Source organism: Leptospira mayottensis 200901116 (assembly GCF_000306675.2).
In the GTDB taxonomy this organism is placed as follows: Bacteria; Spirochaetota; Leptospiria; order Leptospirales; family Leptospiraceae; genus Leptospira; species Leptospira mayottensis.
In genome coordinates this window covers 2,990,001-3,047,671 of record NZ_CP024871.1, presented here as the reverse complement: position 1 = coordinate 3,047,671, position 57,671 = coordinate 2,990,001, and the positions used below count along the sequence as shown (strand labels likewise).

52 protein-coding genes and 4 pseudogenes (1 of these 56 only partly in view) are annotated in these 57,671 nt (G+C 39.2%); 29 read left to right on the top strand and 27 right to left on the bottom strand.

Going from position 1 to position 57,671, the window contains the following annotated elements; genetic code table 11:
* A protein-coding gene (locus LEP1GSC190_RS13875) for a WGR domain-containing protein (RefSeq protein ID WP_002746982.1) crosses the window boundary here: on the top strand, positions 1-1,350 show its 3' portion. It extends 126 nt beyond the left edge of the window; only the last 1,350 of its 1,476 coding nucleotides appear in the window; its start codon lies beyond the left edge, outside the window; its stop codon occupies positions 1,348-1,350.
* A gap of 479 nt (positions 1,351-1,829) precedes the next feature.
* Here LEP1GSC190_RS13875 and LEP1GSC190_RS13870 read toward each other — a convergent pair whose 3' ends face one another.
* Positions 1,830-3,257 carry an SBBP repeat beta-propeller lipoprotein, LipL53 family gene (locus LEP1GSC190_RS13870; protein WP_002746992.1) on the bottom strand — a complete coding sequence of 476 codons (1,428 nt, stop codon included), beginning with the start codon at positions 3,255-3,257 and terminating at the stop codon, positions 1,830-1,832.
* 253 nt (positions 3,258-3,510) lie between these two features.
* On the opposite strand from LEP1GSC190_RS13870, the gene LEP1GSC190_RS13865 reads away from it, so the two are divergent.
* The 3 genes from LEP1GSC190_RS13865 (at position 3,511) to LEP1GSC190_RS13855 (ending at position 6,440) form a co-directional block, all read left to right on the top strand.
* A complete protein-coding gene (locus LEP1GSC190_RS13865) occupies positions 3,511-4,740 on the top strand; it encodes an IS256 family transposase (RefSeq protein WP_117344647.1) in 1,230 nt (409 codons plus the stop codon).
* On the top strand, positions 4,730-5,638 hold the full coding sequence (locus LEP1GSC190_RS13860; protein WP_117344648.1) for an ATP-dependent nuclease: 909 nt from the start codon (positions 4,730-4,732) through the stop codon (positions 5,636-5,638). The genes LEP1GSC190_RS13865 and LEP1GSC190_RS13860 overlap by 11 nt, the downstream gene beginning before the upstream one ends.
* Positions 5,635-6,440, top strand: a protein-coding gene (locus LEP1GSC190_RS13855; RefSeq protein ID WP_100224663.1) for an IS5 family transposase whose coding sequence is annotated in 2 segments (ribosomal slippage) — positions 5,635-5,974 and positions 5,974-6,440 — 807 coding nt in all. Because the reading frame shifts where the segments join, the coding sequence is not laid out codon by codon here. Before LEP1GSC190_RS13860 ends, LEP1GSC190_RS13855 begins: the two co-directional genes overlap by 4 nt.
* Before the next feature lie 15 nt (positions 6,441-6,455).
* Here LEP1GSC190_RS13855 and tnpA read toward each other — a convergent pair.
* Positions 6,456-6,611 (bottom strand): annotated as a pseudogene (tnpA, locus tag LEP1GSC190_RS21185) (IS66 family insertion sequence element accessory protein TnpA); the annotation flags it as partial.
* 57 nt (positions 6,612-6,668) lie between these two features.
* Between tnpA and LEP1GSC190_RS20830 the strand changes: the two are divergent.
* Positions 6,669-6,827, top strand: a pseudogene (locus LEP1GSC190_RS20830) (endoflagellar protein); the annotation flags it as partial.
* Positions 6,828-7,267: 440 nt separating this feature from the next.
* On the opposite strand, the gene LEP1GSC190_RS13845 reads toward LEP1GSC190_RS20830, so the two are convergent.
* The 8 genes from LEP1GSC190_RS13845 to LEP1GSC190_RS13810 all read right to left on the bottom strand — a co-directional run bounded on the left by LEP1GSC190_RS13845 (position 7,268) and on the right by LEP1GSC190_RS13810 (position 15,029).
* Complete coding sequence (locus tag LEP1GSC190_RS13845) at positions 7,268-8,467, bottom strand: AZOBR_p60025 family cell surface glycopolymer formation protein (protein ID WP_002746758.1); 1,200 nt, start codon at positions 8,465-8,467, stop codon at positions 7,268-7,270.
* A gap of 6 nt (positions 8,468-8,473) precedes the next feature.
* Positions 8,474-9,178: a glycosyltransferase family 2 protein gene (locus LEP1GSC190_RS13840; RefSeq protein ID WP_002746916.1), complete on the bottom strand. Its 705-nt coding sequence runs from the start codon at positions 9,176-9,178 to the stop codon at positions 8,474-8,476.
* Complete coding sequence (locus LEP1GSC190_RS13835; protein WP_002746794.1) at positions 9,175-10,212, bottom strand: NAD-dependent epimerase/dehydratase family protein; 1,038 nt, start codon at positions 10,210-10,212, stop codon at positions 9,175-9,177. The genes LEP1GSC190_RS13840 and LEP1GSC190_RS13835 overlap by 4 nt, the downstream gene beginning before the upstream one ends.
* A 41-nt stretch (positions 10,213-10,253) precedes the next feature.
* Positions 10,254-11,678 carry a sugar phosphate nucleotidyltransferase gene (locus LEP1GSC190_RS13830; protein WP_002746706.1) on the bottom strand — a complete coding sequence of 475 codons (1,425 nt, stop codon included), beginning with the start codon at positions 11,676-11,678 and terminating at the stop codon, positions 10,254-10,256.
* Between the two features lie 374 nt (positions 11,679-12,052).
* The gene (locus LEP1GSC190_RS13825) at positions 12,053-12,301 is read right to left on the bottom strand and encodes a hypothetical protein (protein ID WP_002746880.1); all 249 of its coding nucleotides are present in this window, start codon (positions 12,299-12,301) and stop codon (positions 12,053-12,055) included.
* A gap of 477 nt (positions 12,302-12,778) precedes the next feature.
* The gene (gene mltG / locus LEP1GSC190_RS13820; protein WP_002746903.1) at positions 12,779-13,795 is read right to left on the bottom strand and encodes an endolytic transglycosylase MltG; all 1,017 of its coding nucleotides are present in this window, start codon (positions 13,793-13,795) and stop codon (positions 12,779-12,781) included.
* 58 nt (positions 13,796-13,853) lie between these two features.
* Complete coding sequence (locus LEP1GSC190_RS13815; protein ID WP_002746726.1) at positions 13,854-14,417, bottom strand: phosphoribosyl-AMP cyclohydrolase; 564 nt, start codon at positions 14,415-14,417, stop codon at positions 13,854-13,856.
* A gap of 258 nt (positions 14,418-14,675) precedes the next feature.
* Entirely contained in the window at positions 14,676-15,029 is a 354-nt protein-coding gene (locus LEP1GSC190_RS13810) for a single-stranded DNA-binding protein (protein WP_002746899.1), read from the bottom strand.
* 416 nt (positions 15,030-15,445) lie between these two features.
* Between LEP1GSC190_RS13810 and LEP1GSC190_RS13805 the strand changes: the two genes are divergently transcribed.
* Entirely contained in the window at positions 15,446-18,469 is a 3,024-nt protein-coding gene (locus LEP1GSC190_RS13805; RefSeq protein WP_002746776.1) for a DUF2339 domain-containing protein, read from the top strand.
* A 356-nt stretch (positions 18,470-18,825) separates the two neighbouring features.
* On the opposite strand, the gene LEP1GSC190_RS13800 is transcribed toward LEP1GSC190_RS13805, so the two are convergent.
* The 4 genes from LEP1GSC190_RS13800 to LEP1GSC190_RS13785 form a co-directional block, all read right to left on the bottom strand.
* Entirely contained in the window at positions 18,826-19,089 is a 264-nt protein-coding gene (locus LEP1GSC190_RS13800) for a hypothetical protein (protein WP_002746925.1), read from the bottom strand.
* On the bottom strand, positions 19,079-19,633 hold the full coding sequence (locus LEP1GSC190_RS13795; RefSeq protein ID WP_002746721.1) for an RNA polymerase sigma factor: 555 nt from the start codon (positions 19,631-19,633) through the stop codon (positions 19,079-19,081). Before LEP1GSC190_RS13795 ends, LEP1GSC190_RS13800 begins: the two co-directional genes overlap by 11 nt.
* Positions 19,623-20,060 carry a Spy/CpxP family protein refolding chaperone gene (locus LEP1GSC190_RS13790; protein ID WP_002746716.1) on the bottom strand — a complete coding sequence of 146 codons (438 nt, stop codon included), beginning with the start codon at positions 20,058-20,060 and terminating at the stop codon, positions 19,623-19,625. Before LEP1GSC190_RS13790 ends, LEP1GSC190_RS13795 begins: the two co-directional genes overlap by 11 nt.
* Positions 20,061-20,503: 443 nt before the next feature.
* Positions 20,504-21,226 carry an MIP/aquaporin family protein gene (locus LEP1GSC190_RS13785; RefSeq protein ID WP_002746737.1) on the bottom strand — a complete coding sequence of 241 codons (723 nt, stop codon included), beginning with the start codon at positions 21,224-21,226 and terminating at the stop codon, positions 20,504-20,506.
* A gap of 123 nt (positions 21,227-21,349) precedes the next feature.
* On the opposite strand from LEP1GSC190_RS13785, the gene fliD reads away from it, so the two are divergent.
* Both fliD and LEP1GSC190_RS13775 read left to right on the top strand, forming a co-directional pair.
* Positions 21,350-23,269, top strand: coding sequence for a flagellar filament capping protein FliD (gene fliD / locus LEP1GSC190_RS13780; RefSeq protein ID WP_002746855.1), 1,920 nt, complete (start codon positions 21,350-21,352; stop codon positions 23,267-23,269).
* An 18-nt stretch (positions 23,270-23,287) separates the two neighbouring features.
* The gene (locus LEP1GSC190_RS13775; protein ID WP_002746734.1) at positions 23,288-24,244 is read left to right on the top strand and encodes a hypothetical protein; all 957 of its coding nucleotides are present in this window, start codon (positions 23,288-23,290) and stop codon (positions 24,242-24,244) included.
* Here the strand turns inward: LEP1GSC190_RS13775 and LEP1GSC190_RS13770 are convergent.
* From LEP1GSC190_RS13770 to LEP1GSC190_RS13760, 3 genes are all read right to left on the bottom strand, one after another.
* Positions 24,241-26,037: a SpoIIE family protein phosphatase gene (locus tag LEP1GSC190_RS13770; protein ID WP_002746751.1), complete on the bottom strand. Its 1,797-nt coding sequence runs from the start codon at positions 26,035-26,037 to the stop codon at positions 24,241-24,243. The two genes, LEP1GSC190_RS13775 and LEP1GSC190_RS13770, sit on opposite strands and share 4 nt — an antisense overlap.
* Positions 26,038-26,040: 3 nt before the next feature.
* On the bottom strand, positions 26,041-27,780 hold the full coding sequence (locus LEP1GSC190_RS13765; protein WP_002746890.1) for a SpoIIE family protein phosphatase: 1,740 nt from the start codon (positions 27,778-27,780) through the stop codon (positions 26,041-26,043).
* Positions 27,781-27,897: 117 nt separating this feature from the next.
* Complete coding sequence (locus LEP1GSC190_RS13760) at positions 27,898-28,854, bottom strand: bifunctional riboflavin kinase/FAD synthetase (protein WP_002746826.1); 957 nt, start codon at positions 28,852-28,854, stop codon at positions 27,898-27,900.
* Here LEP1GSC190_RS13760 and LEP1GSC190_RS20825 point away from each other — a divergent pair.
* The 3 genes and pseudogenes from LEP1GSC190_RS20825 to LEP1GSC190_RS13745 form a co-directional block, all read left to right on the top strand.
* Positions 28,768-28,974: a hypothetical protein gene (locus LEP1GSC190_RS20825; RefSeq protein WP_081586357.1), complete on the top strand. Its 207-nt coding sequence runs from the start codon at positions 28,768-28,770 to the stop codon at positions 28,972-28,974. The genes LEP1GSC190_RS13760 and LEP1GSC190_RS20825 overlap by 87 nt on opposite strands.
* Positions 28,886-29,494, top strand: a complete 609-nt coding sequence (locus tag LEP1GSC190_RS13750) for an LIC10729 family protein (RefSeq protein ID WP_002746920.1) — start codon at positions 28,886-28,888, stop codon at positions 29,492-29,494. The genes LEP1GSC190_RS20825 and LEP1GSC190_RS13750 overlap by 89 nt, the downstream gene beginning before the upstream one ends.
* Before the next feature lie 428 nt (positions 29,495-29,922).
* A pseudogene (locus tag LEP1GSC190_RS13745) lies at positions 29,923-30,861 on the top strand (IS110 family RNA-guided transposase); the annotation flags it as partial.
* 429 nt (positions 30,862-31,290) lie between these two features.
* On the opposite strand, the gene LEP1GSC190_RS13740 reads toward LEP1GSC190_RS13745, so the two are convergent.
* Complete coding sequence (locus LEP1GSC190_RS13740; RefSeq protein WP_002746799.1) at positions 31,291-31,623, bottom strand: STAS domain-containing protein; 333 nt, start codon at positions 31,621-31,623, stop codon at positions 31,291-31,293.
* 116 nt (positions 31,624-31,739) lie between these two features.
* On the opposite strand from LEP1GSC190_RS13740, the gene LEP1GSC190_RS13735 reads away from it, so the two are divergent.
* The 10 genes from LEP1GSC190_RS13735 (at position 31,740) to rlmD (ending at position 39,228) form a co-directional block, all read left to right on the top strand.
* Positions 31,740-32,441, top strand: a complete 702-nt coding sequence (locus tag LEP1GSC190_RS13735; protein WP_002746910.1) for an LIC_12936 family protein — start codon at positions 31,740-31,742, stop codon at positions 32,439-32,441.
* A gap of 9 nt (positions 32,442-32,450) precedes the next feature.
* On the top strand, positions 32,451-33,167 hold the full coding sequence (locus LEP1GSC190_RS13730) for a J domain-containing protein (RefSeq protein WP_002746898.1): 717 nt from the start codon (positions 32,451-32,453) through the stop codon (positions 33,165-33,167).
* Positions 33,168-33,172: 5 nt separating this feature from the next.
* Positions 33,173-34,165 (top strand): type I phosphomannose isomerase catalytic subunit, encoded by a 993-nt coding sequence (locus LEP1GSC190_RS13725; RefSeq protein WP_002746798.1) that lies wholly within the window; start codon positions 33,173-33,175, stop codon positions 34,163-34,165.
* Positions 34,166-34,174: 9 nt separating this feature from the next.
* Entirely contained in the window at positions 34,175-34,468 is a 294-nt protein-coding gene (locus LEP1GSC190_RS13720) for an HNH endonuclease (protein ID WP_002746719.1), read from the top strand.
* A 2-nt stretch (positions 34,469-34,470) separates the two neighbouring features.
* Entirely contained in the window at positions 34,471-34,797 is a 327-nt protein-coding gene (locus LEP1GSC190_RS13715) for a DUF1292 domain-containing protein (RefSeq protein WP_002746694.1), read from the top strand.
* Positions 34,798-34,947: 150 nt separating this feature from the next.
* Complete coding sequence (coaE, locus tag LEP1GSC190_RS13710) at positions 34,948-35,571, top strand: dephospho-CoA kinase (protein ID WP_036037182.1); 624 nt, start codon at positions 34,948-34,950, stop codon at positions 35,569-35,571.
* Complete coding sequence (locus LEP1GSC190_RS13705) at positions 35,568-36,296, top strand: SPOR domain-containing protein (RefSeq protein ID WP_002746842.1); 729 nt, start codon at positions 35,568-35,570, stop codon at positions 36,294-36,296. Before coaE ends, LEP1GSC190_RS13705 begins: the two co-directional genes overlap by 4 nt.
* Before the next feature lie 54 nt (positions 36,297-36,350).
* A complete protein-coding gene (locus LEP1GSC190_RS13700) occupies positions 36,351-36,998 on the top strand; it encodes an FFLEELY motif protein (RefSeq protein WP_002746698.1) in 648 nt (215 codons plus the stop codon).
* Between the two features lie 393 nt (positions 36,999-37,391).
* Positions 37,392-37,976 (top strand): ankyrin repeat domain-containing protein, encoded by a 585-nt coding sequence (locus LEP1GSC190_RS13695; protein WP_002746853.1) that lies wholly within the window; start codon positions 37,392-37,394, stop codon positions 37,974-37,976.
* Positions 37,977-38,046: 70 nt separating this feature from the next.
* Positions 38,047-39,228 (top strand): 23S rRNA (uracil(1939)-C(5))-methyltransferase RlmD, encoded by a 1,182-nt coding sequence (gene rlmD, locus LEP1GSC190_RS13690; RefSeq protein WP_036047861.1) that lies wholly within the window; start codon positions 38,047-38,049, stop codon positions 39,226-39,228.
* 315 nt (positions 39,229-39,543) lie between these two features.
* On the opposite strand, the gene LEP1GSC190_RS13685 is transcribed toward rlmD, so the two are convergent.
* From LEP1GSC190_RS13685 to LEP1GSC190_RS13650, 8 genes are all read right to left on the bottom strand, one after another.
* On the bottom strand, positions 39,544-41,850 hold the full coding sequence (locus LEP1GSC190_RS13685; RefSeq protein ID WP_002746731.1) for an ATP-binding protein: 2,307 nt from the start codon (positions 41,848-41,850) through the stop codon (positions 39,544-39,546).
* A 1-nt stretch (position 41,851) separates the two neighbouring features.
* A complete protein-coding gene (locus tag LEP1GSC190_RS13680) occupies positions 41,852-42,937 on the bottom strand; it encodes a metallophosphoesterase family protein (protein ID WP_002746803.1) in 1,086 nt (361 codons plus the stop codon).
* Positions 42,938-43,064: 127 nt separating this feature from the next.
* Positions 43,065-43,763 carry a hypothetical protein gene (locus tag LEP1GSC190_RS13675; protein WP_002746911.1) on the bottom strand — a complete coding sequence of 233 codons (699 nt, stop codon included), beginning with the start codon at positions 43,761-43,763 and terminating at the stop codon, positions 43,065-43,067.
* 71 nt (positions 43,764-43,834) lie between these two features.
* Positions 43,835-45,274 (bottom strand): SBBP repeat beta-propeller lipoprotein, LipL53 family, encoded by a 1,440-nt coding sequence (locus tag LEP1GSC190_RS13670; protein ID WP_002746887.1) that lies wholly within the window; start codon positions 45,272-45,274, stop codon positions 43,835-43,837.
* A 425-nt stretch (positions 45,275-45,699) separates the two neighbouring features.
* Positions 45,700-46,386, bottom strand: a complete 687-nt coding sequence (locus tag LEP1GSC190_RS13665; RefSeq protein WP_002746744.1) for a DNA-3-methyladenine glycosylase family protein — start codon at positions 46,384-46,386, stop codon at positions 45,700-45,702.
* A gap of 19 nt (positions 46,387-46,405) precedes the next feature.
* Positions 46,406-47,623 carry a cyclic nucleotide-binding domain-containing protein gene (locus LEP1GSC190_RS13660; RefSeq protein ID WP_002620196.1) on the bottom strand — a complete coding sequence of 406 codons (1,218 nt, stop codon included), beginning with the start codon at positions 47,621-47,623 and terminating at the stop codon, positions 46,406-46,408.
* A gap of 48 nt (positions 47,624-47,671) precedes the next feature.
* Positions 47,672-48,331, bottom strand: coding sequence for a tetratricopeptide repeat protein (locus LEP1GSC190_RS13655; protein ID WP_420844311.1), 660 nt, complete (start codon positions 48,329-48,331; stop codon positions 47,672-47,674).
* A 159-nt stretch (positions 48,332-48,490) separates the two neighbouring features.
* Positions 48,491-48,775, bottom strand: a complete 285-nt coding sequence (locus LEP1GSC190_RS13650; protein ID WP_002620102.1) for an LIC10235 family protein — start codon at positions 48,773-48,775, stop codon at positions 48,491-48,493.
* Positions 48,776-49,331: 556 nt separating this feature from the next.
* Here LEP1GSC190_RS13650 and LEP1GSC190_RS13640 point away from each other — a divergent pair.
* From LEP1GSC190_RS13640 to LEP1GSC190_RS21180, 7 genes and pseudogenes are all read left to right on the top strand, one after another.
* Positions 49,332-50,024, top strand: a complete 693-nt coding sequence (locus tag LEP1GSC190_RS13640) for a hypothetical protein (protein WP_036037188.1) — start codon at positions 49,332-49,334, stop codon at positions 50,022-50,024.
* A 584-nt stretch (positions 50,025-50,608) separates the two neighbouring features.
* Positions 50,609-51,187: a tyrosine-type recombinase/integrase gene (locus LEP1GSC190_RS13635; RefSeq protein WP_002764571.1), complete on the top strand. Its 579-nt coding sequence runs from the start codon at positions 50,609-50,611 to the stop codon at positions 51,185-51,187.
* A 65-nt stretch (positions 51,188-51,252) separates the two neighbouring features.
* Entirely contained in the window at positions 51,253-51,588 is a 336-nt protein-coding gene (locus tag LEP1GSC190_RS13630) for an STAS domain-containing protein (RefSeq protein WP_002746854.1), read from the top strand.
* Positions 51,589-51,614: 26 nt separating this feature from the next.
* Entirely contained in the window at positions 51,615-53,105 is a 1,491-nt protein-coding gene (locus LEP1GSC190_RS13625) for an ArnT family glycosyltransferase (RefSeq protein ID WP_036047857.1), read from the top strand.
* Positions 53,102-53,752: an SGNH/GDSL hydrolase family protein gene (locus tag LEP1GSC190_RS13620; RefSeq protein WP_002746871.1), complete on the top strand. Its 651-nt coding sequence runs from the start codon at positions 53,102-53,104 to the stop codon at positions 53,750-53,752. The genes LEP1GSC190_RS13625 and LEP1GSC190_RS13620 overlap by 4 nt, the downstream gene beginning before the upstream one ends.
* A 139-nt stretch (positions 53,753-53,891) precedes the next feature.
* Positions 53,892-54,986 carry an IS110 family RNA-guided transposase gene (locus LEP1GSC190_RS13615; protein WP_002744987.1) on the top strand — a complete coding sequence of 365 codons (1,095 nt, stop codon included), beginning with the start codon at positions 53,892-53,894 and terminating at the stop codon, positions 54,984-54,986.
* A gap of 197 nt (positions 54,987-55,183) precedes the next feature.
* Positions 55,184-55,279, top strand: a pseudogene (locus tag LEP1GSC190_RS21180) (histidine kinase); the annotation flags it as partial.
* Positions 55,280-55,763: 484 nt separating this feature from the next.
* Here the strand turns inward: LEP1GSC190_RS21180 and LEP1GSC190_RS13610 are convergent.
* The gene (locus LEP1GSC190_RS13610; RefSeq protein ID WP_002746801.1) at positions 55,764-56,843 is read right to left on the bottom strand and encodes an SMP-30/gluconolactonase/LRE family protein; all 1,080 of its coding nucleotides are present in this window, start codon (positions 56,841-56,843) and stop codon (positions 55,764-55,766) included.
* A 132-nt stretch (positions 56,844-56,975) separates the two neighbouring features.
* Here LEP1GSC190_RS13610 and LEP1GSC190_RS13605 point away from each other — a divergent pair, with 132 nt between their 5' ends.
* Complete coding sequence (locus tag LEP1GSC190_RS13605) at positions 56,976-57,233, top strand: LIMLP_16025 family protein (RefSeq protein ID WP_002746932.1); 258 nt, start codon at positions 56,976-56,978, stop codon at positions 57,231-57,233.
* Positions 57,234-57,671: the final 438 nt, after the last annotated feature.

Here is a 57,671-nt window from a genome sequence, read left to right as displayed (position 1 = left end):
TTTGAAACCGAGGAGACCTGCCTAAGAGAAGCGCGTAAGATTCTCTCTGGAAAATTAAAAAAGGGTTATATAGAAAAAAATGATATAATCAAAAATTCGGTTCCTACTGATAATAAGAGGCCCAAATTGGACAAAGAGAACCAAAAGGAAGTGGATAAAGCCGTAACTCCAAAAATTGAAAAGCAATCGAAATCTGATTCGCAAAAAATTGAAGAACAACCGAAGGATAAAGTCAAACAGTCATCTCAAAAAACTACAAAACAAGATTCAGAAACTCTTCCATCAGAAAGTTTGAAAGAGTTAAATAGAATCAGTCTTTATTATCAAGGCGACGGTAGTGACAAAGTTTATCATGTAAATATAGATCCAAAAGAGGATGGATACGTTGTTCTTTTCGCTTTTGGTAGACGCGGGAGCACTCTTCAAACCGGAACCAAAACCTCAAAACCGGTTTCTTACGAATCCGCTCAAAAAATTATGAACCAACTCGTAAATTCCAAAATGTCAAAAGGATATACGGAAGGAGAATCCGGAACTCCTTATCTTCATTCAAGCAAAGAAGAACGAATAAGCGGTGTTCATTGTCAACTTCTCAATCCTATTGAGGAAGAAGAACTTTCCGTGTATATTGAAAACGATCAATATGGAGCTCAGGAAAAATTGGACGGCAATCGTATGATGATCCGAAAGACTGGAGACAACGTGGAAGGAATCAATCGCAAGGGTTTAATTATTGCGACTTCGCAAATCATATGCGAATATGCTCTCGGTTTTCAGGAGGATTTTATTCTGGATGGAGAGTCGATCGGAGATGTATTCTATCCTTTCGATATTTTTTCGAAAGACGGAAGAGATATTCAACATCTGTCCTACCGAGAGCGTTATGCGATACTTAAGTCCATCCTAAAGGATAGGGACAAAACTTTTCGTCTCGTCGAATTGGTAGTTTCTACAAAAGACAAAAAAGGACTTCTCGAAAAATTACGAGAAAATCAAAAAGAAGGAATCGTATTCAAAGATTTGAATGCTCCTTACAAAGCGGGTAGACCCGCGAGCAAAGGGGCTCAGATTAAATTTAAATTTTACGAGACTGCAACGGTAAGCGTAGAAACAGTAAATCTAAAACGTAGTGTAAGTATGCGTCTTTACGACGGAAAATCTTGGATTAATGTTGGAAACGTAACTATACCGGTTAATTTCGAATTGCCGCAAGAAAAAGACATTATAGAAGTACGTTATTTGTACGCATACAGAGGAGGTTCTTTGTATCAACCTACTTATCTGGGAGTTCGAAGCGATGCGGACGAAAACGACTGCGATTTAAATCAGCTTAAGTACAAGAACGTTTAATGGAAATGTGATGAAATCCGTTAGTGACTTTTGTTAGATTATATCTTTTATAAATCTATTTGATCTATATATATGAACGATCAGACGTGAAAGGATGGAGAACATACCGTCAAGTTACGTAAAAATATTTTTAGATAATTGCGTACGGAGAAGATCAACAAAAGTTAAAATATGAAAAATTTATAACAGAAAGAATTTCAAATTTCCAAAAAGTTCTACGAATTTCTGAAAAACCACATCGAAGATTTTGAAAAGAAAAAATACCCCTCATTGGAGCATCATCTTTTCAGAAAATTATCTGAACGATTTCTACTGTTAGAAAAAGTCATTTCGGGAATAGAAATAATTTATTCCTATTCCCGAAATTTCGTTTTTTTACTCTTATCGACACAACCCAGGTGTTTCAAATAACGTTCTTGAGTGGTTTAAAATCTTGTTTTATTACCGACGAATATTTGGAACATCGACCCGATAAGAAATCATCTGAACTTAATCAGAAATATATCTATAGCTCCCATCATTTCATTTCCAAAAATTTCATTGAATATGTTGCGGGTCGCCCATCCGGTAGTATAAAGATTTCCGTCAAAGTCGACTCCGATTCCTGAGCCTACCATAGTCTCTCGGATCGTTCCCCACTGCCATAATTGTCGGACTTCTCCAGAAGAACTGTGTTTGGTTACAAAGACGTCTTGGTTTCCTTCTGAAGGCATGTTGGCGAATTTGATCAATTCATTGGTTTGACCAGTTGTGAAAACGTTTCCTGCCCTGTCGGTTGTTATTTCGTTTATTATAGTCGTCTTTTGGCCGAATTGTCTGATCCATTGTTGAACGCCGGATGAATCGTATTTTACGATGGTTCCAATATAACTTGTTTCGTCAGGTTTTAAACCGAAATCTGCATTACTGTATCCTCCTACAAGAACGTTTCCGAACCGATCCACAGTAATGGCGTTGCCAAAAACTGATTTCAGAGGGGCACCGAGTTGGGCGAAAAATTGTCGGTTTCCTTTACTATCGTATTTAAGAATGAAAAGGTCGTTTTGTCCGATACCTGGAGTTGTATTGGTCGCAAAGTTTGCGTTGTGTCCATAACCACTCATGTAAATATTACCCGTAACTTTGTCAAAGGCAACTCCGACAGGAATAATATCTGCTCCTGGAATGGAAAGATGGTCGATCCAAATTTGGTTTCCGTTGGTATCAAGTTTGACGATAAATCCGTTTTCTCCTAATGGTCCGTTTGAGGTTCCGACAATATAAGAATTTCCGAATGTATCTACGGTGATCTTTTTGGGAGAGACTTCATATTTTCCGTCGCCGGCCCCTGTTTGTTTGATCCACTTTATGATTCCATTGGAGTCGAACTTAATTACCAACATATCTTGGTTTTCTAAGACAGGTATGTTTTCAAGAGAACCGATTATAGAACCAGTTACATATGCGTTTTCTTTGGAATCGACCGCAATCCCAGTAACATTTAGTTTTGTGCCCAGGATCCCGGGTATTGATCTCATCCAGATTACGTTTTTCTGGGAATCATATTTCGCAAGAATTAGATCTTTACCTCCACGTATCGACTTGTTAGTCAATTCGTTATAAAAAGGATCGCTATCTATATCGGCTGCAACATAAACAAAACCCTTTTCATCTACTACGAGTTTAGAGTCTCTGGTTATTTTGTTAGGACCTTTACCATATAACAAAGCCCATTCAAGACTGACAGAATTTTCCCGCAACGGTACTTCTTCCACATCTAAGGAATCTAAATTTCCATGGACAGCGACAGAACCGATGTTATTCTCTTGAGCTAAAGGAATCAGAAATAAGTTGTTCGTTTTTGCATCCGACGTAGGCGAACAAGCTTGAAATAAGAATATAAAAAAAAGAATCAAAAGATGTATCATAATTTTCCCGAACACTCAATATACTTTCTATTCTTCGACTAAAAAGAGTCCAAAGTTTTTTAAAGAGAAACTCTGAAAGGAGTAGGGTATTTTACCCTATTTGAAAAAGAATAGGAGATGAGTGTTTTCTATAAGAGTCGTTGCTACATGCATCATATTTAGTATCTGATCAAAAACGTGAAAAAACGAGAGTGTCGGCTTGATTGTGTAAATGACTTGTGAATAACCAAAAAGTAACAAGGATAAACCCAATATGAGCAACCCCAAAAATCGAGCTGAAGAGCTACTCGATGAATTAATCAAAGATAAGAGTCCTGAAGATCTACTGGGAAATGAAGGCCTCTTAAAGCAACTAACGAAATCACTGATAGAGCGAGCGATGCAAGGTGAGATGACGCATCACCTTGGATACGAGAAGAATTCCTCGTTGGGAAATAACACAGGAAATTCTCGGAATGGAAAAAGTAACAAAAAGCTCAAAGGAGATTTTGAAACAATCGATTTGGAAATACCTCGAGACAGAAACGGCAGTTTCGAACCTCAGATCATACAAAAAGGTCAGACACGCTTTACCGGCTTCGACGATAAGATCATTTCGATGTATTCACGCGGAATGACCACACGAGAAATTACCCAACATCTCCAAGAAATCTATCAAGTGGAAGTCTCAGCGGATCTGATCTCAGAAGTCACCGATTCGGTACTGGAAACGGTGATCGAGTGGCAGAATCGCCCCTTGGATAAAGTATATCCAATTCTCATCATGGACGCGTTAGTCGTAAAGGTGAGAGACGGCCACCACGTTCAAAACAAATCCTTCTATTTGGCTTTAGGAATCAATCTACAGGGCACAAAAGAGATACTTGGGATTTGGGTGGAGCGCACCGAAGGAGCGAAGTTCTGGCTTCAGATCTTAACCGATTTAAAGAATCGCGGAGTTGAAGATATCTTAATCGCCTGCGTTGACGGGTTAAAAGGATTTCCGGATACGATCATATCAGTTTTTCCTAATGCACAAGTTCAACTTTGTATCGTTCATATGGTAAGGAATTCTTTGAAATGGGTTTCTTACAAACAGAAGAAAGAGTTGATGATTGATTTAAAGGCTATCTACAAATCTCCGTCGGCAGAGATTGCTAAGAAAAGCCTTGATGATTTTTCAACCAAATGGGACAGTCAATATCCGATGATCAGCAAGTCCTGGAGAAACAATTGGGAATCGGTGATTCCTTTTTTGGCTTATCCACCTAATATTCGTAAGGCGATTTACACCACAAACGCTATCGAATCTATGAATATGGGTTTAAGAAAAATTATCAAGAATCGGGGTTCGTTTCCTACCGATGAAGCGGCTATCAAGCTTCTTTATTTAGCTTTGAATAATATGTCTAAAAAATGGACCATGCCTATTCAAGATTGGGGAAAAGCAATGAATCAATTTTCGATTATTTTCGGCGATCGGTTGAAGTTCGATTCGTTTTAAGATATGTCATTTACACAGGAGCGCTGACACCCTCAGTTCAAACGCATTTCTTCGAATTAACGATGGAACTGAAACTAAAATATCCTACCAAGGTCATGGAATTCAACGTGCACTAGTCTTTTCGTTGATTGAAGTATTATCAAAGCAACAATCTGTAGCTGTTCGAGGGGAAAATGTTCATCAGCGTTCGGCAGTATTGCTTTTTGAGGAGCCAGAATTATATTTACATCCTCATCTTATCCGTCGGCTCAAAAAATCTTTGCAGGAGATTACAAAAAATGGGAAATGGCAAGTAATTGTTTCCACTCATTCCCCTTTTCTTGTTGAGGTAGCTGATAATCCACGTTCTCTAATTTTGTTTCGAAGGAATGATCAAAATACTCCGCCAATTATTGCTCAACCGAAGGCAGATCCGTTCGAAATAAATGATTCGTCTCGAGATGATAGAGTTGCCTTGCGAGCGGCTCTTGATTTCCATCCTACGGTTACTGAATCTTTTTTTGCTAAGAGGGTGGTTCTTGTTGAGGGAGATACTGAGGTTGCAATTTTCAGACACTCCAATGATATTTATAAAGTTTTTAATATCCCTGAGGAAAATATACAAGGAACCTCTATTGTATCTTGTGGAGGAAAATGGACAATTCCAGCGATTGCCAGAATATTAGTTGCTCTGAATGTTCCTTTTCGTATCATTCATGATAAAGATGCAAGAAATTTAACAGAACCTGAATTAAACTCACTACCTCCTATTCATCCGTATAATGCAAACTCACGTATTAAGGATTCTTCCAATGGGAACCCTATATTTGTTGTTGAAGATACCTTTGAAGATGTAATTAAGAGGTTGTCCCAAAACCTCCTTGTACTTGTAGTCTCAGGAAATAGATATGACATATGAAATCAGATTTAGGTCATTTAGATATCCCTGAAGAGATTTGGAAACGCCTTCATCCCTTGCTACCAAAGCGTAAAACAAACTCCAAGAAAGGAGGTCGTCCTCGGCTTGATGATAGAGTGGCGATGGCCGCAATATTTTACAGGGTAAGAACAGGAATTCAATGGAGATATATACCTCCGATGTTCGGTTCAAAATCAACGTTACATAGAAGATTTCAGGAATGGGTAGCCAGCGGAGTTTTTGATAAAATTGAAAAAGAAGCATTAAAACTTTATGAGCGCACTGTTAAAATTAGAACTAAAAGAATGGCATCTGATGGTAGCTTCGCAAGAGCTCCCAAAGGGGGAGTTTAACCGGGAAAAATCCTACAGACCGTGCCAAATTAGGGGTTAAACGGCATATCCTTACGGATGGAAATGGAATTCCTTTGGCAATTACGTTGACTGGAGCTAACGTTCATGACAAACACGGTGTAAAAGATACGTTGAATTCAATCCTAATATTTTCCGGAAAAAGAAGAAAAAAGCCAAAACATCTTTGTTTAGATAAAGGTTATGACTTCCAAGATATAGAAGTTTTAATCAAAAGAAGAAACATTCAATCTCATATTCGGAAAAAAGGTGAAAAGCCTCTCATCGGTAAATACAATGGAAAATCTAGACGATGGGTCGTTGAAAGAACTAACAGTTGGCACAATCGATTCAGAGCTATCCTAATTCGTTGGGAAAGAAAATCTGAAAATTATCTTGCATCTCTTTATCTCGCAAGTTCTATCATTGCTTTTAACTTTTTTGATAGGTAGTTTTGAGACCGGCTCTAACTCGTTCTTCTCCGAATTCTTAGAACGCTTTTCCCAATGATTCCGATACGTCGTGTATTTGAGGCGTTTTTCTTTGCAATACTGAGGCTGCGAAAGTCCGCTCTTCGAAAAATCATCAAATTCTTTGGCCCAATCTATTTTCGTTTTTTTCATAAAAAGCAGTTTAACAGTTTTGAGAGTTTCTAAAAGGTGCGGTTCGTTAGATGCTTACATTATTCTCTCTCGATCTTAAGCTTTGAAGGAACCAGAATTGCCGTTTTGTGGGAGCGGTTGGGGTATAGCGAACGTTTGCAAGAATCCTTAAATGAATCTTTTTCAAATATAGATTCCTCGTATCTTCTACAAGAAACTCAAAAAAGCTTGGATTGAATTACGACGTATAAAAAATCTTTTTATAAATGCGTATGATGGTAAAAGTGTTCGACTTGGTTTTCAACACTTGTGGAATACTGAAAGTTACTCAAAAAAGTCGACATGGATTTGATTCTTTTCTTAGAGCGTGACATTGAATTCTTAAATATTGCAGTGCGCTATAATATAAATTCAAAAATTAAAATATACAAAAAATATAAAATTGTGCCGTGCGGATTGGGATGAGGTACAGAACGGCGATAAAAGTTTCGCTTGGTGCGCAAACAAAACTACGTATGTATATCTTGAAAATATGCACCTTTCAAGTCGCCTAAAAACGAAAAATCCGACAACCAATACGATTGTAATGGAAAACAATAGGATCATACACCGTTTATTTTGAAACCGGAATTTAGATCCTATTCCTGAGAACTTATGTCAAAGACGGAATTCTCTGCCTATCTCACAACATAATTCTGAACTTTGTACAAAATCGTAAGTCTCGCCAAAATCAAAATCAAATTCAAACCAAACAGATACAAAAACGGCCGGTCGATTATTTCTTCGTCCTCTGCTTTGATAAAAAGATAGATGGGAATTGCAAATGTAAAAAGACGGATCGTATTTATGTATTCGGACCAGAAGTGATAGTGATCGGCAATAGCAATCATTAGGATCACCAAGAAAAAACCGACTTTATAAAAAGTTCCCTTCCTCCAAGATCCCGTAAAAGGAATCAAGAACATCGTCAGAAACTGGAGCACGAGAGGAAACTTGGAAAAGGATCGAACGATCTGTTTGATTCCCCCGTCGCTAATAAAACTTGCGCCCAATTCCATTAGATATTTATAAATTCCTTCAAACGGAATCATAAAAACTGCAAGTCTTGTCGGAGTCCAACCGGGTAGAGTATATTTGAGATATGTTTGCCAAAGTAAAGGGACGATCAACGTAGAACCGACAATCAACATTTTCTTCACGTCCTTGCGGGATAAAGCCGCAAGCCCCAAAGATAAAAGATAGAATAACGCGGGTTCTTTTGTAACCAAAGCGAGACCGGAAAGAACATAGAATAGAACGTAGCTTTCCTTCTCGTAAAAATAAATCGCAAGCACGATCAACGAAACCATGATCGTATCGCTCACAAGAACGGAATAACTCGCCAAAGTAAACGGAGAAATGAGATATAGAATTGCCCAATGGGATTTTTCTTTTAAAATTACGCGAAGGGCCAAATAAGAAAGATAAAGCAGCGAAATACTCAAGACATACATCCCTGCGATGTTTCCCCATTTACCGAAAATTCCCCAGAGAGAAATTAATAACGGATAACCGATCCTAGGAGCTCTGTATGTGGCGTCGAATCCCTCCGGCCATTTCAGACTCAGATTGGAAATCGATCTGGAATAATAGTAAAAGATTTGGCCGTCGTAACCGGCGCCAAGGTCCCCTTCTTTTCCCTGAAATGAGATCACTCCGTTCGGAGTTTCCACTTCGTTCTTTTTGATGAATTCCTCTCCGAAATTCACCATCGCGGAAGGATTCCACTCGTAACGGGACCAAAGTGCAAGTGTTACGAAGCCGTATAACGAAACAAGAACAATCAGCCCTTTTAGGGGAGAATCGACTTTTTGAAATAAAGATTCAATTTTTTGCATATTCTTTTAACCGCCGAGACCGAGTTTTCTTTTTAATAATTTTAGCGCAAACTGAATCGCTTGTTTTAAAACCCTTCGATTGAAGGAAGAGTTGGAGAACACGTAGTGAATTCCGATTTCCCGGATCGTTCCTTGGTTTTTAGCCACGATCGAAAGAGCCTCCATGTGAAAATCAAACGCGATTGATTCCAATTTGGTTTGAACAATCCAAGTAAACGCTTTTTTAGAATACTTTCTATATCCGGAAGTGCAATCCCGCAATCGATAGCCGAATATGTCGAACAAACCCGGGGAAATACAATAGTTCATCACCTTTGCAGCTATAAAAGATATTAGTTTTCTGTAAAGTGGAACTCCGTCGGTCGTTATACGATTTCCGATCACGAGGTCCGCCTCCGTTTTGATGAATTCGGGAAGTTTATCCGGGTTGTGAGAAAGGCCCGCATCCATAGTCACAACCGAATCGTATTTTTTTTCGACTGCGAACTTCATCCCATCCTGAATCCCTTCGGGAATATGAGTGTTCTTTTCGTGACGGATCGTAAACAATCTTTTCGGATATTTACGAATCAGCACTTTTAGAATTTCGGGAGTTTTATCTTTGGACGCGTCGTCGACAACGAGAACGTCCGAATACGCCAAAGCTCGTTCGACAACTTCGCGGATTGTTTCCTCCTCATTGTAGGCAGGAATGACGACGAGATTTTTCATTTTTTGACTTCAAATACGGATTTATCCGCTTGGATCCAGTGAATCAGTCTTTCCACGCCTTCTCTCGGTTTGAATTTAGGATTGAATCCGAATCCTTTCGCCTTGGTGATGTCGCAGATAAAATAGCGCATATCTCCTGGTCTTTCTACATCGAATACGATCTCTTGCTTTTTACCGAGTATATCTCCGATCATATGAATACATTCTAATAAGGAAATTTTGTGATCGGGCCCGCCTCCGATGTTAAAAACTCCCGGAGTTGGATTTTCGAACCATCGGAGATAACTTTCCGCTCCGTCCGCGGCATAAAGGATATCACGGGCTTGTTTACCGGTTCCAAAAATCCGCAAAGGCCAACCGAACACGGAACGAATCGCAAAGTTTGCCACCCAGCCGTGATCTTCTCCGCCAAACTGGCGTTCGCCATAAATTCCGGTAAAACGAAACGTCGCGGCCTTCAACTTATACATATCCACGTACGTTTTTACGTAGTGTTCCGCACTCATCTTAGAAGCGTGAAGCGGGGAAATTTCTCCCACCATCACGGGTTGATCTTCTCCGATCGCTGCCGGGTTTCTTTCGTAGGATGTGGTTCCTTCTTTAAGTGTGTCGTTGATTGAATTTCCGTATACGTGGATGGAACTCGTATTAACGATTGGAATATTCCGTTTACGGGCGACTTCTAAAACATTAAAAGTTCCTAATACGTTTGTGGTAAAATCAAGTTCGGGATCTTCCCAGGAAATTGTCATTGCGGGTTGTGCCGCAGTATGAACGATAAAATCGCAACCTTCCGTACGATCCGCAAGATGTTCGAGATTTCTGATATCCCCTTTCACCATCGTAACACCGAGTGCCTTTAAAAAATTCCAGTTATATTCGCGAGTAGCTTCGGTGCCGTATCCGGTTCTTTTCAACTCGTATTTGGTCATACTGTCGTAGCTGACAACGTCCCAACCTTGTTTACGAAACGTTTCACAAACGTGGGAACCCAGAAATCCGCACCCGCCTGTCACTAAAACTTTTTTTGCCATAAGTATTCCTTTTTCATGTTCTATAATTACGAAATTCTAAATTAGTTTCCAAGCCATTTTTTCTTCAGCATCAAACGGACGATTGAAAGGAATTCGCGGGTCATGTTTTTGGGAACGGATTCTATCGGACGATAATAGGAAATCGGAATTTCAATACAACGCATGTAAGAACGAACCGTTTCCATCATCAGTTCGGGAATGATTCTCCGGTCATTCATCTCTAGATCCGGTTCGATTTTAGAGTAAGAATCCTTCCAGATCGCAAAGTAAGAACACATTGCGTCCGTAAAGCGCGGTTCCATTCCCCACCAAAAAATTTCGATAAGTTTTCCGAGTATCAAATTGACCACACGAACTCCGGGAAGAAGGTTGGAGCCTTGTTCGATCATCTGTCTTGTGGTTCGAGTTCCGATCACCATATCGGAGTCCTTCAGATATTCCAAAAGTTTCGGATAATCCTTGGATCGATATGAGCCGTCGGGGGTGATAATGATCGCAATATCTCCTGACGCGGCTTTAATTCCTTGTTGGATCTGTTTTCCGAAATGATCCTCGTTTCCTTCGATTTTAAAGGAAAGAACTTTCGCTTTTTCTTTTTTAGCAATTTCTAATGTTTTATCCGTAGAACCGGCATCTACGATTAAAATTTCGTCCACCTTCCCGCGGAAATCTACGATCACGTCTGCGATGGATCTTTCGTTATTTTTTGTGGGGACGATCAACGTAGTTTTAAAACGTGCAAATTCCTCGTTTCGGATCTCGTAAACCGCATGGTGGTAGTCTTGCATGGAATTGATATTGAAGTATTCCACGTCGAGTTCCGTCGCGAAAACTTTGCGGCTTTTTTTTGCCATCAGATCGATTACGTCTGTGATCTCGATGATTCCGTTTTTGGCCGAGGGAGGAGTTTGTTTAAAATATTCGAAATAAGCGGGAGTGAAAAGATAGCTTCCTAAACCAAGGAGATTGTTCGGAGGGTCGGAAGGTTTTTCCACGAGTTCCAAGATCCGATCCCCTTGTAGTTCCACGGAATAATTTTTTCGGATTCTGGAAAGAAGAGAAGTTTTCTGGACTCCGATCGAAGCGATGAGTTTTGGATGTTTCCGGAACGTCTGTATGAACTTTTTATGATCCGGATAAAAGTAGAATTCGTCCCCGAGAATCGTGATAAATGGAGAGTGAATCTGCGATTCCAAACTTGCGATATCGCTTGCAAGACCTTTTGTGGTCCAAGGGGAAGGTATGATCTCTACGTTCTGATGATTCTTCCGAATTTTTTCGATTTCGGAAAGTACCATTTCTTTGAGATGGCCGACTAAAATATAAATTTTTTTAACGCGGAATGTGTTCTGCATCAGCTCGACGTTTCGTTCGAGGATCGTTTTTCCCTGAAATTCGAATAAGGGTTTGGGAATGTATGTCGTTCTGGGATAGGCCCGTGTTCCTTTACCCGCTGCAGCGATCACACCTACTTCAATATTTGCCACTTAGGGGATATGCTATTTTTAGAGGCCTAAGGATGTCAAAAACGATTTAGAAAAAGGTTTTTTAAGAAGTTGGATTGTTGACTAATAATTTGTCCCGAAATCCTTAAAAGAAATCAGTTCATCATTTCAGTAAGTTCGTAATAAAACGTAGTAGTTCCTACATTTCTATAAAATTAGAGCGTCCATTTTTATTGGTGCTTGATGAAATTCAGGCGTCTTACTCTCCCTGCCGAATATCCATAGATTGGTATGATTCTTGAACATAAGGCAGTTCCGAGTATGATATTCTTGAATCGACGGAGTCAGGAGAAGGCCGGTGGCAGATTGATCGCTTTGCAGGTCGTTCGGTGGACTTAGGACAGACCTAAAGAAGCGCGGATTTTAAGAAGATTATTTCTAATTCTTCTTTTTTGGTCGTCGGTCAAAAAAATTTCATTCTTTTCTGCTCTTTGGATGACTAAGTCCGCTTTAGTGACGAATTCCACGGCCGCTTCGTCAACGGATTCCTGGTTCTTCTGTTTTTCCCGAAAAACGTTCAAAGCCTTTTGAACTTCTATCAATTCCAGTGTTACATTTTTGATTTCTAAATTCGGAGTAGCCATGTAATTTTTCCTGATCGAAGAATTAGAAAAACGACCGGGTATCAAAAACCGATTGTTCTTATTTTGAAATTCGATTGTACAATCCGTTTTCTGTACAGAAAAATTTTTAGGGTTTTTATTAAACTGTTCAAAGTTGTCAAGTTGGAATTTATGAACTCAAAAGAGCGAAACCAGATTCCCACTGAGAAAAAATGCATCGAAAAACGTAAGAGTTCCTAGAATTTACGAAAGTCCGGAAATCAAATTTGGAAAAATAAAATTTCCTATTACAGAAATCTTTTTAACCTAACAACGTTGGAGTTGCTTCGATTTGGAACATGAATTGAAAGTTTGTCCCACATGGTTAACGGTAAAAAGGCGACTTAAAAACTCATAAACACTTTCAAAGAAACATAATCTGTGGGAACCTACTACATTTTATTATTAACGACAGTAAAAATCGTGATTTTTCTTAATGTTTTGGAATAAGGCCTTATATCAATCGTAGAGTACGTCTATATACTTTTTTTTCGCTTCCAAATGTTCTTTGAGGGATTTCGCGAAGTAATGATAACCGTCTCCCTTTAAGAGAAAAAAGAGATATTCGGTTTCCTTAGGATAAAATGCCGCTTCCAAAGCGGGAAAGCCTGGATTGGAAATCGGTCCGGGAGGAAATCCTTTGTTTAAATAAGTGTTATATGGAGATACGATTTTGAGATCCTTTTCGAAAATCCTGCTGTGCGGTTTATCAAAAAGATATTGAATTGTGGCACAAGATTCCAAAGGCATATCCCGTTTTAAACGGTTGTTGAAAACTCCGGCCATCAAAGGTCTTTCCTCGTTCCTTTTCGCCTCTCGCTCCACAACGGAACCAAGAATTACGAATTTATGAAGTTCGGAGGGAGAAAGATTTTTCGCCTTTTCGATCTTTGCGATTCGAACATAAAATCTTTTGATCATCATTCGAACGATTTTATCGACCGGATAATTGATCGGAATACTGTATGTTTCCGGGAAGAGATATCCTTCGGCGGAAGTCGAGGGAATGTTGAATTCTTTCAAAAGTTCGGGTTTGCTCGCCGCAAGTAAGAAATCTTGGCGCCTTGGGATGATCTTTTTGGAAACCAGAAGATCGCCGATCTGGCGATTGTTATATCCTTCCGGAATCGTAAAGTTTACGAGTTTTACTTTTCCTTCAGTGATTACTTGAAGAATTTTTCTGGAGTCCATTCCATCGTTGATCTCGTAAAGACCTTGTTTGATTTTTCCTGCACTTCTCGTAAAACGAACCAGATAAAGAAAATACTTGGAGGATTTGATCATTCCGTGAGTGGAAAGAGTTTCCACAATCTTTCCGGGGGTATCTCCAGATTCGATGAGTAGATCCATCTTGGTCTGTCCGGATCCGACAGCGCCTCCTTTGAGTTCGTCCACGACAAAAAAGGTTGTGACGGCGATCAAAAGAAAAACTCCGATTAGTAGTCCGGAGAAAAACAAAAATTTCTTAATATTCATAAATCCAATTTATTTCCTTCAACAACTTTCAAAAAAAATCTAGGGACAGAATGCAATTTCAGTTCTTTTCCGGAAGAAAATTTCTCGAAACCGGTAGCAAATTCCATTCTCCCCCTGGCATTCTTTCCCTAAAAAAACAACTGTAATATCCTTCGTGGCAGGCCGCAATTTTTTGTTCCACTTGATAGACCAAAAAAGATCGGTTGGGTGGAGACAGGATTTGAAGAATTTTTTGGGTATGTCCCGAAGTGTCTCCCTTTTTCCAGAGCCGGTTTCGGGATCGACTGAAATAATGTGCGTAACCGGTTTGTAAAGTCAATCTTTGGCTTTCTTCGTTTCCAAATGCTTGCATGAGAATCTGGTTTTGAGCATCGATCGCTACGATGGGGATCATTTCGTTTGTGGGAAGTACTAAGAGTTCTTGTATTTTTTCAAAATTCAAAGGTGAAAAATTTGGATGCAGAAATAAAACCGTATCCTCGTCACAATCTACTTCTTCTCTAAATCCTTTGGGAAGGCCATTTCGATACCGAGGTAATTCTTCCTCTGATATTCGGGAGAGGGAAGCAATCGACCGGGTCGGTTCTTGAATTTCTAGGATTGTTATCTTGCGGGAACTCATGACGTTTTTAGAATGTAGAAACTCCTAAAACCAAGGTTTTTTAAATCTGTCTTCGGTCCAATCAAATCAAATCCTACAGCTTTGTCTATGGGAGGGGAAGTCTGTTTTTACTTTCTTATTTTGAAAAAGATGAAAAAATATCCCCGATTGATTAAACTTGTTTTGAAATTCGATCTATTTTCTGCAACGCTTCCTGGCTTATAGTTTTTATCCCAACGGATAAAGGTCGCGTTGCAGGTTTACATTCTACTTTAAATCTTAAGCCGCTTCCCGTTCCTTTCTTCCAGGTAAGCCATCGAATCGAATCGTATATCCGACTACTTTTAGTTTGCTTCTATTACTTCCATCTTGTGACTTCCATCGATCCTGACGAAGTTCGCCGATCACGGTTGCTTTTTTCCCTTTTTTAAGATATTCGTACGCATTGATGGCTTGGCGGTCCCATAATTCGATGTCTACAAAGGAAACTTCACCTGGTTCTTCCGGTGTGGATTTATAGTCGTGATTGACCGCCAGAGTGAAAGTGGTTACATTCTTTCCGCTGTTTAAGGTTTTGATTTCCGGATCGGAGGTGAGATTTCCGTCCAAAATGATATGCGCTAAGTTTTTCATTCTTCATACTCCTATTGTGAGGAAAATTTTCTTCCTCGCCGAAAACGGTTCTCGGTAGGAATCAAACGGAACGTAATTTTGGATTTTTTAAGGATACGCCTAATACTATTTTTAAGAAATGTTTTTCTAGAGCCTGTCTCAAAAATATCTTAGAATGATTCGAATCGGCGTTTTAAGCAAAGATAAAGTATTTTTGAGATAGCTTCTAATATTTCATATCGATACTAAAGATTCGTTTCAAAACGTTAAGAGAAATCACGATCACTAAATCTCCTATAACGAAACATAGCGGTTAGGGTTTGAAAGCAAGTTCCGATTAAAATACAAACGTGTGTAAGCGACTTAAACCAGATTGGATTTTTCCTTTTCAACCTTAAGAACGTAAGAAAAGTTGGTCATCCGAATGGTGGTGTTCCTTGGACTTAAACAAAATACAAAAACGTTTGGACGAACTAGAAGCGGAGATCGTATCTCTCAAAAAAGAGATTTCAACCGAACAAACGATTCTGGAATCGAAAGAATCCTCACCAACATATCCAACCGTTTCAGAAACGATTCTTAAAAAAAGAAGTCCGGAATGGGAGCTTTTTTTAGGCGGAAATCTTTTAGGAAAACTCGGGTTATTTTCTATACTGCTTGCGTCTTCATGGTTTGTAAAATACGCCTTTGACAATCGTTGGGTAAACGAATCCGTTCGGATTCTGATCGGTTTATCGATGGGTTTTGGAGTTTGTTTTGCAGGTATTCAATTGGCCCGGAAAAAATTTCGGATTTTACCGGAATCGGTTTTGGGAGCCGGATTTTCAATCGTCTATCTCAGTTTATTCGGCGGATATTATTACTACGATTTCTTTTCTCTTTCGGAAATTTTTCTATATCTTTCTTTGTTAAGCGTATTCTCTTCCGGGTTAGCTTATTGGATCCGTAAGGAAATTTTGTATATTTTTGCGTTGATCGGTTCTATTTTATCTCCGGTGTTAATTTCAACAGGGGAAAACTCTTACCGATTTTTATTTGGATATTTAGTTTTTTTGAATATACTGCTTTTTTTAATTTCTAGAAAAACGTCCTGGATTGTGTCTTCTTTTTTTCTGTTGGTTGCGAACTTCGTATTGTATCTTTTCTGGGCGATGAATAATATGCAACAAAGCGGGTTTCTCGTTCCATTTTTGTTTATCAATATTACGTATTTTTTGTTCGTTTATGGAAAGGGTTTCCTGTTTCCGAAACTTGTACAAAAAAACGAAAATTCGGGCGGAGTGTTTCCACGGTGGAATTGGATATTTTATCCTATATTTCTCGTTTTAAATTCTTTGTGTTTCGGACTTATGGGGTATGTGCAAATAGAGGAAACTTATCCGAAATTCGGTTCCCATTTTATATTGTTCGGCGCCGTTCTTTTTTCGTTATGGATTTTGTTAAGTCGAAAAAAATCGGGCTTCTTTTATCCGTCGCAACTTGAAATATTCGAAACGATTCATTTGTATCTTCTTTTGGGATTCACCTTTGTGGCTCTTTTGGATTTTTCGGAAGAAAGTTGGCTTACTTTTTCCTGGATTATTTTTGCGGGTGTAGTCTCTTTTTTGAGTTCAAAATACGGAAACACACATCTCCGATACGTTTCGGCCGGTTTTTGGATTTGGATCTCGGCTTTGGTTAAATTATATTTTTTTAATCCTATGGACGACGTAAATCGTTTGTTTTTGTTAAACGAACGATTTGCTTTATACTTACTTTCTTCCTTATTTCTTTTCGGAACATATTATATTCAAAAAAATAGGGACCCTTTCTGGTTCCATCGAGGATTTATCTATATGGGAATATTCACTTTGATTTTAGGAACTCTGATGGACGTTTATCACACTGTTTATGACGAACATTACAGAAATTTAGCATATTCTTATGTTTTTGCCTTTTACTCTTCTGTATTTTTATTTATAGGATTTAGATATTCCTTTAAATCCTTCAGGATCGCCGGAATTGTGATTACGATTGTACTGGTGGGAAAATTATATTTTTACGATATATGGGCGATGAGTATGATCGTTAGAATCGTCGCCGGATTTACTCTGGGAGTGAGTTTTATACTAGTGAGCCTATTTTATCAAAAGTTTAGAGAAAAACTCATGGACTACAGAAAAACTTCGGGTTTACTACTCCTGCTTTTGTCGGCGATATTCGCTTTCCCTTTGAACGCGGAGGAAATCAACACAAAAGGATATAGATATTATAAGGAAATCCGAATTCCGAAACTTCCCAGTAAAGTTAGCAATGTTGGACAAGAAGAAAACGTATTTTACGGAAAAATAAAATTGGACGAGGACGTCGTTAGACATTCCGGAATCAACGATAGAAGGATTGTTCATAACGGTCGCACGATTCCTTTTATCTCCAGAAACGTAATGGGAGCATCCGATAAGGACGGGGAAAAAAAACCAAATCTTCTTTTTCAGGAAAAAGGGGAGTCCGACATGCATACTTACGTCTTAAAACTTCCGAAAATCCCTACTAAAACGAAATACAAGTCCATTGTCGTAAAAGAAGCGCCGGGAGAATACGAGATTCAGGGAAAAATTTATTTGGGAGTAAATCCTGAAAATTGGAGATTGGATTCCGAGTTTACGATTTATAATTATCAAGGAGGAGACTCGGCGGGCAAAATCGAGTTTACCGCCGCAGAAGACGAAACATACGTTCGAATCGAAATTGAAGAAAACGCTTCCAACATAAATTTAGAATTTACTAAAGTTCTTTACGAATCCGTTTCCGAAAGAATGGAGTTCAAAAAAACCGTGGAAAAAACCGATTTAGAATCCGGTTTTAATTCGGATACGAGATCGAGCGTGTTCTATTTTAGAAATCCTATGAAAGTCCCGATTCATAGAGCGATGTTATCCATCAAGGAAAAGAAGTTTGAAAGAAAATTGAACGTATTCTTTAAAAATTCCTCCAAAGAATTTGAACTAGAACGACTGGGAGGCGGAACAATATTCCGTAAATCGAATGGATCATCGGACACGAATTTAGTTTTTTCAAAACCGATTTCTTCCGAATTAAAAATAGAAATTTTTAACGGAGACGACGATCCGCTGACTCTGGAAAAGATGGAAGTTTTTATTCTTCAAGAAGAAATTATATTCCCTCTCAACTTGGAAGATGATTCGAACTCGATTCAAAATTTAAGAATTTATTATGGCAATCCTTACGCCTTTTATCCGAAGTTCGATTTTGAAAAAACTTTTTCGGAATCCGTATTTCAAATCGGATCCGTAATTCAAGAAGAGCGTGAGAATGAAAATTTCGGTTATTCGATCGGAGAACCTCCCGTTTCCACTTGGATCATTCGAGGTTTTTTCTTTTTCGGATTAATGATTCTATTTTTTTTAACCTATAGGGTTTTTCGTTATAGAACTTCCGATTCAGACGGACCGGTTATCTGATGCGCGCTTTATGGACAAAACGAAGAAGGTTTGAATCATTCATTCGGCGACAAGTCGAAAAAACTTCTCGGAAATGAAATTCGGGTTGTAAAGTCGACCCCGAAATTTGAAACGAATCTTGGCGCAGTTGGTCTACAATTTTACCTGCCCAGCGGCCGAATAAGAAAATTCGAGTTTTGAAATAAATTATAAAATCTTATCGCGATAAAAACAAGATTTTGAGGCGGATTTTCAATGATAGAAATCATATATTCAATTTTTATAAAAAAGATGCCTCAAAAAAAGAGATTCGATTGGAGCATTTTCCGATTTTGATCCGATGAGTAAGAGCGATCAAATATAGAAGAAATGGATTTTCATTTATCCAGAGCGTTTTCCAATTCCTCGAATATTCCTATACTTAAAAGATCCTGGTTTCTAAGATCCAAATCCTGGACCCAAAAATCGACGTATGCGCTTAGTCCTATGAATAAAACGAGAGAGGCGGTTAACATACGCTTGTTTCTCGTTTCTCTTTTATCCCTGCGGATTACGTTTGAAGAAATATTACTTACCCAATTCCTATCTTTTTTTCTTTTTAGGATTTCTTCTTTCAGGGAAAAAATACGATTATTTTTCATAAAATTTCTCCTTGATTCCGACTCGTTTTATCATTTCTTTTCCTCGGAATGCTCTCGACTTAACGGTTCCCGGTTTTACTCCCATCGTTTCCGCGATTTGGCTTTCGGAATATCCCGCAAGATAAAACTCAAGAACCTTTCTATATTTATCTGGAATTTTAACTAAGAGAGAGCGTAACGTCTCGATCATTTCCTGGGAATTCCATTCGGAATGTCTTGAATTTCCATTTAAGTCCGTATTGCTTATGAGGAAGTCTTCCTCTTTTTTGGACTTGGTCAATTTCTCTGCGCGCTCTTCTTCTTTTCTAAGTTTGTTGTTCATTCTTAAAGATTCGTTTCTCGCGATCGTATATAACCAAGTGCTCAGTTTTGATTCTTTGCGAAACTGATCTTTCTTGAGGGCTTTGTACGCTCGAAAATAAGTTTCTTGGGCCACGTCGTCAATGGCATAGGAAAATCTCTCTGCGAGGTTTTTTTCTATTGCAGAGAGGACAATTTCCCGAGTGGAACTTACAATTTCCGTAAATTCAGATTCAGTCATCATGATGACGGTGTTTTTGTTGAAACTCTGTAATCAAATCCACTAATTTATTTCTTTGTTCGGGAGTGAGAATCGTATGAAACTCGATCGCTTTTTTCGTCATAAAAGTTCTCATCTCACTCATTTTATTCATTTCCACTTCGAATGACTTGTTGATTTTTTTCTCGTCTAAAGTTGGCTGACGAAACTCGGCAAGCACTTCTGACGGAATTCTCGGCCCTTGTAGTTTAAGCTCTTTTCTCTTAGACAAGATCTCGTCTTTAATACGATCAAGTTCTTTCTTCTGAGAATCGTTCAGATCCAATTCCGAAGTAATCTTTTTAACGACAAATTCCGCTCTTTTTTCGGGAGACCTATAATGCCTGCATCCTCCTGCGAGTAGTCCCAGGACTAAAAGAATCAAACCGGAAACTTTAAAAATTTTTTTCATTGGATTCCTCCATTGTATAGGACTTGGACCAAAGGGAAAAAATCAGGTTCCACTTTTTTCGGAATTAAGGAAATAAAAGAGCCTTTTAGAGCGAATCGTCTTCAAGGAGTATTTTTGAACCTCGTAGATCAGATCTCCGGTAAAATAGTTGTAATTTTAGTACAATAGACGATCCGATACTACTTCGTATTTTATGAGTTTCTTATATTCCCCAGTTTTTTTCGATTGGTGTCACTTTTTTAAATATCACCTCGAATCACGAATCAGATGTGCGTTAGGGATTAGGGCAAACGCCAGAACCCGAAACAGTCCGAGCACCGATAAAACATTCAAATATTATAATTCTTGAAAATTATGATGCGAAAACGTCTGAATTGAGTTTTGGAAAAATCTTTCTAACATCATTGATGAAATTTATATTCAAGAAAAGGAATCATCCTTTCTTAAACTTTCAAATACCCAAGTAAAAAACCAGCGCAGGTGGCGCCGCTGAGAGGAGCTATTACTGGCAACCACGCGTATTTCCAATTCGAGGGACCTTTACTGGAGATCGGCAAAATGGAATGAGCGAGTCTCGGCCCGAGATCTCTTGCGGGATTGATTGCGTAACCTGTGGTTCCTCCCATGGAAAGTCCGATGCTCCAAACAAGAATTCCCACGAGAAACGTTCCGAAATGTATATTTAAACCCTGCATCGTAGGAGAGAAAATAGAAACGATTCCGAGAATGAGCAAGAAGGTGCCTAAGAACTCGCTGAAAAAATTGGACACGACATGCGAAATTGCCGGTTCCGTAGAAAAAACCGCGAGGATTTTTCCCTGATCCTTTGTTTCCTTCCAATGAGGAAGGTAATGTAAGTAATTGAAAACTGCGCCGAAAAAAGCTCCTGCAACTTGTGCGGGAATATATAACGCTAATTTAGAATAATCGCCGGTTTTGATAGCAAACGCGAGCGTTACCGCGGGATTGAGATGAGCGTCCGAACTTCCGAATGCGTTTGAAGTGAAAATTCCAATCATTACCGCAAAGGCCCAACCAGCGGTGATTACGATCCAACCTCCGTCTTTAGATTTGCTTCTTTCAAGCAGAACTCCGGCCACAACTCCGTTGCCCAAAAGAATTAGGACGAAAGTTCCCAAAAATTCTCCCAAAACAGGCGATAACATTTTTCCTCCTACGAAAATCGGAACTAAAATCTAACATCGGCAATCTGTTTTTCTACCTTCGGATTTTTTCATTTTCTCTTATTTTTTTTTTGATTCGACCGATTAAGAATGTAGGAGGATAAGATGCCCGCATTTACGATTCCAGGACTTAGCTCCGGTCAAGATACAAATTTGATCGTAAAAAAATTGGTGGAACTGGAAGCAAAGCCGATCCGTCGGCTTGAGCAACAGAATTCGTTTAACAAAGCTCAAGTAAAAGCGTGGAACGACCTCAAAGTAGTTACGACCGACTTGCAGAATAAAACAAGAGCGCTCATATCTTTTACCGCTCCTTTTGCGATGAAGAATATCGTCTCCGAACCGGAAGGTGTCGTTAGTGGGGATGCTTCTCGTTCTGCGAGCGCCGGTAAACGTAAAATCGAAATTAAGGAACTTGCAACTTATCATCAGATCTCCGGAGAAAAGACGGACGCGAACAAACAGATTCCTGCAGGTAAGTTCAAAATCTTTTCGGGAGATTCCGAGAAGGAAATCGAATTTTCCGGAGGAACGATTCGAGATTTGGCTTCTTCCATTAAAATTTCCGCCGCGGGTCTTGTGAATACCGGGCTTGTCAAAGTGGACGGCGATAATTACGTTCTTACGTTAACTGCGGGGCTATCGGGCAAAGAGCAGAAACTGAAATTCGAAGATACGAGCGGAATTTTACAAACAGCCAATCTCGTGGGTGCGACCGAACCGGCGGATCCTCCTAAGGTGTTGAACTTTTTTCCAGAAGCGGATCAAACCTCCGTTTTTCAACCGGAGAAATACGGAATCGCAACGGATGCAAAGCCGATTTACAAGGAAGAAAACGACAAGAAGTGGATAGAGATCACGAGCGTGGGTTCGTTTCAGTTCGGAATTCCCACCACGGAGTTGAAAAAGAACGCGAGGGTAGAACTTGTAACCTCCACCGAGTTCGCGCCGGAAGACAAACTAGAATTAGGAATTCTTTATAAAGAAAACAATAAGGAGAAAATGATTTTCGAGACGGCTTCTAAACAGGAAGGAAAAATCGTCCTCAATCTAAAGTCCTTCCCTTCCGGTCAAAAGGCGCATAAGATTCTTTTTGTAAATTCGAGCGATAAAACCGTAATATTAGATTCTTTTCATGTAGTGATTCCGGGAGAATTCAAAGGAGCCAAACCGGCAAAGGAAATCGCCGAAGCGAAAGACGCGGTGTTTCTGATCGACGGGATCGAGGTCAATCGTCCCAAAAACGAAGGACTTACGGATGTTTTGGACGGAGTTTCTTTGAACCTTCTCAAAAAAACCGAAGCACCAGCGAGCATTGACATCAAAACGGATTCGGACAAAGGTGTTGAGATGCTCAAGGAATTTGTCGCCGCATACAACACCGTTTTGAAATTCGGAAAGGAAGCGACCGCGGTGGATAAAAACGCGCAGATCAAGGACGGAAAAGAGGACTCCGGTGAAATCGGTCAGAGCTTTTGGGAAGGAAAATCTAAATCCGGTCTTTTATCAGGAGAACATACCGTGCTTCGTTTGATCGCCGGAATGAAAACCGTCGCGAGTTCTTCTTATCCCATAAGCGGGGAAAACGCTGTAAGAATGTTAAGCGACATCGGAATCAGCACCGGAAACGTCGGGAGCAAATGGGCCAATATTCAGGACGGGTTCCTGATTTTGGACGAAGAAAAACTCCGGTCTAAAATTGCGGAAAATCCGGATTCCGTGCGGAATCTTTTTGCGATTGATACTAACTCCGATGCGAGAATGGATACGGGAGTTGCCGTTGATCTTCTCGAACACATAAAACCTTATACTCAGGATACGGGCGGACTTGTAACCGGGAAGATGAAGATGCTCGAAGAACAAGTCACCGATAACAACAAGAAGATTAAGGAATACGAAAATCATCTCGTGAGTTACGAGAAAAAACTGAAGTCCAAATTTCTTTATATGGAACAAGGAGTCGGTAAAAACAAAGCGGTCGGGGCCTATTTGAATAATAATCTCAAAGGCGCCAAAAACGAGTGATCCAAACAGGAGAGTGAAATGGAAATTTACATCAACGAACATCTGTTAGATAGTTCTCTGGAAAACGAAAAAAAGTTGGGCGAAGTTTTTGGCGAGATCAACAAATGGGTCGAGTCAAAAGGGAAGTATGTTCTTGGTTGTACGGTCGACGGAGTGGAATTTCAAGCATCCAGCATGAACGATCAAGGAATCGAATCAGCGACTAAAATGGAATTTTTCGTGGGTGAGGAGATGGACTTTCTCGTTTCCACTCTGACCGAATTGGATCTTTACGTGGACAAAGTAGGTTCTACGTTATTCGGAAGAGACTCCCTTACCGAAAAAGAATCGAGCGAACTTTCGGACGGGATCAAATGGATTGGAAACGTCCTGAATTCCGCTTCAGCCTTATTGCGCCTTAAACTCGATCAGATTAAACCGATGGGGACAGGCAATACCGTTTCTCAAATTATGTCCGAAATTTCTTCCAACTGCGGAAATCTTGATAACATGGAAGCCATTGAAGTTTTCTTGGAACATCTGAGAGATCTGAAACTTTTTATTATGGATCTGGTTTCCCGAACTCAAGTGCTTGAATTAGATCTTCCCACTCTAAAAGAAATTTTGAATACGTTTATCGATAACATAGGCGGACTCAAAGAAGCTTTTGTAAAGGTAAACGAAGCTTATCAATCCGGAAAAGACGAGGTAGCGACGGAGTTGTTGACCCAATCCGTCACTCAGATCAACGTTCTTCTGACTTCGTTTATCACTTTGAAGTTGAAAAAACCGGATCTGGATTTCTCCGAGATTGAAATCGACGGAATAGGTTTTGAGGAAAAAACGGGAGAGTTGAACGAGATTCTCGCGGCGATCGCTGTCGCTTTGGAAGAAAAAGATATCATTCGTGCCGGAGATTCGATCGAATACGAATTGCCGGGAACGTTAGACGAATTTCTCCCTTTTTTGAAGCTGATTCGGGAAAAAATTTCTTAAAGAATTTCCAAACAAAAAATCGTTATGTCGTCAGATACTTCTCCCTCTCCGTAGGAACCGGAGTAGGAGAGGATCGAGCGGATCATGGAATTTGTGTCTTCTACAATCAGGGAACTGACTGCTTCTAAGAAATGATCTTTTCCTAAAACGTTCCCTTCGCTATTTTTTACTTCGAACAAACCATCCGAATAGAAAAGAATCCTGTCGCCTTTTATCAAGTCAAGTTCGTATCTTTGGATTTTCGGGGACAACGTTGCAAAAAGAATTTCTCCCGAACCTTCGATAGGGTTACAGATTCCATTTCTAATCAACAAACCCGCGTGGTGCCCTCCATAACTATATTCTAATTTTCTTTTGTAAGAGATATATCTCATATATACGGAGGAAAGGGAGTGGAGAGTGATCGTGTCTTTTAAAAGCTCATGTATAAAAAGAAGATTCTTGTCCGTAGATCTACTTCTTCCCGTAGCCGCGTTGAACGCTATCGAAATCATCGCCGCTACCATCGCCGCGGAAATACCATGTCCGGAAACGTCTCCGAAAAGAATGTGCAAGCTTTCATCCTTTTCTTTGATCACCTTCAAAATATCTCCGCCCACTTTAACGTAAGGTTGAAAGTGAGAATAGATTTTATAATCTAGTGAATCCGGGAAGTCCCGAGTGGTAATCATTTGCTGGATGTCTCTTGCAAAATCCAGATCCAAGTCTAATCTATATAATAATCTTCTAATCTTATCAAGCGCATTTTTCTTTTCGGTAATGTCTCTGAGTATATAGACCTTGTCTCGATTTTTTCCGGAAAGAGAAATCGGAGAGGAGGAAACTTCCAGATATTTGTTTTCTATAATTTGCAAAAATTCTCCTGGAGAATCCTGGGAAAGATCTTCTGTTTTTACGCTTAAATTGACGAATTCTTTTCTTTCAAAAAAGGAGTCGGAAGGGAAATCTTCCAGATAATCTTTTAGATCGAAATTCGATCCGAGATTTACATTGTCGGGAAGATGCAACATTTTTCTCGCGGATAAATTGCTGAAAAGAAGGGTTCCTTTGGAAGAAAGAAGAATCAGTCCTTCCCTGATTTCAGAATAAAGTCGTAGCGCGATACGTTCCAACTTTAAATCCATAAATCCGTATTTATGGATCGCTATAAAAATGCAGATCGATTGTATGAGCGTGGCGCTGCCACTTAATGGAGGAAATGTAAGGGAAGGGTTCCAATATCTCGGGAGAAGAGTTGTTGTGAAACTGAACAGAAATGTAAGAATCGTTCCATAGGCGACAAGTCTGGATTGTTGTTTTAAAAGCGGATTGGAAGAGCGAAATCCGTTTCGAATTAGAATGAAACAGCCGACTAACGTAGGGATTACACTTACAAAGTTGCTAATGGGAAGATACAAAGGACCAGTGAGGATCATATCTCCCCAATAAGCGCGAATCGTTCCTGCTACCACCAAATCTGTGCTGATCGTTAACAAAAATGAAACGAGGCAAAAGCCTCTGAAGAAGTAGATCGTAAATCGATAAGAAGAATTTGTAAATCGAACCGCGAATTCAAAAAATAAAAGACCGATAAAGATCCAAGAAAAAGAAGACGCTTTGAAGACGATTGTCGGCCAGTTGTCTGGCAAGAAGGACCAATAGAGGATGAGAGAAACGTGCCAGAGAAAAAGTAAAAAAGAGTATCTTTGATAGAGAGTAACCGTTTCGGATTTTCCTTTAAGTGCGCTTACATAGGCGAACAAAAACCCGTTTATGATTAAAGTCGAAAAAGGAATCAGAATGTATGGATTCATTCTTTAAAGGATCTCCAAAATCAAAATCGTCAAATCATCCGTGAGTTTTCCATTACCGAAGGCCAGGGCTTGGCCTATGCAGGTTTTGAGAATGTTGACGGGAGTATAAACCGAAATTTCGTGCATTTTCAGCATGAAATTTTCGTACCCGAGTATTTCTCCTTCAGGATTTCTCACTTCGAAAAGACAATCCGAATAAAGGAATAAAATATCTCCTTTTTTAAGTTGGAAAGTATAATTGTTCAATTCCGTTTCCGGGGTAATCAACAGAATTCTACCTGCGCCTCTTAGAGGAATGATTTCACCGTCCCTAAAAATCAAAATCGGATGATGACCTGCATAAGAGTATTCTAATATATTTGTGTTTGGGTCGAATGAGAAATAAATTGCGGAAACATGGTGGTTTAATACCGCATTTAAAAGTAAGGTTTGGATTTTTTCCAGAGCTTCTTTCGGAGTTTGATTTGTTTCTATGACCAACTGGAAGGAGATGGACAACATTCCAGTAACCATGGCGGAAGAAATTCCGTGTCCCGAGACATCCGCAAAAAGAACGTCTAGTTTTCCGTCGGAACGTTCTATGGCCCGCAAAAAATCTCCGCCTACTAGTTCGAACGGTTGAAAGTGGGAATAGAATTTATATTTTGAACTTTCCGGAAATATTGTGGAAATCGCGGAAGTTTGCGCGATTTTTGCTATTTCCAAGTCTTTGTTAAAATCGGAATAAAAACGCTCTATTTTTTCTCTGGATTCTATTTTTTCACTGATATCTCTCAGAATATAAAGGTATCCGTTTTCTTTTCCCGTCAATTCTATGTGCGATCTTGTGAGCTCAACTCCTCTACAATTGACATTGAAAATGGGTTCGTACTCTTTGGAAAGATAATCCGGACTTTCTCGATATCCTTTTAAAAAATCGGAAGGATAAAAGTAGGAAGGGGTATTATTCGAAATTCCTAATATTCCAATTGCTGATTCGTTCATAAAAAAAAGAGATCGATCTTGTTTGACCAAAATCATTCCGTCGTGAATGTCTCGAAACAAATCCGCTGCGAGTCCCTCTACGTTGATTCTTAAAAATCCGTATCTCGTAATTGCTGTAAAAATCAGAAAAGACTGGATCAAAATTCCGATTGGAGTCAAAGGCATGGATAACATTCTTCCTTGGTCGTCCACTTGAATGATTTCGGAATAAAAACTCAGGAATATCGCAAACATGGAACCTAGGATAGCCAATCCGGTTTGTTTTTTTTGATCTTTTCCCGAAACGAAAAAGGATTTGGTTAAAACTCCCAAACCGATGAGGGCGGGAAGCGCGACAAAGTTGAAAATGATGAAAAAATACAAAGGACCGGGCTCGCCTTCATTACCCCAATAATAATGAATGCTTCCCTGAATGACCCAGTCTGTGGAAAGAATGATTAGATACGAAATCGGAGTTCCGATCCTAAAAAGCCAAAGAAAAATTCCAGGTTTTCTGTTTAGAAAAGTAAAAACAAATTCCAAATAAAGCGCGCCAAGAGGAAGCCAAGTGATCGAGAGAATTTTAAAAGCCCAAGTCATCCAAGGTGTCGGAGGAAAGGACCAACCGAATGCGTACGTGAAAAGCCAAGCATCTAAAACGATCGTATAAAGTAAATAAGAGCGGATGATCGGGTTGCTTGTACGTCTTGCATATACAAATGCGATGAACATCGTGTTTGCAATGAAAGCCGTCATGGGAAAAAAGAGATAATAATTCATGCGAAAGAACGAATTTGAAAACCGCGCTTGGGATAAAGAATGGATTTTGACAATGAATTTGAAACTATAAAATTTCTATTTTAGATTTCTAAGTCTTTTTTAGGGTTCTATTTATACTTAAGGACGGGATGATTTTTCTTTGATTGTTGTTTTAAGGATGTTTCTTGCGGAAATCTCGTCTTGTTTGAGTTGAACGGTCAGGCTTTCGACGCTAGAAAATTTAATCTCGTTTCGAATTTTTTCCGCGAACGCGATTTTTATCTCTTCATCGTAAATATTTTTTTGAAAGTCGAATATGTTGGATTCCAAAGTTACCGCGTTCTCTCCGAAGGTGGGATTGCGGCCGATGTTAATCATGGAGGAATATTCGATTCCTGCCACGGTGGTAAATCCAGCGTAAACTCCGATGCCGGGAAGGAGGATTTCTGCGTTCGGTTGGACGTTTGCAGTCGGAAATCCGATTTTTCTTCCTCGTTTGTGTCCTCCGACCACAATTCCAGAAACGGAATAGAAGCGATTCAGACAACATGCTGCTTCTTTTACGTTGCCTTCGGAGAGCAGCCTTCTCACATACGAACTGGAAAGTTTGATCTCTTTTAAAAATACCGGATCCATTTTTTCTACCGAGTACTTTAGATTTTTTGCATATTTTTTCAGGAGTTCGTAATTGCCTCTTCTTTCTTTTCCGAAACAATGATTGAAACCAATGATGATGTTTCTGGCTTTTAATTGTTTGAGGAGAATTTCCTCTAAAAACGATTCCGCGCTCATTTCCGCCAATTCTTTGTTAAACGAAAGTACGGCTAAAAAATCGATTCCTTTTTGGCGGATCCATTTTTCTTTGTCGGCAAGAGTCATGAGATTTTTCATTTCGGGTTTTTTTCCGAGTACAATAGCAGGATTTGGATCGTAGGTAACAACGCAGGAAGCGAGTCCGGTTTTTTGAGAAACCTGCAAAACCCGATCTAAGAGGGCTTGATGTCCCAGATGGATTCCGTCAAAGTTTCCCAAGGTAACGACGCAGGGAGAATGAATTATTTTTCCGGCTTGTTCAATTGTAGAGATTGTGATCAAATTCTTCCCGTTCCTGTCGATACTAGAGTAGATGGTTTGGCACCGATTAATACTCGTTTTTTTCTGTTTTACTTTTACCAATACGGAATTTCTCCAATCGAAAGAAAATCCGAAATTTAAAAAATTCATCAACTTTAATCATCAGGGTGAGAGTGGGGAGCCTCTCCATGCTGAGGATTTTAGAACTTACGACGAGCTTTCCACTTGGGCGATTCACAATGGAATGCAACTAGAAAGAGATCGACCAGATTGGGCGCCGGGTGCGGGAACCGACAGGCTTCAAGACGGACTTTGCAGGATGATTCCGGAGGAGGGACTTCGTTTTTATCTGACTGCAGATCCTTTTAGAAACGAGTCACTTTATGTTCAATTGGATCTAACGCACTTTACGTATACTGAAAGACCTAGGGGTATAAAACCAAGGGAATTGAAAGTGTATATGAATGGAGTTTTAAAAACGACGGTACGGTTTCCAGGAAGTAATACGTATTCTTCCCAGTTTCCGGTACGGTTTCGTGTGGATCCTGGAGAATTGATTGAAGGCAGAATGGATTTTAGACTTCTTCCGAATGCGGGAGAGATTGGTCGCTTTTGGGGAATCTGGGATGTTTTATATATATCGAGCGCCCCCTATTCTTAGATATAAGACAGTTCGAAAAGTGCTATTCTTGAATCGACGGAGTTAAGAAGGCCGGTGGCAGATTGATCGCTCTGCCAGTCGTTTGAAGAGGTTAAGACATCTCGCTCCTGAACTCGAAGTATAACGCTCTCTATTTCTCACAATTACTTGGATCTCTTCCGACAATCCTCTGTGAAACGTGCGTGCCCCACCCGCGTTTGGGTGGAGGAGGAGAGGTGGCGGGAAGACTCCGGTGATTTTTCTCTATCAAAAAATCATACTTTTTGCAAGTAAAAAGCCTCGTTCTTGTCGGAACACTTGAAAAAATATGTGTTTTGGATTCTTACTATTTCAAAATTCCTCTCAACTTGTAAGTCCGCCTTCTGAACTGAAGGTTGCAGAGTTTCCCCATGGATCGCTCTCTTGGGGTAAGAACCCGATCCATAGATGAATCTAAATCTCAATCTTTTAGAATCGTAAAAACGATATTAAAAGTTCATAAAGAAATTCAAGTGATCGTATTGAATCCGGGAGACCTTGCTACAATTTACCAATCCTTAAAAAAGACGGATAAAGAAGACTCGCTCAAGATCACAAGACTCATACAACGTTTTCCGATAGACGAATTGCCGGTCGTTCCGATTCCTTCCGATGAAAAAAAGGACAAAAGAAAACTATGCACCGAACAGTAGAATTGTGTAAAACAACTAACACAAAACAAGAATCGGCTTCACAGTTTATTTACTCAGGCTGGTGTGACTCAAATTACAAAGAAACATTTACGAACAAAATTCCCAAGAGAATCTTGCATAAATTTACTTCTTGAACGATACAAAAAAGAAGCAGAAAGAATTTTAAAAGTTTTAAATTTAATGGAACAAAATCTAAAACTAATAGAAGAAGAAATTAAAGAAGCCTTAAAGAAAAACAAGGCTTATGCTCGAACGATCTTTTCGATGTCAGGAATTGGCTTGTTCACTTCTTTGGCGGTCATGAGTTATATGGGAGATTGTAAAAGATTTTCTTCCGCCAAACAAACGTATCACTATGTAGGCTTGGTGTCAAGGGGTTGATATTTCTGGAGATTCCGTTTATTACGGCAGAATTGTCAGCCTTCGATTCGAAGGCTAATTGTTCAAGCCGCCTGGAGTCGAGTCTTGTTCATTCTCAACTGGAGGTAGAATTAAAACATTCTATCAAAGGCTCTATCTAAAAAAAGGTCCTAAAAAATCAATCATAGCGACTTCTCGCAAAATGATCGAAATTCTTTATACAATGATTAAAACGGGAGAGCTTTCGATTCTATGTCTGAATTTGTATTGAATCAAAAATTAGTTCAATATGGTCATGTAATAAAATTGCGGAAGGGCTTGACACAAGAAATATAGGAGAAAGCGTTTCATGCAACGAACAGCGTAGCGTAGTGAGTGGCTCAATAACGGAGTTTTGAAATCAACGTAATCCATAGAAAGTGTTTCACTGACTTCCGAGAACGATCATTGAAATAGATGCCTCATTCTGCAGGAAGCGAGGTTACAGTTGTTTGAAGGTTTTTAACTTTGTTTACGTCGTTTGAACATAAATTTAGACTTCTCTAATAAACACGGAACTGTATTCCGTTTTTTTACATTATAAATGCTTATTTGTGATATAGTGCCCGCTTTTGGCGCGTTTTTCGGATCACTCTTTGATAGATCTTGTTATCTAACCAAGTTTTCTATGGAAATGGGTTCGATACTTTGATCACTAAAACATATCGGAAAAGAACGTGTTCTTGAAATCTTAGCTACCAGAGGTTTTTTCTTCAAAGACTCTTGTTAAGGATAATTGGAACTGAATTCGGTGGGGCTCATGGTCTTGAAGTAAGAAGTTAAACCGGCGACTTTAAAGACTTTTTCGATCGCCGGTTTCATGTTTGCGATAAAAAAAGATCCGTTAAGATCTTGCACGTAGTTCAATTGTTTGATTAACATTCCGATTCCGGATGAATCAATGTAATTAAGCTTTTCAAGATTTACGACTACGTTTTTGTTATCTTTGTTGATGCTACTTTCGAAGAATGTTTTGAGATCAATTGAGGTATAGATGTCGAGACTGCCTGAAAGACTCACGATGTTTGTTTCTCCCGACTTTCTGTGATTGATTTCCATATCGCCTTCCCTTTTCTCAGGATTTGACGATAAGTTCAATCTATTTTTGATAAAATTATGGGGAAAATCCAAGAACCTCCGAAACTAATAAAGGACGGCTTCTGGGAAAATCTACAATGAAAGAAAAATTATTTTATTTCCTGATTTTAATTTCTGCCTTTGCCGGTATTTTGGGCCAAGAGTTCGAACCGGATGGTAAAATGAAAATCCTACCCTACGAACGGGGACAAATTAAGGACCTGGAAGTATTAGGAAAAGATATTGCGGAGTTTCACAAGAGAATAGAAGGTCGTCTCGCCTTTCTAAACAAAAAAAATAAAATACAAAATAATCTTTATAGTCAATTTATTCCCGCGTACGAAGATCAGATTCCTCAAAGTAGAAATCGTTATATGCTAGATCTCAGATTCGTATTGAAAATTTCGGGGGCGAGCACGGAAAATTCTCCCTTGAAATTGGAATCAATCGTGTTTTGGAGTAGAAAATCATTAATTTCCAAAATGCGTCCTCAATATGAAGAGATCAGTATTCTGAAAAACGAAAAGATCAAGAACGAAGGACCAGAATCCATCGAATTGGTCGTGAGAAAAAAAACGGATGCAGGTACGAAAGAAACGGTTTATAACGTAGCTACGATTCGAGAGCCTGCACAAAGGGTAAAACTCGTTCGAATTTATAGAACCAATCTACTGGAAATCATCCGTCGAATCGATAAGTATGTGGAAGGAAACATTAGAACTGACGCGGAAGATGTGGAAACCACGCTCAAAGCAGTGGAAAACGGCGGGCCTTATCAGGAGAACCTTCCCAAGGATTAAAATTTTTCTATGAATGATTCGGGATCTAAAGCCGACTTCCCGGATCATTATAAAAATCTGGGCCTTTCTCCGCTCGCATCTATTGAAAGAGTAAAGTCACGTTATCGAGAGTTGGCCAAGATTTTCCATCCAGACAACCGAGAAACTGGATCTTCCGATCTCTTTCAAAAATTCGCTCACTCTTACCAGATCCTCACACATCCGATTCGAAGAAAAGAATACGATCTTTGGTATCTTTCCAGGCATCCCGAGATTCTCTTTCGGTTTAAATCTTCTCTGGAAGGGGGAAACGACCCGACAAAAATCAAACGGATACCGAATACTAGAATTTTATACGCAGGGCAAGCGGTGGAATTGGCTAAAAAAGGGTTACTTCGGGCGGGAATGAGAAACCGAGATAGAAGGAAGTATTCCGGAATATATTACGATATTAAAATTCTCTTAACTCCTGAAGAATTAAACTTTCCTCTTTCTGCGAAAATTCCTTTGGTAGTGCGTGTTCTTTGTCCGGATTGCAGAGGCTCTAACGTATTTTGCGATTCCTGCGGCGGAAAAGGTACATATAAAAGTTTTCGAAATCTCAACTTAGAAGCGGAAGCCGGTAAACTGCTTCCCGGAAAGGTCTACGAGTTGGATCTTGCTAAACTGAAACCCGAAGGATTCGTCCATTTTAAAAAGAATCGTCTCAAAGTAAAAATTGAACTCCTAGAAGGAGTGAAAAAATAGGCTTTATGCAGAAGGTGATCCGTTTTCATCCGATTTATAAGGAAAGGATTTGGGGCGGTAGAAAACTCGGGAATTTTTCGGGAAGAAAAATCCCAGGAGGGAACATCGGAGAATCCTGGGAAATTTCGGATTATGGAAACGACGTATCCGTGATTAGTAACGGCCCTCTCGTTGGAAAAGACTTTCGGACCGCATATCGGAAAAACACGGATTCGATTTTGGGAAAGCCGTTTCGGGGGAAATCTTTCCCGCTTTTGATCAAGATCATAGATGCAAAGGAAAAACTTTCCGTTCAAGTGCATCCGGACGATTTGTACGCAGAAAAATACGATCCGCAAAGTGCGGGAAAAAAGGAAGCCTGGATTGTTCTACAAGCGGAACCCGGTGCTAAACTTATATGCGATTTTTCTAATGCAACAAGCAGGGAGGAATTCGAAATCCTCGTGGAACAAAATCGTGCCGAGGAGATCTTAAGACAAATTTCAGTGAAGGAAGGTGATTCTTTTCTTTTAAATCCGGGAAAAATCCATGCAATCGGTGCGGGAATTCTTTTAATGGAAGTACAACAATCTTCGGATTCCACTTACAGAGTCTACGATTACGGAAGGCCGAGAGAACTTCATCTCGATAAAGCCCTTGACGTTTTGGATTATTCGGGACGTTTCGAGGAAGTTGTGATGAAACCTTCGCCTAAATTCTGGGATGAAGGCGAAAGGTTTCGTCTAACGGCAAACGATAAGTTTTTGATGGAAACTTTGGAGGTTACCGGAAACGGAAAAATATTTCGAATTCCAGATGTTTACGAGGAATCCGTATTTCAGATTTTGGCCGTTCTACGGGGAAGGATCGATGTGGAGGGGGAAACACTTTCTCAAGGTGATACTTTATTCCTGACCGCGTCTGGTTTGAAAGAAGGAATTTTTGCGACCAATACAAGCGATCTAACGAAACTTTCCATCTTCGGTCCGGGTTCGGACTGGGCGATTTACAAAGATTAGAATTTTTGAATGGACTCGGAAGAACCGATACTATGGATCAGTGAGGAAGAACTCGCAAAACAAAGAAAAATCGCAAAGGATCTTCGTAAAACTCCCTGGTGGAAAAAGAAAAAAGGAACCGGGATCTGCCACTATTGCGGAAAAAAATTTCCTCCCGAAGAGCTTACAATGGATCATCTGATTCCTCTTGCAAAAGGAGGAAAGTCTATCAAGGCCAATCTTGTACCTGCATGCAAAAAATGTAATTTCTCTAAAAAGAATAAACTTCCGTTTGAATTCGATTCCAAAAAGGAAGAAAGCTGAAGATGAACGATCTTTTTCAAGACGAAGGACACGAGGAACAAACTCGGGAAACCGTTCAACTTTTGGACGAGGATGGAAGTCCTCATTCTTTTATCGTCGTGGAAGCTTTGGAGATCGGTGAAAATCAATATCTCCTTTTGACTCCGATTCTGGAAGAGGACCTGAGTTTGATCAATTTAGACGTAAGTTTTTTAAAAGGAGAAGATAACTCGGGTTATTTTGCCGTTCGGCTCGAAACGGATGAATACGGAGAAGATCTTCTGATAGAGGTTCGGGATAAAAGAGAACTCGAAGATATTCTCTCCGAGCTTGATGCGGATATTGTTTGATCGCATTCTGGATCTGAAGCTGTCATAATCATAACTTTGTGAGGCTGTAAATACGGACCGCATTTTTAGGTTAAAATTCTTGATTGGAAACTTACGACGAGAAGTTTCTTTTTTGCTTGTACTTTTGTCCCTGTGTTCTATCTTCAACGTATGCAGAGTTCCGACTCCGGTAAAGAGGCCTTTTTGGTTGGGATTACTGGGATGATCGGAGGAGGCAAAAGTACTGTCGTAAGGATTTTGGAAGAATTGGGAGGTTTTGGGATCAGTGCTGATCATTTAGCGAAACGTTATACGGAAACAGACTCTCCTATTCTTCCGGAGCTAGTGGAACTTTTAGGGAAAGGAATTTTGGACTCGGAAGGAAAGCCGGATCGAAAAAAAATTTCCGATATCGTTTTCAACGACGCCGAAAAACTTGCGAGGCTCAATCGTTTGATTCATCCCAGGGTTCGTGAGGATTTTCAAAGAATTTTGAAAACCCAGGCCCGAGGGAAAATTGTGTTTTGGGAAGTTCCCCTTTTGTTCGAGACCGACGCCTATACGCTTTGCAAAGCGACTGTGGCCGTAGACTCCAATCCAGAAGAATCGATTTTGAGGACGATTTCGAGAGATGGGCTTAAAAAAGAAGACGTCTTGGCGAGAATCTCGAATCAACTTCCTATTACGGAAAAACTGAAAAGAGCCGATTATATCATTAGAAACAAAGGAAACTTGGAAGCTCTCAAGGAAGAATGTAAAAATCTTTATTCCACTCTATTGGAAAAAATATTATGAAAGAAAAAATTTTTTATGTAATCAATCTAGATAATAAGAGAATCCTAATTCTCTCTACGTTTTTAATCGGACTACTCTTCTCTTTCTTTTTCTTAGGAGTTTCGGTCGGTAAAAAACGTGCGGGCGATTCCAACGAAGAATCCTTAACATTAAACGAATTCAAAAATCAGAAAATTCAGGATTCGATACCTTTTTCGGAACCTGGTCAAATTCCCTCCGAAGGCAACAATGTGGTTGCGTCCGCCGAAATCCCCGAGGCGAATGTTAATTCTCCTTCAAACGCGAATTCCCAAGAATCTGTGACCTTTAAAAATATTCCACCTGCTACCGAAGTTGTGGAGTTTAAAAAGCCGGGAGTAATTTCGACTAATGTCGAAAAGGAAAATAGAACTACGCTTGAAACTCTTTCCGCGAAAGAACCGAGTGATTCCAAAAAGACGAAACGAAGCGAGGAAAAAAAATCGAAACGGATTTCCTCCAAGTCTTCAGTCGAATCGGGCGGCTTTTCACTTCAAGTTGCGGCTTTTAAGGAAAAAGAAAAGGCGGATGGATTGAAAAAATCAATTTCTGGAAAAGAGAAAAACACGAAAGCAATCGTCAAAAAATCCAGGAATGGATATTATACGGTGCGATTCGGATTTGCCTCTTCTAAAAAAGAAGCAGAAAGTTTTGTAAAGCTATTACCTGTAAAATTAAGATCCGGAGCCATCGTAGTCAAGGATTGATTTTTATATTGACATAAGTTATGTGGCTTACGAAATCTGTTCCCTGAATTAAGAATGGATCAACAGGTGTTAGAACTAACACGTAAAGCGGTAGTTCGTGCGACTATTGAAAGGCTTCGCACAACTTATTCGGACCTTCTCGTTATTAAAGGATATGATGGGATTCCGGATTTTTTCGAATTTAATTTATATGCTCCCGCGAACAAAGAAGAAAGAGATAACGCTTTAGAAAATCTTTATGAGAAGCTAAAAACGGTCGCGGGTAAGTCCATGACCGAAAGCATTCATCAGATTATTCTTCTGAATCGTCTAACGGACTCTTTAGACTACGACACTGCCAAGGTCGTGATCGAAAATAATCTTATGGAAGATGGTCAAATCTCCAGAAATAACCTTTATGCTGCGATGGGTGAGGCGAATCGTTTTAACGAAAGAAGAACCCAAATCCAAATGGTAGGCAATACGCTTAGATTCTTTTTTTCCCTTTCCAAACTTCCTATGATCAAACTCGTACTGGCTCCGATTAAGGTGGCCGCGTCCATGGTGGGGGCTACTTCTCTTATGAGAACGATGGAAGCGGGTTACGAGTTATCGAGTAAAATTAAGGACCTTGATCCTTTTATTGATGCGTTTTTAGATAGAGAGATTCGTCTGATTGCAACTTTGGAAAAAGGCAATTCGGTTGTAGAATCTGTCAATTAAAAATTATTTATACCTATAATGTGGCGAGTCGATATCTTTCGAATATTCGAATGGACTCCGAATAGAGAAATCCGAAATTAAAAAACGAAATTTATACGATTACTTCAATGGCCTTACGGAGATCGAAGGCGCTGGCAAGGTTTTATTTCGTAGAATTTTAAATTATTAGAATATTCAATTCAATGAAAGAGGGATTCGTTATCGAATGGACTTTTGACGCTGAATCGTTATAATTGTATCGATTTATTGTAAGGTTTTTGGGACTTGAGATCTACCTTACGCGTCGGGGATAAGGAACAAATTTGTTTAAAAGTTAGGCTTTTAGAATTTGAGTCGGGTACGATTTTTTCTGGTGAGGAATTTTAAAAGTCGAACGACCGGAGGGCGCAGAAGATGAAGGAAGAGAAGAAATCTCAAATAGAAAATCTTTCCGTAAAAACCGGATTAGCTCCTTTTTGGAAACGTTTTCTTTTTTTTAGAGCTGTTCAAAATGGAAATGTCGAAAGGGTTCGTTCTTATTTGCAAGACAGATTGAATCTAAATCGTTCTCACGGTATGACTCCTCTTTCTCTCGCGGTGAGATACGATCAATTGGAGATTGTTCGTATTCTTATTGAATACCTTGCCGATCCGAATCTTCCCGATGAAAAGACGGGCTTGACTCCGCTCATTCATTCTATTTTGGAAGATTGTTCTTCGGCGATGATATCTACTTTGATCGAAGGTGGTGCCGATCTGGATCAAAGGGACAAGAAGGGAATGGGCCCTTTACATTACTGTGTGAACGAAGGAAAACTGGAATCTTTGCGGTTTCTTCTGGAAAAGGGAGCCGATCCGAATGTGCGGGATTTGGACGGAGTTACTTGTATCAATCTTGCGAAATCTTCTCACGGAATGTCTGAGTTTGTCGAACTTCTTTTAAAGTATGGAGCCGATCCGACGATTAAGGACAAACACGGAAAAACCTATCTGATGTGATCCGCTTTAAGAGGCGAATTCAATTGACAAGCCGGGAAGAGACGAAAGCCTGAAAGTGGAAGAAAGTAGAATGAAACCTCCCATGAGTCAGTCCTGTCAACATTATCCGGAATGCGCCGGTTGTGATCAATTGCATATCGGTTACGAAAAACAACTTCAACACAAGCAGGAAAGGATCGAAAAACGGTTTGTAGATTTCCAAGGACTTGAAATCCGACCGATTGTAAAAAGTCCGAAGGAGCAAAAGTATCGTCATAAGGTTCAACTTCCGTTCGGACATCGTAAGATCGGGAAAAAATCAGTTCTCACTTTAGGACTTCATAACAAAGAGAATACATACATCATTGATCAAAAAGAATGTAGAATTCAAGATGCCGACTTAACTACCGTGGCCGCTGCGATCCGACATTGGGCGCGTACCGAAAATGTCATTCCCTATAATGAGAAAAATGGAAGCGGACTTTTGAGACATATCGTACTCAGAAAGGCGAACGCATCCCAGGAGATATTAGTAGGAATCGTGACGAATGCGACCGAAGTTCCTGGAAGAAAAAAGCTTGCCGACAGATTACATTCTTACATTCAGCAATTCTTATATAATGAGAAGTCGAAAGCTGAGATCGTGGGAATACTGCAAAATGTAAATCAGAGAAATACTAAGGTCGTTTTGGGCGAAAAAGAAACGACTTGGTACGGAAGGCATTTTGTAAAAGAAAAGATCGGTGATCTTGATTTTCAGATCGGACTTTCCACGTTCTTTCAAGTGAATCCGTTTCAGATTGAAAATCTTTACGATCTCGTTTTGGAGGAACTTCCGAGCGATTCGAACGTAGTGGATGCCTATTGTGGGATCGGAACGATCTCCTTATATGTCGCATCCAAATCCAAAAAAGTGATCGGACTGGAAGAGAATCCGAATTCGATCCGTTCCGCAATTGGAGCCGCAAAGGCGAACGGAATCGTAAACGCCGCCTTTATCAAGGGAAAGGTTTTACATTCTTTACAGGCGGCTTTGAACGAAAAAACAGATGTAGTTATTTTGGATCCTCCGAGAGAAGGACTCGACCCTGAGACGAAAAAGATATTATTAAGTTCTAAAATACATAAGATTCTTTACGTTTCTTGCAATCCAGAGACTCTACTAAGGGATGCGCTTATACTTACTAAAGTTTTCAAATATACGAAGATGACTCCGGTGGATTTGTTCCCGCATACGAGTCATCTGGAAAGTGTTTCGGTTTTTACGAGATGATTTCTTGCGGATCGGTTATATAACGTAATTCTACCTAAAGAACTCGCTTTAAAACCTCAAAAAATATCTCAAACGATTTACAAGTTTTTAAGAAAATGTGGAGACTTATATTATCTCAGATCCATTTCGAATTAAAAAAATATAATATTTCTTTTAGAAAGTTTTTTAATTTTCTAAAACTGAACTTACGTTATTTGCGATAAAGCTGCCGTGTTTTCGTTATCTCACTTTATTCTTAAAAAATAGAGAGGAAATCTGACGGGAATCGAATATTTGTTCCCGAATTTCGTTAGACAACTTCGGATCGAATCGATTTTACAAAGGGATCTTTATCGAATTTTGAAAAATCTTAAGAACGATTTCCGCCAGTTCTTCCTGTTTTGTAAAGAAACAGATTTGATACCTAGTTTCTTCCTGAAAGGTTTTGAGGTATGAAAGGGCGGAATCGATTCTTTCTATATCTAGATGAACAAAAGGCTCGTCTAACAAAAGGATTCCGTACTTCGGAACGGTCTTACGAGCCAAGAAGAGCTTGAAAATCAGATAGAAAGTTGCTAATGTTCCGCCCGAGAGATGATCAATGGGCCTGAATTCTCCGGATTGGTCCTTCATCTTGATCGATTCTTTTTTGTCGATGGATTCGAAAGAAATTTCTCGTTTCGGAAGCATAAGGTTGATTTCTTTGCCGATTTCGGAAGATATAAACGAGAACTGAGCCGATTGATCCTTGGAGATTTCTTCGATGAGTTCCTGGGCGAATATTGCGGATCTACGTTTGGAAATAATATTAGAAAAATATAATTCTTTTTCGGAAAGGGTTTGGATCGTACGAATCAGATCTTTTTCCTTTTCGGGAAGAGAATCCTGAATCCGAGCCTCTTCTACTTGAATTGCGGTATTCAATTCTTTTAAATTGGTTTCCAGGGATTGAAGCTCTTTTTCGAGTTCCTTTTTTTTCGAATCTCTGAATGGTCTTTGCGGATCATTCGGAAATTGGGTCGGAACGTCATCCATAGTCGCGATCATAGCTTTTTGCCGAATTTCTAGATCTTCCAAACTTTTGGCGGAGTGATCTGTGAGAATTTTTTTAAGACCTTCGGAAAAATTTTTGGATTGGGCTTGGAGTTCCGCGACTTGTTTGTGATAGTCTTGGATGGTAGCTACTTTTCTATCGTTCAGCCAGGAATTTATTTTGGATTGAAGTTCTGCGGACTTCTCGGATTCGAGTCTTAAGGTCGAACGAATCGTGTCGAGCTCCCTTGACAATGTACGGATTTCTTTTTCCAAGATATCGGTCTGGCGTGATTCTAAATCGAAATTTTGGATTTGTTTTAGAAAAAACTGTCTTAGATGATCGATTTTTTCTATAAAGGGAATAGAATATTCCGGAAATGTTAAGTTCCATAGACCGGAGATTTTGAGAACGAAGTTTTTTTCCTTTTCGGAACTATATCTGAAATTGACGGATTCCTTTTTTTGCACGAATAGAAAAAAGCCAAGAACGATCAGGCTTGCGGAAATCAAGGCTGCACTTGAACGTGCAATAGGCGAAAATTCGGAAAGTAAAAATGCGCCGACAAGCCCTAAAAAACCGAGTCCGATTAAAATAATTCCTAGAATTTTACTGGAAGAATTGGAATGATTCGTTCGAATCTCTTCGGTAAAACCGTCTTCTCGAAGAGTATTATCGATTTTTTCGCACCATTCCTCCGCCTTTTGTTTCATTTTTTGAAGGGTTGGGAGCAGATTTTGTTGCTCGTCTAGATGTTTCTTTTTGGAGTTGATTGCATTTTCTTTATCTTTGAGCAATGTCTCGGAAGAGTAGAGGGCGTTCCGGGATTTTTCGATTTCTTTTTGAAGGTTTTCGAAAGAGGAGGATTCGTCCTTTGCGTAAAGAAAGTTTTTCTTGATGAATTCTTGAATGGATTTTAGTCTTTGAATTTCGAAAAGAGATTCCAAAAGTTTGATCTTTTTTTGGATTTTAGAATCTAACTCGGAATCTTTTTCGATTTGAGCGAGTTTGTCTTTGATTTCGAATTCTCTGTTTCGGTCTCTGAGATGTTTTTCCTCTTTTTCGGCGTTGTTTTTGTTTCTGGAATGTAGGTTTTCGATTTCGAAAATCAATTCGGTTCTTTTCGATTTAAGATCCGAAATTTCTTTTTTTAAGGTTTCGAAAAGATTCGAGTCCTTACTTCCCGTTTTCGGAGAATGGATCTTTTTAAGCGAACTTGCAATTCCATCCAAGTCGATTCCGCTGTTAAGAAGTTTGCTTCGGAGAAAATCGGGTTTGATGAACTTGTCGTTGTTAAACGCGAATTCTAATTCACCTTCTCTGAGAGAAACGCAGTGGACATACTGAGGCGCCGTTTCCTTGGAAAGATCGGGAACGTTGCCTAGAATATTATAACTCTCTAAACTTTTTTCACCGTAACGAGAAAGAATACTTTTTTTTGGTTCTTGATTTGCAGTAAGAAACTTGCTACCGATTGCGAGTCGGAGTGCGTCGAAGATCGTGGTTTTTCCGGATTCGTTTTTGCCGAAAAAAACGGTGACGGTGTTCGAAAGATTAAATTCTTTCTGAACGAATTTGCCGAATTTGCTCAATTGAATTCCCGAAATCATTTTAATTTTTCCCCGAATGTTCTTCGATTTGTTCGAGACCTAAAACCAAAATTTCGTTCCAATCGGGAACGTCCTGAGTATTCCAATTTCTCTTTTTGAACATTAATTTATCGTAAAATAGTTTAGCGACAGGATTGTCGATTAAAACCGAAGAGGTTTTGAGATCGCCGGTTTTGAATTCTAATTTTCTGCAAACGAGAGACTTGGAGAAATTGTCTAGAATTTCCGATACGATATGTTCATCTTCCACGATTCCGGAAACATTGATTCGAACGGAATCTTGTTTAGATACGAGAGTATGTATGTTGGAAAGTTCGGGAATTTCTCCGGAAAGATTGGCCGAAACGGAAAATTCTTTGAATTCTCCGGCGCAGGTGATGATTCTTTTTTGAAGAATCGGAGTTCCGTTTTTTCCGAGAGTTACGATGTTAACTGTGCGAGGTCCGAATTCTCCTGAGGAAACAACTCTTGGAGAACCTGGATAGGCTTTGAGAAGAAGGCCGGATTTTTCGGAACGTTCTCGATGGATGTGGCCGAGCGCAAGATAGTCGAACTTCGCATCCGAAAACGGTTTCGAGTCCAAGATAGAATCCGCTTCTTCCGGGGATGGACCTAGGTATTCCACCAATTTCGTATCGGTTCCGTGTAAAAGGGCGATCCGATAGTGAACCTTTTTTTCATTGAATTGAATATTCGAATAATCTAAAGTTCTGTGGAACGGAAAACCGAAAAATTCAGCTTCGACGCCGTCTATTTCCTCGATCCAAAGTTTAAAGTTGTCTGTTTTTTGCGGATACAACATCGGGGAAAGATCGACCGAGATCGGATAGGTTCCTTCAGGAATGCCTAGTTCTTCGTGATTTCCAGGGATAAAGAAAATTTTTCCTGGAAACGCTGTTAGGATCTCTTTCACTTCCACTTTGAGTGCCGCTATATCCGAGTTACGGTCAAAAAGATCTCCGCAGAAAAGTATATGTGTACATTCTTCTGCATTTGCGCTGGAAACAATTTCTTTTAGGACAGAGAGAGAATAATCTTTTTCCTTTTGACTTAGGTGTAGGTCTGCTGTGTGTAAAAATCGAATCATAATGTAATTCCTACCGTCAGAGTTTACCGGTATCCCCGGACAATATTTAAGAGATTCGGATATCTTTGAAGATTTTTTCTTCGTATCGCTAAGCCGAAGAACGGCGTATTTTGTTGGATACTGATATCTAGTAAGTTTGGTCTAAAAAAGGAATCAGGTGCTGCTCCGAGTACTGAATTACTTTTTGGATACGATCGGAAGCGTTCCATTTTTCGGAGATCATACGCGGAGTACCCCAAAGAAAAATCGCTTCTATAAAAACTTTGCGAGGATCCGGAAAGAAGGACTCGATTTTAATTTCGATTCCGTGATCTTCCGGGTTTTGAGGATCCAGGGGAGGGAGGACGAATCTGAGTCCCCCGCCTAAAATGGGTCTTCCGAGTTGTTGTAGACTGTCTCTATTCTGACGAAGTCTTTTTTCCCAAATTTCGCCGAATGCGTGTTCTGTGGAAGAGTCCACTAAGAGACGAACGGTAAGGTCGCTTTTTACCGCGTTTTTTCCCTGAATCAACCAAACTTTGTCGAATGCTTCGAGCACTCTTTCAAAATCTTCTTCGATGGATTCCAAAGAACCGTCCGGATTTTCGGAAATGATGAGAAGTTGTGTGATATTGGGGCCAGCGTTGATGAGCTGGATTGTCAGAACCGATTGAGAAAGTTGTCTTGTGAGAATGTTTTGGTTTGGTCCGTAATTGGTTCCTGTGATTTCGATTCCTAATTCTTCCAGGTTGGATTGGAACTGAAGGACCTCGGATTTGGATCGAACTAAGATCGGTAAAAATAGATCGCTGAGACCTACGTGGATGATGTTTCGATTTCGGTTCATGATTGCCGCCTGAGCCCTTTGTCTCAAACGGATTTTTTTTGAACAGAAAAGAAATCGGATCGGGACAAGAGTTATTTGAATTTCAGGAGGAATAGATCATAAAGTCCCTTTCTGGGAATTTGATTCATGCTTTGGCTCGTATATCCGGAACAATAGAGATTTCCTTGGAAGTCGAATCCGATTCCGGTACTGAGTATTAAGTTTTTGGAAGTTTCGATCTGTCGAGTCCATTCGATTTGTCCGGAAGAATTGAATTTGGCCAGGAATAGATCGTTTTTTTCTATCGATGTGTTTGTTTCATCAGTGATATTTTCACTGCTATAGCCTGTCGTAAAAATATCTCCGTTAGCATCAGTTGTAATTGCGGTAATTATGGTTTGTTTTTTCTGTGTAGAACCGAATTGTTGAATCCATTGTTGAATGCCGGACGAATCGTATTTAACTAAAAGTCCACGAAAGTTCGATTTGCTTTTGGTTTCTGATTTGAAATTACCATTACTAATCCCACCTACAAAAACGTTTCCGGATGGATCCACACTGAGAGAGAAGCTTTCGGTTGTACTGGAAGCGGAGCCCAGCTGAGCGAAGAGTTGACGATTACCGCTATTGTCGTATTTAAAAATAAAAAGGTCGAGAATGGTATTGGTTGTAAAGTTTGCTCTTCCTGAGCCGGTCACGTAAATACTATCCCTAACCTCATCAATTGTAATTCCACCGAGATAAATTGGGGGATTGGATCTATTTATCGAAATCTCTTTGACCCAAGTACGGTTACCGTTTGTATCAAACTTGATGATAAATCCGCTGGATCCGATCGGAGATTCTTTCAAAGGTGTGGTTGAATTTCCAATTATATAAGAATTTCCGAATGTATCAACAGCGATTTTTTTAACAATTGTGTTATAATTGCTTCCTATGCTGCTTGTTTGTCTTACCCAAACCTGGGATCCGTCCGAGCTGAATTTGATTAGAAATAGATCTCGTTTGCCTGAAAGCGGACTTGCAAAACTATCTTTCGTATCACCTGTGACGTACACGTTTCCATTGGAATCGATTGCGAGATCTTTAACTTCCAATTCTGTTTTTGGAGCTCCGACTTGTTTGGTCCAGATTGTATTTTTTCTGGAATCATACTTTCCAAGAATGAGATCTCGAATTCCAATCGGTTCGGCTTTATAAACACCTTTATCTGTATCTCCGGCAACATAGATAAAGCCATCGTTATCTATGGCGAGACCTTTTCCGTAGGTTTTTGCCTCCGACGTTCCGATCAACAAAGTCCATTCTAATTCTGGGAAATTTAAATTTTCAGAAAAAGGCTTTTGGGTGGAGGTTTCAGTTTCGAATTCGATTTCCGTTTCAGCTTTGAGTTCGGTTGTAGTGATTTGCTCTTCTTTTCCAAGTAAAAACTGTATCCAATAATCCTTAGTTTCTGGGTTGGAGACGTTGATTATTTCTGTTGGATAACAAGCTTGAAAAAATACAAAAAGAAAAATGGGGAAAAAAATCATAATATTTTCTAAAATTGAGTCATTTAGTATATACCGATGTAAAATGTATAAATGCTTTGCATATGTATTTCTTTTGGAATAGGGAGCTTCATCCTACTTGAGATAGAAAGGCGAACATGAGGAAAGAAAGTCGTTTGTGTGGATTGAGCAGGAGAATTTGTGCTCTATTTTAAGTGATCATCTCTTAAGGGATGTTTAAAATACCGTTAGATGGGTGCAGCTTGCAAATTGATGTCTGGTGAATTGGCGCAGAGGAGAGATATTCAGGTAATGGTTTTTGAAAAAGCCTCTGGAACTTGTTCCAAAATTTTAGAATTGTAGAAACACTTACTCGTTTAACTGTGAAAAAGCGGTTTAAAAAACTGGAAATTTTCTAAGGAGGTGTAATTGGAAGACGACTAAGCAATGATGATTTCTCTTCAGGTTTAGCCCCAACCTTCGCCGCCATCCATATCGGTCCAAAGATACCAGGAAAGGATCGTTCTAAAGGGGGAATAACTCATTAGAAAATGTTGGATTTCCTTTTTATTATCCTTGGAAATTCCATAGTGTTTTTCCACCGATTTTCTAAGAATCAGATCGTTGATGGAAAAGTGATCCCAACGATCCAAGGCGAAGATCAAAACCATTTCCGCCGTCCAAGGCCCCACGCCTTTAAAAGAGCAAAGAAGGTTTAAAACATCAGAATCTTCTAATTTACGAAGTTTTGAATCGGTGATATCCCGATTTAAATAAGCTTCGGCGATTCGTTTGATTGTTTCTGTCTTAGCTTGGGAAACTCCTATCTTTTTCAATTTCCCGTTTGGAATCATTAGAATCTGATTCGGAGAGGGAATTTTTTTACTTCCTGCCAGAGAAATCAATCTACGTTCGAAGGTTAGGGCAACTTTAACAGAGAGTTGTTGACCCAGAACGGATTTGATCAAAACCTGATAAGGATTACCTATGGTTTGTAATTTACAAGGTCCGATGGAATCGATCAGTTTTTTTGTGGTTGAATCTTTTTTACGAAGCCAATTGGACGCTTTTTGAAGACGGATATTCCTATCTTCTAAAACGGAAGAAGAACGTTTTTTAGGATTGGGAAATTGAGAAGAATCTGGAAGAGGCATTCAGATTTGAAAACACGGGTTATACTCTTTTTTTGAGTTTGTTTTCCATTTGGGATTTTTTTCTATAAATATGGACTAACTTTTCCAGTTCGACTAAATCAGTACAGCTAAGTTTACCCTGATCAAGCTTGATCCATTTGTTTTTAGTCAAAAGATCTAGGACCAGATTCTCGTCTTTCGGGTAGGAGAGACCGACCATTTTGATTAAATCCTTCGTGCCGATTTCAAAGTTATACGAAATTTTCGGGGCTATCTTGATTCTATTCTTTTCTACAAGAGTCAACAGAGTATCCGCGATTCTACCTTGAGGATCGTTGATCATTAAGTTTGCAAGTTGTTTGTAAGCGGTCCAAATTCTTTCGGAGAGAAGAGTGATCAAACGGGTTGCGAGTTGTGGTTGAGCTTTGACCATCCCTTCGAAGTTGGCCTTGTTGATCGCGAGAAGTTGGACGTGACCCCATGCGATCGCTGAAGCGGATCTCGGTTTGTTATCAAGAAGCGCCATTTCGCCGAAAATATCTCCATTCTGAAGAACCGCGAGTAATACTTCGTTTTTATCCACAATCTTTGTGATTTTTACCTTACCGTTTTGAATGATATACAGTTCTCTACCGGGTTCGTGCTCACAAAAGATCATCTCGTTGTCCGCGTACATACGATTGAACTTCGTAAGATCGATTGTGGGAGCTTGCATCGGTTGATTCATCGTTTGTAATTTCAGTTTTGCCTGAGTAGCAAACGGACCGTTCGGAAGATATTGAAGATATTTTTGGAATGCGTAAGCGGCGTGATGGTTGTTCTTCTGATTGAAGTAGTTTTCACCGATGTTGTAGAGTTCGTTCGGATCTTCTTCCACTGCGGAGCGGAATGTTAGGCGTGTGATTGTCTGGTCGAATTGGCGAAGTTTCATCGAAAAATAGCGGATGATTTTCATCGCAACCGGAGTGTTTCTTTGAATGAGAGTTCCGAATTGATCGTAACTCACCTCGATCACCGAAACGTCGGTGAGTGCCACTGCGGATTCGATTTGGGCGTGTTGGCTCATAGCGGCGACGACGCCGAAAAAGTCCCCTGGGCCTTGAACGGAATTTGGATCTTCGCCGACGACCGGGTTTTCTCTGCCTATCTTTACCTTCCCTTCTCGAATAATAAAGAAACTAGGAGAATCTTTTTTACCCTCTACGATAATATAGGAGCCCTTTTGGAAATTAACGATTTGGAAGATGCCTGTGGACATGCTGTTATGTTAATATTTTTTTTAAAAATCAGAATTCAACTGTTTTCATTATCGGTTTTCAGGAACCGAATCTCGAAAAAAAGAAGTATTTTCTCCACATTCCGACGTTTCTGTTTTTGAATCGTTTAAAATATCCCATTCCGAGAGTTCCACGAATGCTTTTTCGGCGAGTTCTCTGGAAAAGGACTGAGTGCAGATGGATTTGAAAACTTCTTTCGCTTTGTTCTTTTCCCCGATTTCGAGATAAAGTTTACCGACTTCGAAAAATGCGTTTAAACCTTGAGAAGAGGTCGGTTCCTGAGAATATTGATGCAAATTGATTTCGAGGACTTTTTCCGGTCGGCCAAGCCTGGAGTAATTGTTTTTTAGAATCTGATAGGCCTTATATTTGAGTTTGCTTGTCGGATAAAGAATCAGGAAATTTTTAATTTCCTCGATGGATCTGTGGAATTTTCGGTCTTTATGAGCTTCTTCTGCGATCCTAAGTAGGTTTTCGGCTTGAGTTTCCTGAAGAGGGCCGATTTCCGAACTCAAAGAGCCGGAAAAGAGAATCCAGGTTAAGGATAAAATAATCAAAAATTCTATCCGAAAAAGCTTGAGGAAAACGTTTCTAAACTTGATATTTTTTTTCCTAAGCCGAGTGTGTAGCTCTCTACGGATTTCCTCTAAGATTACTCCTTGGTGTGCATTTGGCAGCGGGAACCTGATTTTGTTGTCGTTTCGAATCACTTTTCCACAGGGAGGTGTTTGAGATTTGTAACAAACTGTAAGGAAAATGAAGAATCTTTTGGCCTGCAAAATAAAGCTCCGGAGGGAAAAATATGCCTCCTACTAAAGAATTATCTGCAGGTTTTTCGAAAAAGTTGATTACTTTTTCTGATCGATTGATTTGCGGTGGCGTTCGCAGAGTCTGTAGAGTTTTCCGGAAGAAGGGTTCTTTTTGGAGACTTTCGTTCCGCATACGATACAAAGGCCATTATTTCTTCTTTTTTGGTATAAAAGTTGAACCCTTTCGGCGCCGGACAGATTGTATTTGCTAATTTGTATTCTAAATCCTTTATATAAGTAATTGCCTACGGCTTCAATGGATTGGGATTTGACGCCTGTTATCAGGGATTCAAGATCGTCTTTTGAGATTTTTTTCGGTTTCATACTCATATTTATGACGAAATCACCTAATTAAAATTACAGAAAAAAATAAACGTTGAATCTTTTTTTAGAAAATCACTCTAAGATGGATTAAAAATAGATAAATCTCTGCAATTCGTGATTTGAAGGGAAGTTTTATCTGAACGGGGATGGATTTATAAAGGTTCCTTCTATTCGATGATCTAAACAATAAAAAGTCTTTTCAACTTAAATCGAAACTACTGAGCGCTGCATAAGATTGCGCCTAAAAGGCAGATTTTGTGCTAAGATTTCACGAGTCACTAAAGCAGGACATAGTAAAACGTAATCATTTGAAATAAATTCTTGTCAAGATAAGAACGAAGTAATTAGGTCATGAACCTTTTATTGTTTCGATTGCGGGATAGTATAACAAGACGAAAGGTGAATAGATTTGATATTGATTTCTCTGTTTACTTTTGACAAGAAATCAAACAATCATTTGAGAAATCTGAGTTTAAAAACGACTAAAGGCTTGCAAAAAATGATTGTGGCTCTTAGGTTAAACGGATATGTTTTGAAAGAAACCAAGGAGATTTCTATGAAGAATCTGCAATTGCTCTCGAACGAATCGAATCGAAGTTCCTTCCAAACTCAAAAACAAATTACTTCAAATCTCAAGTTTATCTATAGGTTTTTTTGTCTTATAACTATACTTTCGATTTTAATTGTGAATATAGGTTGTAAACCGAGTGTAAAAGACCAAGTTGAAAAGATATTATCCGATCGGGAGATTCCACTTGAGGAAAAAATTCGCCAAACGTCGTTCCTGTTGTTAGGCGACCGTTTGAAAGAAATCGAAATATCTCCGAGTATTTCACCTACTGGGGATAAAATGGACACAGTAAAAGTAACACTTGCGGTGGGAGGAAATACTGCCCTTACGTTTTTGGGACAGAAGGAATATAAGGAAAGAATGAAGTTGGAAGTGGCTTTATTATCCTTTCGGATCTTACAGACTCTCAAAAATCTTCCCATAGAAAGTTTCAGGATAAGCATCGTAAAACCGTATTATGTGAAAAATTCTCCGACAGATTCCATAGAAGAGTTCGAAGTGTTTCGGGCGAAAATGGAAAAGAATTCCCTGATTCAAATTAAGGGATTTGAAACCGTGGATTCGTTTGCCGCGGATTCTTACGATTCGCCCGAACCTGAGGTCTTGGACGTAATGGTTCAAATCGTTCGATCTTGGAAAGTGGAATTGGACGAGTTAAATCGTGTGGAAATAAAATAGGGCTTCTTCACTTCTTCTAAAACCTCAAATGTAAAAATACTTACGGGATTTAATTAACAACAATAAAATCCGTAAGAAAGTTCATGAATCATTAAAGGAACGTAATTTATACGAATTCCTACGCTTTATTGCGAACTTATGGAATGATTGTAACTGATTTTCTTAAGGTTTTGCGGATTTCCGTATCATAGAATTTCCAAGACTAACGGAAGTTCGTGCTAAAGCCGCGCGGCTCTTTTCTGTGTGGTAGGATGAGTTCATAATAAAAAAACAATGTTCTCGGAGTTTCCTTCTGCATTATTTTCAAATTTTAAAATATACTAATTTATAATTATAATTCTTTATATGCGGTTTGTTTTGTAAGTTTTCTATTTTATGTCAATCGATAGAAAGAAATGTTTTGAGATTTTGCACCTGTTTTTGGATATTCTGAAATAGAATATTTTAATCTTTTTGAATATTCATAAAACGTGTTATATAAATTGAAAATATTTATTCGCTTTTGTTAAAAAAGTTAATTTTTGTTGGCATTATTTCCGCGATATTGGTAAATAAAGTCGAATTTGAAAGGAATGGTTCTTTTTATGAATTTGAAAAAAGGGAATTCGGAAATTTACGAGTTTAAAGACATTATCACGGATTTTGAAATAAGATTCCTCACCGATGCGAGTAGAAACAATCCCAATCATTTTGTATGGATTCGATGTCTAATTATGTTCGGATTAAAATCAGAAGAGCTGGTTTCTTTACGTTGTAGTGATGTTGACTTGGAAAATAAATTATTGAAAGTTCGCGGATTTCAAGGGAGAAAGGATCGTTACCTCAAAATTTCGCCTTTTTTACTTAGGGATTTTTACGGAGCGACCCGGGGTAAAACTCCGGAGGAATACGTATTCCCGGGAAGAAAAGGGAAGTTACATCCTAAAACGATTCAGAAATTTTTCGAAAAATTAAAACGTAAAACGAATATCGAAGTAAGTTGTTCTAAAATTCGAAAAACGATAGCCATTCGACTTCACTCAAGAGGGGATTCGATTCAATTGATCGGTGAATTTCTAGGATTGAAAACGAGGCGCGCTGTCTATAAATTGGTCGGGAAAAAATCGAGGTTCAGATCGGTGAAAAGTTTTTCCTTGGATGAAATTATAGATATTGGAACTTAAAAATGAGTTGTAAACGAATTCCGAAACCTTAATTTAGGTTTAATTCTCCAAAAGGAAGCCATTTTTTGGAAATCAAAACGAAAAAGATTGGTAAGCATATTCTGGTGGCGCTCAACGGAAGGCTGGATATCGGACATTCAGACGAGGTGGAAGCGAAGTTGCTGGACGATGTTCAGTCCGGACAGGGTGATATTTTGATCAACCTGGAAAATATTTCTTACATTTCCTCCTCTGGAATCCGTATCTTTGTCGGTATGGTCAGGGAATTAGAAAAGCAGGGAAGAAAGTTGAAGCTTTGTTGCATTACTCCTCCTGTAAAAAAGGTATTCGATGTGGTCGAACTATTGGATCTGTTTGAAGTTTATGAAACAGAAAGTTCTGCGCTCGATTCTCTTGCTTAAAATCCGGGATTGCCATTCGGGTTTTTATGTCCCGGAAAACGCTCGCTATTATTTCATCTAAAACACTTTCCTGGATATTGCCGTCTCTTTTAGTATTACTTTTCGTATGGATTTTATATAACGATCGGCTTGAATTTCCTCCGGTTTGGCCGGACGAAGTTTTATTTTTTTCCCCTTCGCAAGACTTTGCGGAATTTGGAACTCTTCGAACTCGGGTTTTAGAAGGTTTGATTCCAGGAATGGAAGATACGACTTTGTGGATGCCACCGTTGTATTTTTTTTCCGGCGGTCTTTGGATGAAGTATGTGTTTCCGGGAATTGTCGGACTTCGTTTATTCACACTTGTAGTTGCTGCGCTTTGTATTTTAATTTTTTACGGGATTTTATTTAGAATCGGATTTTCTTTGTTGTCCGCGCTATTTGCCGGTTTGTTGCTCGTTACGGACCTATTATTTTTGAGAGTGGGAACGATGGCAAGGATGGAGATGCTTTGTCTGTTTTTCGCATTAGCAAGTTTATTCCTTTTGGTTCGCACCGCTTTGGATGAGGATCCAAAACCTGTCGGGAAAGTTGAAGCTTTGTTTTCCGGAATTTTTCTTGGGCTGTCTTTTCTTTCTCATCCGTTCGGTTCTGTGTTTGGAGTTCCTTCCTTGTATCTCCTTTGGAGAAGAAAATCTTTGTCGACGTCTTTGTTTTGGGTCGGAGGGATCTTTCCCCTTGCGATTTGGATCATTTGGCTGGTTCCTCATTGGAGTTCGTTTTTATTCCAGTTCGGATTGCAGTTCGGAAGGAAGAAGGAGCTTTTCACTTTGTTTTCCATCCTCACGAAGATCAAGATTTTGATCGGAGGATATGAAAATCCGGGGGTTAGGATTTTATTTTACATTTTTCTTTTGATGGGAATCGGAATCAATCGAAGGTTGTTGAGGGAGCGCTTTTTATTTCTTTTTGTTTGGATTTTTGGGACTCTTGTATTTTTGTTTTTATCCACCGAATTTTATTACGTGATGTATCTTACCCTTCCGCTTTCTGCATTAGGTGGAATGTTGTTTGAAGAATCCGATCGTAAGAGAGTGATTTACGTAGGTTCAGGGCTTTTATTTTGTAATTTGATCGTTTTGTTTCTAGCATATCGAAAAGTTGGTTTTATCAATTCGGAGTTCGATCTTGGAAAGAAATTTTCGGAAGAAATCGCGGCTGAATTGAGATATTCCAAGAAAGTTTATCTTCAGGCGATTCCTGATCCGTATTTTTATCTAAGGGAAAGGTATCCGGATCAGAAAATTTTGGAATTTATTCCGGGTGAACTTCCGGTTCCTTCGGAGAGGTTTGCGGGTACTTTAGATTCCATCGATACGTTTGTTTTCAGCGAAGGGACGAAACGGAATGATACTGTGGAAAATTATCTTAAGGAAAATTCGTCTTCTTTTTATAAAAAAAACGTTTCCGTTTCTCCTTCCACGACTCGAAAATTGATCCGCGCTCAGGCGGAAATTTATCTCCGGAAAAAAAAATGAACTCTTTTTGGCTTCGTAGATTTCTTCAATTTCAGAATATTCTATTTTTCTTATTGATTTCCTGTGTCGGTAAGGAGAGTGATCAGCACGGACTTTCGTTTCTATTACCTTTGACGGGCCCGCTTTTGAAAGTGGGGATCATCGGAGATTCTTTATCCCAAGAATCGGACGGTTTTGGACTGAGAGAAAAACTTGGCTTCCGATTTACGGTTACTGATTATTCGGTTTCAGGAAGATACGTTCCCGCTTGGCTTCAGACGATTGGGACTGCTTTGACTGAACGACAAGATCTTTTAATTTTAGAATTGGGGACGAATGATGTTTCCGGCTATCCCATCGACCAATTTCCGAAGAATTACGAGAATCTCCTCAGCTTAATCCAATCTCGTAGTAACGCAATGATCTTAGTCACGATTCTTCCGCCTACGTTTCAACCCGGCTATAGAGCAAATATCTTGCAGATTAATTCGTATCTGAAGGGGCTAAGCTCTCGCTATCCAACTGCGGATATGGAGTCCGTTTTTTTAGAGAGAGAAAATACGATTCCTTTGTATTCGCAAACGGACCTTGTTCATCCGAATCCAGTCGGATACGAATTAATGGGAACCGTCTATACGGATGTGATTCACAAACTCTACATCAAATAATAATAAGAAATCTTGAATTTCTGTCAAAGTGTACTCCGGACTTTAAATTAAGACAAAATGGCGCCCCTTCTGGGCTTGAAAACCGTGGGTTAGATGCAAGCATTTACCACAAAACAAGAAAACCAACAGAAGGAACGTAATGAAAAGAAAAATATATGTAGGAATGGATGTCCACAAAGAAACGATTAGAATTGCGTGTTTAACGAACAATACAAAGGAAATAGTAAAAGAACAGCAGATAAAACATAATGAGGTTCAGATCAAAAAGTTCGTCAATAAACTAAAATCAGAATGGAACGAGATACATAGTTGTTACGAGGCGGGAGTAACCGGTTATCCACTTTACAGATATCTAAAGTCTTTGGGAGTGAACTGTATCCTTGTAGCACCCGGAAAGATACCAAGACAAAGCTCGGATAAGATCAAAACGGATAAGAGAGACGCGATCAAATTAGCAAAATTATTACGAAGTGGAGAATTAGAATCGATTCATGTACCGAGTGAAGAGGACGAAGCGGTAAGAGATTATTTGAGATCCCGTGACAGCCTTCGTTTGGATTTAGGAAGGAATCGTCAAAGGTTAATGAAATTCTTATTAAGAAAGGGTATAACTTACTCAGCAACAAAGTATTGGACAGTCAGTCATAACAAATGGTTGAACAATCTACAGTTTAACAACGAGATCCTTCAAGAGACGTTTAACGACTATTATAGTCGAGTAAGAGTTCAAGAAGAGAATTTAAAAGCGATGGATAAGAGGATACAAGAGATAGCGGAAAGTGAACCGTATCGAGAGAAAGTAGGAATATTAAGATGTTTCCGAGGAGTGGATTATCTAACCGCAATGTTTTTACTTTGTGAGGTTTGTGACTTCAAACGATTCAAAACAGCCGGTTCGTTCATGAGTTTTTTAGGACTTGTTCCGGGAGAATATTCCAGCGGTTCCAAAAGAAAACAAACAGGGATAACAAAAACAGGAAGTCCCAGACTTCGAAGAATATTGACAGAAGCAGCTTGGCAACATCGTTTCCCTGGAACAGGAAGTAAGATTGTAACCGCACGTAGATCGGGACAACCTGCGTTAGTTGTTGCTTTGGCGGAAAAAGCATCTCTCAGATTACACAAGAAGTTTCGTAATCTACAGCAAAGAGGAAAAACTCCTCAGGTAATGATAACGGCAGTTTCAAGAGAGTTATCCGGATTTCTTTGGGCGGCGATGAATCTGGTTGCATAGAGTTAGAGTAATGTTTCATCCAATAATTGAATTCGTTAGAGAAGATGTACGATAAAGGAGGAATACTTGTTGGCTCAGTGTTGAAGCAAATTTGAATTTCAAATTTGACCTTCGTTTTAAGACTAAGAACAGCTCCCGATGTATAGATTATCCTGCGGTATCCAACCCGCGAATATCAGTCTGATCAATCGTCGCGAATGCTTTTCTCTAACGAGTTAAATTATTGGGTGATTAAAAAAAATGCGAAAAAATATTTACAGCTCCGGATGGGGGCGCCATATCAGAGCTTGTCTTAAAAACCTTTAAAGAAATCAGTTACAATCATTCAATAAGTTCGTAATAAAATATAGAAGTTCCCACAAATTACGTCTTTTTGATAGTTTACGAGCTTTCGAGCATATTTTATAATCGTTAAGTTCTCGTCGAGGTTCCTATATTTTGAGGTTTTACAAGCTCTAATGTGAGTTCGGTGTAAGAAAGTGTTTTCATTTTTTCTATAAAAATATAGGTATTTGAAGCGTAAAAATCTGGCCTTGCTTACAAGAGCAGTGTAAAAGCTCTAAATTTTTTATCAGACTTTTGTAAAATCTTCGCTTCTATAGTAGTTCCTGAGTAATCAGTTTTTTTATGGAAAAATTAAATTTACGAGACAAGTTACTTACACCGAGCTCACGTTAGTTTGCGGGATAACCTCTGCAAATAGAAAATATTCTTACGCCGGACTCCTGTAAAAATAAATCGGTTACAGTGGGAAATCTTAATATCTTGAAACTGCTTTTAGTCTGAGTTAGTATATTTGCAATTTAGAATATACGGATTGAATATTTGTGCTACATATAATCTTCCCTCGAATGGAACCGCGGTGCTTCCGGCTGAAATCAAATCTCCTGAAGTCGCAAACACTTCCTGAAAATTTCCGTCAGGAAAAATTCGAAACACCTGAGTCGGAGAATGGTAGTTCGGGTTTTTCACGTGTCTTAGAAATCGATACGTGGAACTATGGCCGACTACGAAAATTCTTCCCTGGGAATCCAGCTCAAGGTTGTCGGGACCGGAGGAATGAATGTGAATTCTTTTGGGTTCTTCCAATACAGGCTTTCCCTGTTCTCTTCGGATCGGAAATTGAAATACGCTTTTATCCGAGTATCCGGATCTATATAGGAATTCCTTTCCTTTAGAATCTTTTGTGTATAAAATTCCGTTTCCGAAAGAAAGAGGATTTCCGAGGTTGGACCAGTTTTTACCGTCGTAATGCGAAATTTCCCCGCGCTTGAATCCGAACAGATCGTCCCAGAGGTATCTTGGGACTCCTCCGGTTCCATGGTCGTTAGAAAGGAAGATTTCATTTTCAGATACTACAAAAAGATCGTTGGGACTGGTGAGTAATGGGTCCGTAAGAGTTTCTACATGCGACCATTCTTTTCCTTTCCGTTCGAAGATTTCGATTGTGTGAACTTCGTAGAATTTTGGATGAGAAATTACATAGAGTCTGTAAGTGTCCTTGGTCTTGAGAAGACTAATCCCGTGAGGTCGGAACTCCGGAGGATATTTCACGGAAAGTTCCGTTGGAACGGAAGGGTTTTTCAGATCGATCGTAAAGATTTTCCCGAGTTGGTTCTTAATTCTTCTTTCATGACTTGAGACATATAGAATTTTTTCTTCTCGATCAATTGCCAGATCTTCCGGACCCGGGAGTCCTTCGATTTTCATACAATCGGCTCCTGAAGGACCTACAGATTTGATTTCTGTACCGCAATTCAAAAAAAAGTTAAGGGTAAAAAGTGGAATTATCCTGAAAAAAAGAAGAAAAGAGTTCTTACGCTTTTCAGTTTGTTTTGGCAAATTGGATTGTTTCATATTATTTTTGGTTTTAAACTTCCTGAAAATCCAAAGATAAATAAGAAAGAAAGGAAAAAAGTAATTGCCATTTTTGTGCAGTGCATAAAAATAACAATCGAGATCCTCAAGAGTAAATTGAGAGGTTATTGTATGGAAAACAAAAAATTAAACGATATAATTAATGTAGGAATTGGAGCTGTTCAAACTTCTCGTGAAATTTTCGATAAACTCGTGGATGACTTGAATCAAGGTAAAGAAAAGATCGAAGTAAGATTTGATCAATTAAAGACTCAAGGAGAGAAGGACATGAGCGAAAGCGCTCTGAAATTAAAAATCAATTTAGCTTGGGGATTGGTTCGATTTGAGGAGATCCGGGACAACATCCTCAGTCATTTTATCAAAAGGTAAAAGCCTTGTTAAATTGAAGTGTTCTATCCTTTGTTCTCTGGACTTTAATTTTCGCCAGAGAAAGATTGAATCAAAGGAAATTATGCTCTTCTTTCGTTTTCTTGGACTTCTACCACAGAGTTTTGGAAAAAAAAGTTCTCTCAAAGAAAATTTCATATCTAAGTGTTGAACCTTTCATTCTTATTCCCAAAGAATTTAAAGTCTGTCTCAAACCCAAATCCTGAAAAAAATCAATTCTAATCAATTCAATAAGTTTGTAATAAAACGTAGTTGTTAGGAGTTAGTCTTAAAATCAGGTTTATAGAAATCAAACTGTTTGATAAACGAAATGAGGAGTAAAAAGTTCTAAATACTGATGAAGCCGAACATTGTTGTAAAGAAAAACATCCAAATTTAAATCTCGAATGCGTTTCTTGAACTAAATTTGCGGGGAGAGGC

Bases quoted from the DNA above. Each gene is read 5' to 3' on its own strand.
- LEP1GSC190_RS13715 (WP_002746694.1), top strand. From the start codon at position 34,471: ATGAACGATCTTTTTCAAGACGAAGGACACGAGGAACAAACTCGGGAA.
- LEP1GSC190_RS13650 (WP_002620102.1), bottom strand. From the start codon at position 48,775: ATGAAACCGAAAAAAATCTCAAAAGACGATCTTGAATCCCTGATAACA.
- LEP1GSC190_RS13770 (WP_002746751.1), bottom strand. From the start codon at position 26,037: ATGAATCCATACATTCTGATTCCTTTTTCGACTTTAATCATAAACGGG.
- LEP1GSC190_RS13765 (WP_002746890.1), bottom strand. From the start codon at position 27,780: ATGAATTATTATCTCTTTTTTCCCATGACGGCTTTCATTGCAAACACG.
- LEP1GSC190_RS13680 (WP_002746803.1), bottom strand. From the start codon at position 42,937: ATGATTCGATTTTTACACACAGCAGACCTACACCTAAGTCAAAAGGAA.
- LEP1GSC190_RS13735 (WP_002746910.1), top strand. From the start codon at position 31,740: ATGAAAGAAAAATTATTTTATTTCCTGATTTTAATTTCTGCCTTTGCC.
- LEP1GSC190_RS13685 (WP_002746731.1), bottom strand. From the start codon at position 41,850: ATGATTTCGGGAATTCAATTGAGCAAATTCGGCAAATTCGTTCAGAAA.
- LEP1GSC190_RS13790 (WP_002746716.1), bottom strand. From the start codon at position 20,060: ATGAAAAAAATTTTTAAAGTTTCCGGTTTGATTCTTTTAGTCCTGGGA.
- LEP1GSC190_RS13795 (WP_002746721.1), bottom strand. From the start codon at position 19,633: ATGATGACTGAATCTGAATTTACGGAAATTGTAAGTTCCACTCGGGAA.
- LEP1GSC190_RS13730 (WP_002746898.1), top strand. From the start codon at position 32,451: ATGAATGATTCGGGATCTAAAGCCGACTTCCCGGATCATTATAAAAAT.
- LEP1GSC190_RS13810 (WP_002746899.1), bottom strand. From the start codon at position 15,029: ATGAAAAACTTAGCGCATATCATTTTGGACGGAAATCTCACCTCCGAT.
- LEP1GSC190_RS13845 (WP_002746758.1), bottom strand. From the start codon at position 8,467: ATGCAAAAAATTGAATCTTTATTTCAAAAAGTCGATTCTCCCCTAAAA.
- LEP1GSC190_RS13740 (WP_002746799.1), bottom strand. From the start codon at position 31,623: ATGGAAATCAATCACAGAAAGTCGGGAGAAACAAACATCGTGAGTCTT.
- LEP1GSC190_RS13615 (WP_002744987.1), top strand. From the start codon at position 53,892: ATGAAAAGAAAAATATATGTAGGAATGGATGTCCACAAAGAAACGATT.
- LEP1GSC190_RS13640 (WP_036037188.1), top strand. From the start codon at position 49,332: ATGAAGAATCTGCAATTGCTCTCGAACGAATCGAATCGAAGTTCCTTC.
- LEP1GSC190_RS13620 (WP_002746871.1), top strand. From the start codon at position 53,102: ATGAACTCTTTTTGGCTTCGTAGATTTCTTCAATTTCAGAATATTCTA.
- LEP1GSC190_RS13725 (WP_002746798.1), top strand. From the start codon at position 33,173: ATGCAGAAGGTGATCCGTTTTCATCCGATTTATAAGGAAAGGATTTGG.
- LEP1GSC190_RS13865 (WP_117344647.1), top strand. From the start codon at position 3,511: ATGAGCAACCCCAAAAATCGAGCTGAAGAGCTACTCGATGAATTAATC.
- LEP1GSC190_RS13815 (WP_002746726.1), bottom strand. From the start codon at position 14,417: ATGAGTTCCCGCAAGATAACAATCCTAGAAATTCAAGAACCGACCCGG.
- LEP1GSC190_RS13870 (WP_002746992.1), bottom strand. From the start codon at position 3,257: ATGATACATCTTTTGATTCTTTTTTTTATATTCTTATTTCAAGCTTGT.
- LEP1GSC190_RS13835 (WP_002746794.1), bottom strand. From the start codon at position 10,212: ATGGCAAAAAAAGTTTTAGTGACAGGCGGGTGCGGATTTCTGGGTTCC.
- LEP1GSC190_RS13695 (WP_002746853.1), top strand. From the start codon at position 37,392: ATGAAGGAAGAGAAGAAATCTCAAATAGAAAATCTTTCCGTAAAAACC.
- LEP1GSC190_RS13675 (WP_002746911.1), bottom strand. From the start codon at position 43,763: ATGAACCGAAATCGAAACATCATCCACGTAGGTCTCAGCGATCTATTT.
- LEP1GSC190_RS13775 (WP_002746734.1), top strand. From the start codon at position 23,288: ATGGAAATTTACATCAACGAACATCTGTTAGATAGTTCTCTGGAAAAC.
- rlmD (WP_036047861.1), top strand. From the start codon at position 38,047: ATGAAACCTCCCATGAGTCAGTCCTGTCAACATTATCCGGAATGCGCC.
- LEP1GSC190_RS13625 (WP_036047857.1), top strand. From the start codon at position 51,615: ATGTCCCGGAAAACGCTCGCTATTATTTCATCTAAAACACTTTCCTGG.
- LEP1GSC190_RS13660 (WP_002620196.1), bottom strand. From the start codon at position 47,623: ATGTCCACAGGCATCTTCCAAATCGTTAATTTCCAAAAGGGCTCCTAT.
- coaE (WP_036037182.1), top strand. From the start codon at position 34,948: ATGCAGAGTTCCGACTCCGGTAAAGAGGCCTTTTTGGTTGGGATTACT.
- LEP1GSC190_RS13610 (WP_002746801.1), bottom strand. From the start codon at position 56,843: ATGAAACAATCCAATTTGCCAAAACAAACTGAAAAGCGTAAGAACTCT.
- LEP1GSC190_RS13705 (WP_002746842.1), top strand. From the start codon at position 35,568: ATGAAAGAAAAAATTTTTTATGTAATCAATCTAGATAATAAGAGAATC.
- LEP1GSC190_RS13700 (WP_002746698.1), top strand. From the start codon at position 36,351: ATGGATCAACAGGTGTTAGAACTAACACGTAAAGCGGTAGTTCGTGCG.
- LEP1GSC190_RS13825 (WP_002746880.1), bottom strand. From the start codon at position 12,301: ATGGCTACTCCGAATTTAGAAATCAAAAATGTAACACTGGAATTGATA.
- LEP1GSC190_RS13785 (WP_002746737.1), bottom strand. From the start codon at position 21,226: ATGTTATCGCCTGTTTTGGGAGAATTTTTGGGAACTTTCGTCCTAATT.
- LEP1GSC190_RS13605 (WP_002746932.1), top strand. From the start codon at position 56,976: ATGGAAAACAAAAAATTAAACGATATAATTAATGTAGGAATTGGAGCT.
- LEP1GSC190_RS13840 (WP_002746916.1), bottom strand. From the start codon at position 9,178: ATGAAAAATCTCGTCGTCATTCCTGCCTACAATGAGGAGGAAACAATC.
- LEP1GSC190_RS13720 (WP_002746719.1), top strand. From the start codon at position 34,175: ATGGACTCGGAAGAACCGATACTATGGATCAGTGAGGAAGAACTCGCA.
- LEP1GSC190_RS13670 (WP_002746887.1), bottom strand. From the start codon at position 45,274: ATGATTTTTTTCCCCATTTTTCTTTTTGTATTTTTTCAAGCTTGTTAT.
- LEP1GSC190_RS13665 (WP_002746744.1), bottom strand. From the start codon at position 46,386: ATGCCTCTTCCAGATTCTTCTCAATTTCCCAATCCTAAAAAACGTTCT.
- fliD (WP_002746855.1), top strand. From the start codon at position 21,350: ATGCCCGCATTTACGATTCCAGGACTTAGCTCCGGTCAAGATACAAAT.
- LEP1GSC190_RS13750 (WP_002746920.1), top strand. From the start codon at position 28,886: ATGGTTTGGCACCGATTAATACTCGTTTTTTTCTGTTTTACTTTTACC.
- LEP1GSC190_RS20825 (WP_081586357.1), top strand. From the start codon at position 28,768: ATGGATTCCGTCAAAGTTTCCCAAGGTAACGACGCAGGGAGAATGAAT.
- LEP1GSC190_RS13800 (WP_002746925.1), bottom strand. From the start codon at position 19,089: ATGAAAAATAATCGTATTTTTTCCCTGAAAGAAGAAATCCTAAAAAGA.
- mltG (WP_002746903.1), bottom strand. From the start codon at position 13,795: ATGAATATTAAGAAATTTTTGTTTTTCTCCGGACTACTAATCGGAGTT.
- LEP1GSC190_RS13635 (WP_002764571.1), top strand. From the start codon at position 50,609: ATGAATTTGAAAAAAGGGAATTCGGAAATTTACGAGTTTAAAGACATT.